This is a genomic window from Burkholderia sp. AU32262 (genome assembly GCF_020419985.1).
Taxonomy (GTDB): Bacteria; Pseudomonadota; Gammaproteobacteria; order Burkholderiales; family Burkholderiaceae; genus Burkholderia; species Burkholderia semiarida.
Genome location: NZ_JAIZRS010000005.1, coordinates 1 through 56020, shown reverse-complemented (window position 1 = coordinate 56020; position 56020 = coordinate 1). Strand labels below are relative to the sequence as shown.

Below are 56020 nucleotides of genomic sequence, written 5' to 3'. Positions count from 1 at the left end.
GAATGTCGGTCTCGATCAGGCCGGGGCGCACCGCGTTGACGCGTACGCCGTGCGGGCCCAGTTCCTTGGCCAGGCCGATCGTCAGCGAATCGACCGCGCCTTTCGAGCCCGCGTAGTCGACGTACTCGTTCGGCGAGCCGAGCCGCGACGCGATCGACGACACGTTGACGATCGCGCCGCCGCGCCCGCCGCGGTCGGTGGACAGCCGGCGCGCGGCTTCGCGGGCGCACAGGTACGCGCCGAGCACGTTGGTATCGAACATCCGCCGCAGCCGGTCGACCGGCATGTCGGCGAGCGGCATCGACGGCGCGACGATGCCCGCATTGTTGACGAGCGCGTCGAGCCGCCCGAACGCCTCCGCGACGGTATCGAACATCGCGACGACGTCCGCCTCGTTCGCGACATCGCCCGCGACGATGCACGCGCGGCCGCCCGCGTCGCGCACGGCCTGCGCGGTCAGTTCGGCGGCCGCCGCGTCGCGCGCGTAGTTGATGCCGACGTCCCAGCCGCGCTCGGCGGCGAGCACGGCGGTCGCGCGGCCGATGCCGCGGCTCGCGCCGGTGATGAGGACGGCCTTGCGGTCGGACGGTGCGGTCATCGCGTGCGGTTTCCGGTGAAGGTTACTTCGCTGTGTCAGGCGCCCACTTGTCGCGGGCGGGCGGCTGGTAGCGGCGCAGCCGCTCGATCAGCGCGACGGGCTCCGATTCGACGCACAGTGCGTCGAAATAGGCCGGCCGCATGAAGCCTTCGTCGACCGTATGGCGCAGCAGCGCGATCAGCGGATCGTAGAACGAATCGATGTTGTAGAGCGCGACGGGCTTGCGGTGATAGCCGAGCTGCGCCCACGTGTAGACCTCGAAGAGCTCCTCGAGCGTGCCGGCGCCGCCGGGCATCGCGACGAACGCGTCGGAGAGGTCGGCCATCATTTTCTTGCGATGATGCATGTCGGGCACGACGTGCAGCTCCGACAGCCCCGTATGGCCGACTTCCTTGTCGACGAGCAGCTCGGGGATCACGCCGACCGCACGGCCGCCGGCCGCCATCACTTCGTCGGCGATCACACCCATCAGGCCGACGCGCCCGCCGCCGTATACGAGCGTGAGACCTGCGCCGACGAGCGCGCGGCCGAACGCGCGCGCGGCATCGGCGTAGACGGGCCGCACGCCGGACGACGAGCCGCAGTAAACGCAGACTGCCTTCATTGCTTCGCGTCCTTGGCGGGGGCCGGGCCGGTGGCGACGGGGCTGCCGGCCGGGCGCGGCGAACCGTCGCGCGGGGGCAGGTAGTCGGTGAACTGGCGCTTGGGCAGCTTGCCGGAGACGAGATCGTCGAACAGCTGGCGCGAACGGCCGCGCAGGTACGGCGCCATGATCGAGATCACGTGCATGCTCACCTGGTGCAGCTCTTCGCGGATCGCGTCCTGGTCGTTGTACTTGCGCGGATGCATCACGTACTGGTACGACAGCCAGTACGTCGAGATCACCGCCATGTTGGTGGCGATGACTTCGATCTCGGCGGGCGTCGCGACCATTTCGGCATCGGAGACGAGCAGTTCGCACATGTCGTGCGCGAAGCGCACCTTGTGGCTGATGATCTGCTTGAAGTGCGTCTCGAGCGTGCGGTTGCGGGCGAGCAGGTCGTTGAGGTCGCGATACAGGAACCGGTAGGTCCACATGAAATCGGCCATGTACTGCAGGTACGACCAGGTTTCGTCGATCGTCGGACGGTGATCTTCGGGGAAGCGCAGCCGCCGTTCGATCTGCTGCTCGAACTGCGCGAAGATGCTGTTGATGATGTCGTCCTTGTTGCGGAAATGGTAGTACAGGTTGCCTGGACTGATTTCCATTTCCTCGGCGATCGTCGTGGTGGTGACGTTCGGTTCGCCGATCTCGTTGAAGAGTTTCAACGACAACTCGAGAATCCGTTCGCGGGTGCGGCGGGGAGGTTTCGCTTCCATGTCGTCCGGCCCTGTGTATGCCGGACTGGCGGGCGCTGCAATCGATGCTGCGTGATTCGTCCGGCGCGGGTTGCTGTTCTATGTCTGGCCGACGATTATAAACCGGGGTTTCGCCCCATCGGGGCATTTCGTGAGCGCGGCCGCCGCGCGGCGCATGGTGCAGCGCCGCACGCGGGCGGCGGGAAAGAGGCCCGCCGGTTGCTAGGGTCTGTTTACATACGGAACGCACATGCGTTGCCACGAGAACGGCCGCTCGCGAGGCGTGCGACGCCGCGAATACTGGACGTATTCGCAAGGAGCACAACGCGGCGAGCGGCCGTTCTCGTGGCAACCCCAAATTAAAAAATCATTCCAGGGGAATGCGCGAAATCGCCCGCATGGCGGCGTCGCGCGTCACTTGTTTGGCTCGGCCAAACGGCGCTCCTTCCTCCTTGCCCTGCGAGCGATTTCGCGCATTCGCATGTGCGTTCCGTATGTAAACAGACCCTAGAAGCCGAGCCAGCGTGCGACGACCGGGCCGAGCACGAAGCCCCAGGTCGTCACGCATGCGAACAGCGCGACCGTTACGGCCGCGCTGCCGAGGTCCTTCGCGCGCTTCGAGAGTTCGTGACGCTCGAGCGAGATGCGGTCGATCGCGGCTTCGACGCTCGAGTTCAGCAGCTCGACGATCAGCACCAGCAGCACCGAGCCGATCAGCAGCGCGCGCGACGCGGCCGGCACCGGCGCGAACGCGCCGATCGGCAGCATCAGCGCGGCGAGCGTGAGCTCCTGGCGAAACGCGCTCTCCTCGCGGATCGCGACGCGAAAGCCGTTCAGCGAATGCTTGAGCGCGAACCACGCGCGCGTGATGCCGCGGTGGCGCTTGTACGGGTTCGGCGGCAGCGGCGCGAGCCGATCGTCGGGGCCGAGCGGCTCGTGCGTGTGCGCGTCGGCGTCGGCGTGCGGCTCTTCCTCGTCGAACGGGCGGTGCCGTGGCGGCGTCGCGGCGGGGGGCGGAATCTTGTCGTTCAGGTCTCGTTTCAAACGGCGGCACCTTCGGCTGGCGAGTACGCGGTCTTCGGCAGCGGCTTCAGATGCGACGCGAACTGCTCGGATGCCGCGCGCCACGAGAAGCGTTCTGCCCACGCGCGCGCAGTCGTGCGTTCGATCTTCAGCGCCTCGAGGCAGGCTTCCTGCAGGTCCTCGTGCATCGCGCCGGCATGGCCTTCGCCGAGCACGTCGATCGGGCCCGTGACGGGATACGCGGCCACCGGCGTGCCGCAGGCGAGGGCTTCGAGCAGCACGAGGCCGAACGTGTCGGTGCGACTCGGAAACACGAACACGTCGGCCGCAGCATACACCTTCGCGAGCTCCGTCTGTGACAGCACGCCGAGATAGTTCGCTTCCGGGTAGCGCGACTTGAGCTCCGCGAGCGCGGGGCCTTCGCCCGCGACCCACTTCGAGCCGGGCAGGTCGAGGCGCAGGAACGCCTCGACGTTCTTCTCGATCGCGACGCGGCCCACGTACAGGAAGATCGGTCGCGCGGTATTGAGCACCTTCGACTCCATCGGCCGGAAGATGTCGAGATCGACGCCGCGGGTCCACAGCACCACGTTCGTGAAGCCGAATTTCTCGAGGTCCTGCTTGACGACCGGCGTCGGCGCCATCACCGCGAGCGACGGGCCGTGGAACCAGTGCAGGAAGCGGTAGGTCGCGGCGAGCGGAATGCCGAAGCGCGCCTGCACGTATTCCGGAAAGCGCGTGTGGTACGCGGTCGTATACGGCAGCTTGCGGGCGCGCGCATAGCGCCGTGCGGCGAGGCCGAGCGGGCCTTCGGTCGCGATGTGCAGCGCGTCGGGTGCGAACGCATCGATCCGTGCGCGCAGCTTGCGGTACGGCAGGATCGACAGGCGGATCTCGGGGTAGGTCGGGCAGGGCACCGTGCGGAATTCCAGCGGCGTGAGCAGTTCGACGCGGTGGCCGAGCGCCGTGAGTTCGCGCGACGTGCTCTTCAGCGTGCGCACGACGCCGTTGACCTGCGGTTCCCACGCGTCGGTGACGATCATGATCTTCATCGCGGCATGTCCTGTAAGTTGGGTTGTGTCAGGCAGCGGCCTTGGCCTTGCGCGACGTGGCTTCCGACGGCGCGGTGCGCATCACCGTCCAGTAGACGATCTTCAGTTCGCCTTCCATCGTTTCGACGAGCGCGGACAGGCTTTCGACCCAGTCGCCGTCGTTGCAGTACAGCACGCCGTCGATGTCGCGGATCTCCGCCTTGTGGATATGGCCGCACACGACGCCGTCGCAGCCGCGGCGGCGCGCCTCGTCGGTCATCACGGTCTCGAACTGCGAGATGAAGTTGACCGCGTTCTTGACCTGATGCTTCAGGTACTGCGACAGCGACCAGTACTGGAAGCCGAGCCGGCTGCGGATCCGGTTGAACCAGCGGTTCAGCACGAGGATCAGCGTGTAGAGCGTGTCGCCGAGGTAGGCGAGCCATTTCGCGTGCTGGATCACGCCGTCGAACAGGTCGCCGTGCACGATCCACAAACGTTTGCCCGCGAGCGTCGTGTGGAACGCCTCGCCGCGCACCTGGATGTCGCCGAACGCGAGATCGCAGAACTGCCGCGCGCCTTCGTCGTGGTTGCCGGGGATGTAGACGACCTGCGTGCCCTTGCGCGCCTTGCGCAGGATCTTCTGCACGACGTCGTTGTGCGCCTGCGGCCAGTACCAGCCTTTCTTCAACTGCCAGCCGTCGATGATGTCGCCGACGAGGTACAGGTATTCCGAGTCGTTGTGACGCAGGAAATCCAGCAGGTAGGGCGCCTGGCAGCCGCTCGAGCCGAGGTGGATGTCGGACAGCCAGATGGTGCGGTAGCGGTGGGCGGACGGCTCGGGATCCTCGTGTTGCGTTGTGTGCGCGACGGGCGGCTGTTGGGACGCCACGCCGTCGGTTGCCCCCGTGCCGGACAGGAACGCAGTGGCGGCGCGGGCGCCGATGGGGTGGCGAAACAGTGAGGTCGCGGACGTTTTCTGGCCCATGCATGACTCGCGCCGGTTGACATTACCGGCATTCCGCCATGCGGGCGTGACTGTGCCGTGACAGTCACGAGACGTTCTTATTACGACCGTCGAAGGGTGTTTAGCCGTGAATGAACGGACGTTGCGTAATCTGCCGCACTGAACGGCTGAGACTTGTCCGGTCAGGCCAACCCGGCTGGATGAAGCGGCGCCGGACGAACGGCTTTCGTCTGCCGAATGCGGCGCGTCAGCGCGGCAGGGCGACGACGCGCGTGCGGGCGATGCGGTCGTGCGGGAACTGGCGGCCAGCGTGCAGCCGCGCGGCGCCGGCCCACACGACGATCCACGCGGCGGTGAGCGCGAGCGTGACGGGTACCGACAGGCCGAGGAGCGGGTGCAGCGCGAGCGGCGGCAGGAACCACAGCCAGCCGAGCACGTAGCGGACGAGCGCGTGGCCGGCGCTCAGCGGCCGGCCGCTCGACGATTCGAGCCGCAGCCGCCAGGTTTTCATCGGCAGCGTCTGGCCGCCGTGCGTCCAGAACCACACGAAATACGCGCCGACGACGAGCGCGATCCACGCGGCAAGCAGGTTGTGATGGACGAGGCCGTTGCGTTGCTGCGTCGCGAGGCTGAACGCGAGCCCGGCGAAGAATACGACGCCGAACAGCAGCACGCCTTCGTAGAGCAGCGCGGCGAGGCGCCGCCGTACGGACGGCGCGGCGGCCGGGGGCTCGGGCGCGCGGACCTTCGCCACGGCCGCTCAGGAGCCCTTGAACAGCGACGGCGCGTCGGCCGGCGACACCGGCGCCACGGCAGGCGGTGCGGATGCGGCGCCGGCCGTCGACGATGCAGGCGCCGGCAGCGCGGCTGCGCTGGCCGAGGCGGGCGCCGGGGCGGCGGCCGCGCCGCTGGCCGGATGTTCGTGCGCATTGACGAGGCGGCGGACGTCGCGGTCGGCGACGGTCGGCGGCGCGCTGACGACACTCGGCCTGCGGCGGCGCTCGGCGGCGGCCAGCCGTTCCTTCTGCTCCTCGGGGAGCTGCTGGTAGGCCTTCCATGCGCGCTCGCGCGCCTGCGCCGACAACTCCTTCGCGCTCTGGTAGTTCTCGCGCGCGACGCGGCGTTGCTCGGGCGTCATCTTCGCCCATTCGGTCATCCGTTCCTGCAGGCGCTTCTGGTCATCCGGCGACAACTTCGCGAAACGTGATGCGATCTTCAGCCATTTTCGTTTGCGGGCGTCGCTGAAGCCGTCCCACTGGTCGGCGAACGGGGCGAGGGCCGCGTGCTGGGCCGGCGTGAGGCGCGCCCACGACAGCGGGCCGGTGGCGGCCGGCAGCGGCAGGGGCAGCGGGGGGAGGTCGGTGGTCAGCCCGGTCGCGGCCGACGCCGGCGCGGCGGGGCTGGTGGTCGCGACGGGCGCCGTCGCCGGGGCCGGGTGGAATCGGGAATACGTGGCGACGTAGGAAACGGCGATCGCGATCACGCATCCGAAAAATACGGCCAGGCCGCGCTTCTGACTCACCCGTGCGATCCCCTCGTTATTGTCTGTCAGTGAGCGCGCGACAGATACGCGTTGAATCCGTGGTCGAGATACGCGTTGAGCGGCAGGTCGTCGCTGAGCATCGCCGCGTCGATGTCGGCGAGCTCGGCGGTGCGCTGCATGTCTTCCCAGTACGCGATGCCGACGAGCCCCGCCAGCAGCAGCGCGAGCGGCCATGCGCGCAGCAGGCGACGGGCGAACGACGCGGACGGGCGGCCGGCCGGCGGGCGGTTCGCGGGCGTCGAGCCGTAGGCGCCGGCCGCGCCGGCGAAGGCCGGCACGAACACCGGCGCGCTCGCGGCTTCGGGCTTCTTGCGCGCGAGCGCCGCCCGACGGGCGACGGCCAGCCGATCGGTGGTCGCGGCAGGCAGCGCGGCCGCGCGCTCGTCCAGCGCGCGGCGCACCTTCAGCGCGAATTCGTGTTCTCGGTTTGCGGAGCTCATAGCGTGATTCCTTTGGCCTTGAGCGCTTGCGCCAGCGTGTGAGTGGCCCGCGAGCAGTGCGTCTTGACGCTGCCCTCGGAGCACCCCATTGCGGCGGCAGTCTCGGCGACATCCATATCTTCCCAATAACGCATCAGGAACGCTTCCCGTTGACGCGCCGGAAGCTTCTGGATTTCTTCGTCGATCAGGGCCAGAACCTGCTCTCGTTCGAGGCGGTGCTCGCTGCTCTCGACGCCCGCGTTGTCGTCCGCGGATTCGAGCGTTTCGAGCGGGTCGAAGTCTTCGTCGTCGGTGCTGTTCAGCGACGAGAACAGCGTGACCCACGTGTTGCGGACCTTCTGCCGCCGGAACCAGTCGTGGATCGCGTTCTGCAGGATCCGCTGAAAGAGCAGCGGCAGCTCGGCCGCCGGCCGGTCGCCGTACTTTTCCGCGAGCTTGATCATCGCGTCCTGCACGATGTCGAGCGATGCATCGTCGTCACGCACGGCGTACGCAGCCTGCTTGAACGCGCGCCTTTCGACGCCCGCCAGAAAGTCGGCGAGTTCCTTGTCTGATGCCATTCCGTGAAGGTATGCGCTGCGGCCCGCTGCGTGGTGAAAAAGGTCGAAAAATTTCGTAAAACCCGCGGATGCTATCAAATTTTCATGCGACTTGGCACCGGATCGGGCGCCGCACGTTGCGCGCCAACCGCGCCGGTCGGGCGCCGGGCGGCGCGCATGATGCGCTGCGGGATATTTTTCTTGACGAGCCAATCACGACCCGCTATCGTCAGCGATTCGCAACATGAAGTGATGGTCTCATTTGAGGCTGGCCCAAGAAGCCCGCCCTTCAAACTGGACGCGCCGCTTGAACCCGAGCCACAAGCCCGGCAGAGAGCACCCGATCAATTTTTTGCCGAAAATTCGAAAGGTCGAAATGAACATGCCCAGCGCGGAATTCTCCACGTCGGAACCCCTTTCCCCTCCCGATAGCGACTCCATCGGCGGCACCGTGCTCATGAAGGCACTGGCCGACGAAAACGTCGAATTCATCTGGGGCTACCCCGGCGGCTCGGTTCTCTATATCTACGACGAGCTGTACAAGCAGGACAAGATTCAGCACGTGCTGGTGCGCCATGAACAGGCGGCCGTGCACGCAGCCGATGCGTATGCGCGCTCCACCGGCAATGTCGGCGTCTGTCTCGTGACGTCGGGCCCCGGTGTCACCAACGCGGTGACCGGCATCGCGACGGCCTACATGGATTCGATCCCGATGGTCGTGATCAGCGGCCAGGTGCCGACGGCCGCGATCGGCCAGGATGCCTTCCAGGAATGCGACACCGTCGGCATCACGCGTCCGTGCGTGAAGCACAACTTCCTCGTGAAGGACGTGCGCGACCTCGCGGAAACCGTCAAGAAGGCGTTCTATATCGCCCGCACCGGCCGTCCAGGCCCCGTGCTGATCGACATCCCGAAGGACATCTCGAAGACGCCGTGCCAGTACGAGCCGATCAAGAGCGTGTCGCTGCGTTCGTACAACCCCGTCACGAAGGGCCATTCGGGCCAGATCCGCAAGGCCGTGTCGCTGCTGCTGTCGGCCAAGCGTCCGTACATCTACACGGGTGGCGGCATCATCCTCGCCGACGCGTCGCGTGAGCTGAACCAGTTCGCGGACCTGCTCGGCTACCCGGTCACGAACACGCTGATGGGCCTCGGCGGCTATCGCGCGTCGGACAGGAAATTCCTCGGCATGCTCGGCATGCACGGCACCTACGAAGCGAACATGGCGATGCAGCATTGCGACGTGCTGATCGCGATCGGCGCCCGCTTCGACGACCGCGTGATCGGCGACCCGGCGCACTTCGCGTCGCGCCCGCGCAAGATCATTCACATCGACATCGACCCGTCGTCGATCTCGAAGCGCGTGAAGGTCGACATCCCGATCGTCGGCGACGTGAAGGAAGTGCTGAAGGGACTGATCGAGCAACTGCAGACGGCCGAGCACGGCCCCGACACCGAGGCGCTCGCGCAATGGTGGAAGGACATCGAGGGCTGGCGCGCGAAGGACTGCCTGAAGTACGACCGCGAAAGCGAGATCATCAAGCCGCAGTACGTGGTCGAGAAGGCGTGGGAGCTGACGGACGGCAATGCGTTCGTGTGCTCGGACGTCGGCCAGCACCAGATGTGGGCCGCGCAGTTCTACCGTTTCAACAAGCCGCGTCGCTGGATCAACTCCGGCGGCCTCGGCACGATGGGCTTCGGCCTGCCGGCGGCGATGGGCGTGAAGATGGCCCATCCGGACGACGACGTGCTGTGCATCACGGGCGAAGGCTCGATCCAGATGTGCATCCAGGAACTGTCGACCTGCCTGCAGTACGACACGCCCGTGAAGATCATTTCGCTGAACAACCGCTATCTCGGCATGGTCCGCCAGTGGCAGCAGATCGAATACAGCAAGCGCTATTCGCATTCGTACATGGATGCGCTGCCTGACTTCGTGAAGCTCGCCGAAGCGTACGGCCACGTCGGCATGCGGATCGAAAAGACTTCGGATGTGGAGCCGGCGCTGAAGGAAGCGCTGCGCCTGAAGGACCGCACCGTGTTTCTCGACTTCCAGACCGATCCGACCGAAAACGTCTGGCCGATGGTACAGGCCGGCAAGGGCATCACCGAGATGCTGCTCGGATCGGAAGATCTGTAACGGCGCGACGCGCGCTCGGGCCCGATGCGGCCGCCTTCACGAAGGGCGGTGCGGCACGCGGCGGCGCGCGGCGCGAGTGAATCGACACGGCACATTCTGGAAGAAGCGAACATGAGACACATCATTTCCGTCCTGCTGGAGAACGAACCGGGCGCGCTGTCGCGCGTGGTCGGCCTGTTTTCCGCACGCGGCTACAACATTGAAACCTTGACGGTGGCGCCGACCGAAGACCAATCGCTGTCGCGGCTCACCATCGTTTCCATCGGCTCCGACGACGTGATCGAACAGATCACGAAGCATCTGAACCGCCTGATCGAGGTGGTGAAAGTGGTGGACCTGACCGACGGTGCACACATCGAACGCGAGCTGATGCTGATCAAGGTACGTGCAGTGGGCAAGGAGCGCGAAGAAATGAAGCGGATGTCGGATATTTTCCGCGGCCGCATCATCGACGTGACCGAGAAGACCTACACGATCGAATTGACGGGCGCGAGCGACAAGCTCGACGCATTCATCCAGGGGCTGGACGCGGGCGCGATCCTCGAGACCGTGCGCACCGGCAGCTCAGGCATCGGGCGCGGCGAGCGCATCCTCAAGGTGTGATGCCGACGCCGGGTGCGCCGTCATGTCCCGGCCCGCAGTACTCCATCCGAACGAATTGTTGAATTTTTGAATTAGCGAAGGAACCATCATGAACGTTTTCTACGACAAAGACGCCGACCTCTCCCTCATCAAGGGCAAGCAAGTCACGATCATCGGCTACGGCTCGCAAGGCCATGCACACGCGCTGAACCTGAAGGACAGCGGCGTGAACGTGACGGTCGGCCTGCGCAAGGGCGGCGCGTCGTGGAGCAAGGCCGAGAACGCCGGCCTGTCGGTCAAGGAAGTCGCCGAAGCGGTGAAGGGCGCGGACGTCGTCATGATGCTGCTGCCGGACGAGCAGATCGCCGACGTGTACGCGAAGGAAGTGCACGCGAACATCAAGCAGGGCGCGGCGCTCGCGTTCGCGCACGGCTTCAACGTCCACTACGGCCAGGTGATCCCGCGCGCCGACCTCGACGTGATCATGATCGCGCCGAAGGCGCCGGGCCACACCGTGCGCGGCACGTACTCGCAAGGTGGCGGCGTGCCGCACCTGATCGCGGTGGCGCAGAACAAGTCGGGCGCGGCGCGCGACATCGCGCTGTCGTATGCGGCGGCGAACGGCGGCGGCCGTGCCGGCATCATCGAGACGAACTTCCGTGAAGAAACCGAAACCGACCTGTTCGGCGAGCAGGCCGTGCTGTGCGGCGGTACCGTCGAGCTGATCAAGGCCGGTTTCGAGACGCTGGTCGAAGCCGGCTACGCGCCGGAAATGGCGTACTTCGAGTGCCTGCACGAACTGAAGCTGATCGTCGACCTGATCTACGAAGGCGGCATCGCGAACATGAACTACTCGATCTCGAACAACGCCGAATACGGCGAGTACGTGACGGGCCCGCGCGTCGTCACGGAAGAGACGAAGAAGGCGATGAAGCAGTGCCTGACCGACATCCAGACGGGCGAGTACGCGAAGAGCTTCATTCTCGAGAACAAGGCGGGCGCCCCGACGCTGCAGTCGCGCCGCCGCCTGACGGCCGAGCACCAGATCGAGCAGGTCGGTGCGAAGCTGCGCGCGATGATGCCGTGGATCGCGAAGAACAAGCTCGTCGACCAGACGAAGAACTAAGCGCGCCGTGCCGTTCCGGCCCTTCGATTGGAGGGTCGGCATCAAAAAGCCGTCCGAAGGCAGCAGTGCCCCGGGCGGCTTTTGCTATGCTACGTGCTTTGCAATTCACCGAACACAGAACGAATCCATGAACTATCCTCATCCGATCATCGCGCGCGAAGGCTGGCCGTTCATCGCGATTGCAGCCGTCATCGCGCTGTTGATCCATGCCGTCGGGGGCTTCGGCTTCGCGTGGCCGTTCTGGCTGCTGCTCGTATTCGTCGTCCAGTTCTTCCGCGATCCGCAGCGCCCGATCCCGGCGCAGCCGAACGCGGTGCTGTGTCCGGCGGACGGCCGCATCGTCGCGGTCGAGACCGCGCAGGATCCGTACGCGAACCGCGAAGCGCTGAAGATCAGCGTGTTCATGAATGTCTTCAATGTTCATTCGCAGCGTTCGCCGGTCGATGGCGCGATCAGCAAGGTCGAATACTTCCCGGGCGCGTTCCTGAACGCGGCGATCGACAAGGCGTCGACCGAGAACGAGCGCAATGCGGTCGTGATCCAGACGGCGAGCGGCAAGACGGTCACCTCGGTGCAGATCGCCGGCCTGATCGCCCGCCGGATTCTCTGCTACGTCCGTGCCGGCGAGCCGCTGTCGCGCGGCCAGCGCTACGGGTTCATCCGCTTCGGTTCGCGCGTCGACGTGTACCTGCCGCTCGGCAGCCGCGCGAAGGTGTCGATCGGCGAGAAGGTCTACGCGTCGTCGACGATCCTCGCCGAGCTCGAACAGTAACCGGCGGGGCGCACGATGGCCGCATTCAAACCGCGTCGGCCGCGCAACGGCGCCGGCCAGACGCCACGCCCGTTCCGCCGCAACAAGGTGATGGCGCCGGATTCGGCGCCCATCGAGAGCCGCCGCGCCGCGCGCCAGCGGTTCCTGAAGACGCGCGGCATCTACCTGCTGCCGAATGCATTCACGACCGCCGCGCTGTTCTGCGGCTTCTTCGCGGTCGTGCAGGCAATGAACGTGCGCTTCGAGATCGCCGCGATCGCGATTTTCGTCGCGATGGTGCTCGACGGGATGGACGGGCGCGTCGCGCGCATGACGCATACGCAGAGTGCGTTCGGCGAACAATTCGACAGTCTGTCGGACATGGTGTCGTTCGGCGTCGCGCCCGCGCTCGTGATGTACGAGTGGGTGCTGAAGGATCTCGGCCGCTGGGGCTGGCTCGCCGCGTTCGTCTATTGCTCGGGCGCCGCGCTGCGCCTTGCGCGCTTCAACACGAACATCGGCGTGGTCGACAAGCGCTTCTTCCAGGGGCTGCCGAGCCCGGCCGCGGCCGCGCTGATCGCGGGCTTCGTGTGGCTCGCGACAGACAACCGCGTGCCGATGAAGCTCGGCTGGCTGCCGTGGGTCGCGTTCGTGCTGACGATCTACGCGGGCGTGACGATGGTGTCGAACGCGCCGTTCTACAGCGGCAAGGCGCTCGACGTGCGCCACCGCGTGCCGTTCGCGGCGATCCTGCTGGTCGTCGTCGCGTTCGTGCTCGTGTCCTCCGATCCGCCGCTGATGCTGTTCTGCCTGTTCGTGCTGTACGGGCTGTCCGGCTACGTGTTCTGGGCCTACATGGCCGTGCGCGGGCGGGCGAACCCGGCGCGCTCGTCGCAGCGCGAGCACTGACGCCGCGCACGATCTGCGATTTGCCCGGAAACGGCGGCCTCGGGGCCGCCGTTTCCATTTGCCCCTTTTTCTAGTCGGGCCGTGTCGATTCCCGGGTGCCGTCCGATTGCGCGGCCAACGGAATGTCGCTATAGTCTTTGGCATGACTGCATTTCCCCGCCTCTCCCTCCTTCTAGCCGGTGCGCCGCTACGCGCGCTAGCTTCGGCGCGCCTGCCGCGCTGACCGTTCTCGCCCCCCGTCAAGCCTCGTCTGTTGTTGAGCGTCGCCAGCGGTGGCGCGATCTCGTTACGTTTGACTTCCGTATAAAAGAGCCCTGGAGCCCCCCATGACAGACAAGCTGATCATTTTCGATACGACGTTGCGTGACGGCGAGCAATCGCCCGGCGCGTCGATGACGAAAGAAGAGAAAATCCGCATCGCGAAGCACCTCGAGCGGATGAAGGTCGACGTGATCGAGGCCGGCTTCGCCGCGAGCTCGAACGGCGATTTCGACGCGATCCACACGATCGCCGGGCTCGTGAAGGACAGCACGATCTGCTCGCTGGCGCGCGCCAACGACAAGGACATCCAGCGCGCGGCCGACGCGCTGAAGCCCGCCAACAGCTTCCGGATCCACACGTTCATCGCGACGTCGCCGCTGCACATGGAGAAGAAGCTGCGGATGACGCCGGATCAAGTGTTCGAGCAGGCGCGTCTCGCCGTGCGTTTCGCGCGCAAGTTCACCGACAACGTCGAGTTCTCGCCGGAAGACGGCAGCCGTTCGGACATGGATTTCCTGTGCCGCGTGCTGGAAGCCGTGATCGCCGAAGGCGCGACGACGATCAACATCGCCGACACGGTCGGCTACGGCGTGCCGGAGCTCTACGGCAACCTCGTGAAGACGCTGCGCGAACGCATTCCGAACTCGGACAAGGCGATCTTCTCGGTGCATTGCCATAACGACCTCGGGATGGCGGTCGCGAACTCGCTCGCCGGCGTGAAGATCGGCGGCGCGCGTCAGGTCGAATGCACGATCAACGGCCTCGGCGAGCGCGCGGGCAATACGTCGCTCGAAGAAATCGTGATGGCCGTGAAGACCCGCAAGGACTACTTCGGTCTCGACGTCGGCATCGACACGACGCAGATCGTACCGACGTCGAAGCTCGTGTCGCAGATCACCGGTTTCGTCGTGCAGCCGAACAAGGCGGTGGTCGGCGCGAACGCGTTCGCGCACGCGTCGGGCATTCACCAGGACGGCGTGCTGAAGGCGCGCGACACCTACGAGATCATGCGTGCGGAAGACGTGGGCTGGACCGCGAACAAGATCGTGCTCGGCAAGCTGTCGGGCCGCAACGCGTTCAAGCAGCGGCTGCAGGAGCTCGGCGTATCGCTCGACAGCGAAGCCGAACTGAATGCCGCGTTCATGCGCTTCAAGGATCTGGCCGACCGCAAGGCGGAGATCTTCGACGAGGACATCATCGCGATCGTGTCCGAGGAATCGGCGCTCGCGCACGAGCAGGAGCACTTCAAGTTCGTGTCGCTGTCGCAGCGTTCGGAAACCGGCGAGCAACCGCAGGCGAAAATCGTGTTCGCGGTCGAAGGCAAGGAAGTGACCGGTGAAGCGCGCGGCAACGGCCCGGTCGACGCGACGTTCAATGCGATCGAGGGCGAAGTCGGCAGCGGGTCCGAGCTGCTGCTGTACTCGGTGAACGCGATCACGACCGGCACGCAGGCGCAGGGCGAAGTGACGGTTCGGCTGTCGAAGAGCGGGCGGATCGTCAATGGCGTCGGCACCGATCCGGATATCGTCGCCGCGTCCGCGAAGGCGTACATTTCCGCGCTGAACAAGCTGCACTCGAAGGACGACAAGGTCAATCCGCAGCGCTCGTAAGCGCCGCGCAGGACGCAGCCTCGAAACGCCCCGTGCGGCCCTGCGCCGCCGGGGCGTTCGTTTTCATTGGCCGCTCATTCGGCGGCCGGCGCGCGGAACAGCCAGCGGCGGGCGGCCGCGCGCGGCGCGGGGTTGCGCCGGCGGAACTCCACCGCGATCCCGCGCCGCGGCGCATCGGCGACGAACGCGTCGAGCAGCTCGAGCACGTCGTGGTCGATGTAGTCGGCGCGGGTTGCGTCGATGATCACGGCCGCCCGGTCCGGAATGTGTCGCAGGTGGTGCTTGACCTGCACCTTGCCCAGAAACGACACGTCCTTGCGGAACGACAGCAGGAAGTGGTCGTCGTGCTGCGCGAGCGTGACGGGGCTCTTCAGGTTCGCGACGGCCACGGCCAGCACGCTGCACGCGAGGCCGAGCGCGATGCCGAACAGCAGGTCGACCGCCAGCACGCCGACGATCGTCGCCGCGAACGGCGCGAACGCGGCCGGGCCTTGCTTCATGACCGAGCGGAACAGCGCCGGTTTCGCGAGCTTCATGCCGGTGTGGATCAGGATCGCGGCCAGGCTCGCGAGCGGGATCAGGTTGATCAGGCCGGTGAGCGCAAACACGCTCGCGAGCAGCAGGATCCCGTGCACGATCGCGGACATCCGGCTTTGCGCGCCGGCGTTGACGTTGGCCGAACTACGCACGATCACCGACGTGATCGGCAGGCCGCCGACGGCGCCCGCGACAAGGTTGCCGACGCCCTGTGCCTTCAGCTCGCGATCGGGCTGCGTCGGACGTCGCTTCGGATCGATCTGTTCGACCGCCTCGAGGCACAGCAGCGTCTCGAGGCTCGCGACGACCGCAAGCGTGATCGCCACGCGCCATACGTCCGGATTGAGCAGTTGCGCGAAGTTCGGGCCGAGTTCCGCATGCTTGAGCGATGCCGCGAGCGCCGCAAACGAGTCGAACTCGGGCAGCGTGACGCGATGGGCGGCGCCCGGTGCGGCTGCCGGAGCGACCATGCCGAGCACGAGCGTCGCGCCGATGCCGAGCACGACGACCGCGAGCGGGGCGGGTACCGAGCGTACCCACGCGAAGCGCTTGAGCGCCGGCGTGTCCCACGCGATCAGCAGCGCCAGCGACACGAGCGCGATCGCCGTGGCGGCCCATGCGGTCGGCAAATGCAGCCAGTTCGCAAACGATTGCGCGGCCGGGCCGCCGATGCCGAATGCGAACGGAAGCTGCTTCACGATCAGCAGCAGGCCGATCGCGGCGAGCATGCCCTTGATGACGGGCGACGGCACGTAGGCGGCGAAGCGGCCGGCGCGCAGCATGCCGAACCCGAACTGCAGCACGCCGGACAGCAGCACCGCGAGCAGGAACGCGGAGAAGCTGCCGAGCTGCGCGATCCCTTCGACGACGATCACGACGAGGCCGGCGGCCGGCCCGCTGACGGACAGGGACGAGCCGCTCAGCAGCGCGACGACGATGCCGCCGACGATGCCCGATACGAGCCCGGCGAAGGGTTCGACGCCGGAGGCGTTGGCGATGCCGAGGCAGAGTGGCAGCGCGACGAGAAAAACGACGATGCCGGCGACGATGTCGCGCGGCAGGGTGGACAGGCGCTCGTTCAGTTTCATGATTGGGGTGATTTCGTTGACATGGAGGGCAGGGCGCGGGTCAACCGAGCGCGACGGCGGTCGCGGCAGGCTCGGGCTCGGCTTCGGCTTCGGCTTCGGCCGGCGATGGCGCATAGCCGGAATCGAGTCCCTTCAGGTGGCCGTCGGCGAGCGAGAAGATCCAGCCGTGCACGAGCGGCGGCCGTTCGCGCCCGCGCACGATCGGCGACGCACGCAGCAGCCGCACCTGTTCGAGCACGTTCAGCTCGGCGAGGCGATCGGCGGCAGCCATGTCGTCGAGCCCGTCGAGCGTATCGCGATGGCGCCGCGCGAGCGCGCAGAGCGGCGCGATGCGGCGCGCGACGTGCGGCAGGTCGGCGGGCGGCGGCAGCAGCGATGCGCGCACGCCGCCGCACCCGTAGTGCCCGCACACGATCACGTGGTCGACCTTCAACACCCGCACCGCGTACTCGAGCACGCTGGCGGAATTGTCGTCGTCCGGGTGGAACAGGTTCGCGATGTTGCGATGGACGAACAGCTCGCCGGGCGCGCAGTGCGTGATGGTCTCGGCCGGCACGCGGCTGTCGGCGCAGCCGATCCACAGTACGCGCGGATTCTGGCCGCGTGCGAGCGCGTCGAAGAAGCCGGGCGTGTGTTCGCGCGTCTCGCGGGCCCAGGCAATGTTGGCAACCAGCATGCTCTTGGGGCGATTCATGAGGACTCCTTTTTGATCAAGGCAAATAAATATCGAGCGAAATGGCGCAGTCGCATTCTTTCTAAATTGAAAGGTTCGATTTCGACTGATATTAGGGGTATGCCCTAGCACTCGGGGTGGGTTGAAACAAATTGTTTCAAATTGATTGGGCGTAGTGCATTGCCTGCACCAGTGCGACGCATGACATGCACTGGCTATGCCTATTTAGCTCAAGCGCCCGCATGACGGGGCGTTCAGCGTATTGCCATCGGAATATTAACGATCGGAAAAGTTTTCCGTCTTATTCCTGAAATTAAATAACGCAGCGGAAAAAATGAAATGGCCATTCGGCAATCATTCGTGAATGGCCATTGCGACAATTGCGTGTCGATGCGCAATCGGTCAGAACAGGGTGCGGCGATCGGGATCGTGCAGCGGGTCCGGCGTTTTCTGCGTGGTGCGCAGGATGCCCTGCGGATCGAAGTAGAAGCTGTACATCATGTACCAGACGTTGTCCTCGAGATACCGGTACGTCCATACCTCGCGCTTCATCAGCGGGAAGTAGGAGGTCTCGACCGGGCGCCCGAAATTGACGAGGACGTCGGTTTTCGTCCACTTGCCGATCTCCGCGCGATAGAACTCGCTCGGCTGCAGCACCTGGCGCACGTTGACGATCCGGTGGGCGGCATCGACGTCGGCCGCGATCGTGATCTCGCCCATCGGCTGGGTCGGCCACATCAGGCGCTTGCCGCCGCCGGGCAGGTCGTAGATCTCGCGCGGCGGGCCCATGCGCGCGACGATCGCCGACTCGTCCTGGCCGGCCTGGTATTGCTGCCACGGTTGCGCGCAGCCGGCCAGCAGCGCGGCGGCGCAGGCGGCGAGCACCGGCAAGCGCGCGGGAATGCGAATGCGCATCGGATTCTCCAGAACACGGAAACAGATCCCGTTTTATCACGGACGGCGCGCGATCGCGCATCGGCAGGAAAAAATCGATGCGGATCGGGCCCGCCGCGCTTGCGGGCGGCCGGCGCACCGGCCTATGATCCGCGCTTCTCGGGCAGATTGAAGGGCAGGTGGCCGATGCAGGGATGGAAGCGGTGGGCGCTCGCGTGGAGCGCGGGGTGGATGCTGGTGTCGTCCGCGTGTGCCGGCGGCGAGCCGGTGCGGATTGCGCTGATCGAAGGGATGTCGGGCCCGTTCGCGAACGCGGGCGCGGCGGTCGAGCGCAACCTGCGCTTCGGCGTCGAGCAGGTCAACGCGGCGGGCGGCGTGAAGCTGCGCGACGGCGCGCACCCGCTCGAACTCGTCGTGCTCGACAGCAAGGGTAGCCCGGAGGAGGCGCTCGTGCAGTTGCGCGCGGCTGCCGACCGGCATATCGGCTTCGTCGCGCAGGGCAACAGCTCGGCCGTCGCGGCCGCGCTCGTCGCGGCGCTCGACAAGCTGAACGCACGCGATCCGGACAACCGGATGCTGTTCCTGAACTACTCGGCGGACGATCCGGCGCTGACCGGCGCGCGCTGCAGTTTCTGGCATTTCCGCTTCGATGCGCACGCCGGCATGCGAATGGCCGCGCTCGCGGACGTGATGGCGCGCGATCGCGCGCTGCGCAAGGTCTATCTGCTGAATCAGGACTACAGCTTCGGCCATGACGTCAGCACCCTCGCGCGGCAGGCGCTGGCCGCGCGGCGCCCGGACGTGACGATCGCCGGCGACGAATTCCACCCGATCGGCCGGATCAAGGATTTCTCGCCGTATATCGCGAAGATCCGGGCGAGCGGCGCGGACGCGGTCGTGACCGGCAACTGGGGCAACGACCTCACGCTGCTCGTGAAGGCGGCGCGCGAACAGGGGCTGAACGCGAAGTTCTATACGTTCTACGGCAACAGCCTCGGCGCGCCGGCGGCCCTGGGCGACGCGGGCGTCGGCCGCGTCGTGGCGGTGGCCGACTGGCATCCGAACGCCGGCGGCGCCAGATCCGACGCGTTCTACCGCGCGTTCCGCACCCGTTTCCCGGCCGCGCAGGACGACTATCCGGTGCGGCGGATGAGCCAGATGATCGAGATGCTGGCCGCCGCGATGACCCGCGCGGGTTCGGCCGACGCCGTCGCGGTCGCGCGTGCGCTCGAGGGCCTGCCGTTCGACGACGGCTTTCACGCGTCGCGGATGCGCGCGCAGGATCACCAACTGATCCAGCCCCTTTACGTGATGGAAATGGACAAGGTCGGCACGCCGGGCGTGCGCTTCGACAACGAGGGATCGGGCTACGGCTTCCGGACGGTCCTGGCGGTGCCGGCGCAGCGCACGGAGATGCCGTCGGCGTGCTCGATGACGCGCCCGTGACGGGAGGCGGCAAGAACGGCACCGAGTTGTGCTACAATGCGCGCCGGTTGTAAGTCACGGCACGGCCATTCTTCCGTGTCCGCCTGTTCAGTTAGAAAGGAAATCACATGTCTGTTGCAGATATCAAGAAGTCGGAAGTCGTTGCTCAGTTCGCCCGCGGTACCAACGACACGGGGTCGCCCGAAGTCCAGGTCGCACTGCTGACCGCACGTATCGTCGAACTGACGGGTCACTTCAAGACCCACGCGAAGGATCACCACAGCCGCCGCGGCCTGCTGCGCATGGTGAGCCGCCGCCGCAAGCTGCTCGACTACCTCAAGGGCAAGGATGCCGATCGTTACCGCGCACTGATCGAGAAGCTGGGTCTGCGTAAGTAATCGAGGCGATTGCCGCCAGCAAGATGCCTGTGTCAGTCCGCTGATACAGGCATTTTGTTTTTGCGCGGTGCGTAGCGTCACACGCATCGCAGGCTGTCCGGCACGTTCGTGCGGGGCCGCCGCCACGACCGATACCGGGGCAGGATTTGTGCCATTCCAGCGCGTCGCTGCGTGAGCGCCGCGCTGGAATGGCATAAAAAACACACCTTGCTCCGGGTGATTCGGTCGGGACGCCGCCGCGCGGGGGTCGCCGGCGCGGCGAATGAAATGCATGAATACAAAGGAGCAACCATGTCCATGTTCAACAAGGTCGTGAAGGAATTCCAGTGGGGCCAGCACAAGGTGCGCCTCGAAACCGGTGAAGTCGCTCGCCAGGCAAGCGGCGCCGTGATCGTCGACGTCGAAGATACCGTCGTGCTGGCAACCGTCGTCGGCGCGAAGTCGGCGAAGCCGGGCCAGGATTTCTTCCCGCTGACCGTCGACTACCTCGAGAAGACCTACTCGGCCGGCAAGATCCCGGGCGGCTTCTTCCGTCGCGAAGGCCGTCCGTCGGAGCACGAGACGCTGACGTCGCGCCTGATCGACCGTCCGCTGCGCCCGCTGTTCCCGGAAGGCTTCTACAACGAAGTCCAGGTCGTGATCCACGTGCTGTCCGTGAACCCGGAAATCCCGGCGGACATCCCCGCGCTGATCGGCGCATCGGCCGCGCTCGCCGTGTCGGGCCTGCCGTTCAACGGCCCGGTCGGTGCCGCGCGCGTGGCGTACATCGACAACGCGTACGTGTTGAACCCGACGCGTGACCAGCTCAAGGCATCGAGCCTCGACCTCGTCGTCGCGGGTACGGAGCGCGCCGTGCTGATGGTCGAGTCGGAAGCCGATCAGCTGTCGGAAGAAGTGATGCTGGGCGCCGTGGTATTCGGCCACGAGCAGATGCAGGTCGCGATCGACGCGATCCACGAACTGGTGCGCGATGGCGGCAAGCCCGAGTGGGACTGGCAGCCGGCGCCGAAGAACGAGGCGCTGATCGCACGCGTGACCGAGCTCGCGCAGAACGATCTGCTCGCCGCTTACCAGCTTCGCGACAAGCAGGCGCGCTCGGCGAAGCTGAAGGAAGTCTACGCGGCGACCTCGGCGAAGCTCGAGGAAGACGCGCTGGCGGCCGGCACGGTCGCGGCCGACAAGGCCACGGTCGGCAATATCCTGTTCGACATCGAAGCGAAGATCGTCCGTTCGCAGATCCTGAACGGCGAGCCGCGCATCGACGGTCGCGACACGCGCACCGTGCGCCCGATCGAGATCCGCACCGGCGTGCTGCCGCGCACCCACGGCTCGGCGCTGTTCACGCGCGGCGAAACGCAGGCGCTGGTCGTCGCGACGCTCGGCACGAAGGGTGACGAGCAGATCATCGACGCGCTCGAAGGCGAATACCGCGAGCGCTTCATGCTCCACTACAACATGCCCCCGTTCGCGACCGGCGAAACCGGCCGCGTCGGCTCGCCGAAGCGCCGCGAAATCGGCCACGGCCGCCTCGCGAAACGCGCGCTGGTCAAGTGCCTGCCGAGCGCCGACGAATTCGGCTACTCGATCCGCGTCGTGTCGGAAATCACCGAGTCGAACGGTTCGTCGTCGATGGCGTCGGTGTGCGGCGGCTGCCTCGCGCTGATGGACGCCGGCGTGCCGATGAAGGCGCACGTCGCCGGTATCGCGATGGGCCTGATCCTCGAAGGCAACAAGTTCGCGGTGCTGACCGACATCCTCGGCGACGAAGATCACCTCGGCGACATGGACTTCAAGGTGGCCGGCACGGAGCAAGGCGTGACGGCGCTGCAGATGGACATCAAGATCCAGGGCATCACGAAGGAAATCATGCAGGTCGCGCTCGCGCAGGCGAAGGAAGGCCGCCTGCACATCCTCGGCAAGATGACGTCGGCGGTGTCGGGTGCGAACACGCAACTGTCGGAATTCGCGCCGCGCATGATCACGATCAAGATCAACCCGGAAAAGATTCGCGACGTGATCGGCAAGGGCGGTTCGGTGATCCGCGCGCTGACGGAAGAAACGGGCACGACCATCGACATCTCGGACGACGGCGTCGTGACGATCGCGAGCACGAGCAGCGAAGGCATGGCCGAAGCGAAGAAGCGCATCGAGCAAATCACGGCCGAGATCGAAGTCGGCCAGGTGTACGAAGGCACGGTGCTCAAGCTGCTCGATTTCGGTGCGATCGTGAACCTGCTGCCGGGCAAGGATGGCCTGCTGCACATCTCGGAAATCGTCAATGAGCGCGTGAAGGACATCAACGACTACCTGAAGGAAGGTCAGCAGGTGAAGGTCAAGGTGATCCAGACGGACGAGAAGGGTCGCGTGCGTCTGTCGGCCAAGGCGCTGCTGAATGAAGCAGCGGCGGCAGCGCAGTCGGATACGCCGCCGCAGCAGTAAGCGGACAGGCGGATCAACGGCCGGCAGTGCGAAAGCGTGCCGGCCGTTTTTTCTGTAGCATCGTTGCGCGGCGCAGCAGCGCCGGCGAGGCGCTCGCGCCGTGCGCGCGCGTGCCATCCGATTCCGATCCTGGAGCGATTCTCACCATGAAAGCCATCGAAATCACCGAATTCGGCGCGCCCGACGTGCTGAAGCTCGCGGAGCGTCCGCGCCCCGAACCGAAGCGCGGCGAGGTGCTGATCAAGGTGGCGGCTTCCGGCGTGAACCGGCCCGACGTGTTCCAGCGCAAGGGCGCCTATGCGCCGCCGCCGGGTGCGTCGGATCTGCCGGGCCTCGAGGTCGCGGGCGAGATCGTCGGCGGCGATGTGTCCGATGCGGCACTGAACCCGTTCGGCCTGAAGCTCGGCGATCGCGTGTGCGCGCTGCTCGCGGGCGGCGGCTATGCCGAATATGCGGTCGCGCCGCTGCCGCAGTGTCTGCCGGTGCCGGACGGCCTCACCGATATCGAGGCCGCGTCGCTGCCCGAGACGTTCTTCACCGTGTGGAGCAACGTGTTCGACCGTGCGCGGCTCGGCGCGGGCGAGGGCGGCCAGCAGGAGACGCTGCTCGTGCAGGGCGGCTCGAGCGGCATCGGCGTGACGGCGATCCAGATCGCGCATGCGCTCGGCTTTCGCGTGTTCGCGACGGCCGGCACCGCCGACAAGTGCCGTGCGTGCGAGGCGCTCGGCGCCGAGCGCGCGATCGACTACAAGACCGAAGACTTCGTCGAAGTCGTGAAGTCGCTGACGCACGATCGCGGCGTCGACGTGATCCTCGACATGGTGGCGGGCGCGTACGTGCCGCGCGAGTTGTCCGCGCTCGCGGACGGCGGCCGCCTCGTGCTGATCGCGCTGCTCGGCGGTGCGAAGGCCGAGGTCAACCTCAACGAGATCCTGCGCCGCCGGCTGACGGTGACGGGCTCGACGCTGCGCCCGCGTCCGGTCGAGTTCAAGGCGCGCATCGCCGCGCAGTTGAAGGCGCGCGTGTGGCCGCTGCTGGCCGACGGTCGCATCAAGCCCGTGATCTATCGTGTGCTGCCGGCCGGCGAGGCCGCGCAGGCGCATGCGCTGATGGAGAGCGGCGAGCACATCGGCAAGATCGTGCTTGATTGGGGCGCGAACGCGTGACGGCCCGTGCGGCGGGCTTGACATGCGCGGTTTGACCGGTTCAAGCCGCGCGCAGTAAAATCGCAGGTTTGCTTCGCCAGATCCAACCTGACGGCCGGGTTCCGGCACGTTAATGACAAGATAGTGACGAGACAGACACGATGTCGAAACAACGAACAAAGCGAGTGATCGGCAACTGGAAGATGCACGGCCGGCTGGCCGGCAACCAGGCGCTGCTGAACGAAGTGGTGCAGGGTGCGGGCTTGGTGGCGGCTGAAACGTCGATCGGCGTGTGCGTGCCGTTCCCGTATCTCGCGCAGGTTCAGGCCCAGCTCGGCGGTGGCCGTGTCGCGTTCGGTGCGCAGGACGTGTCCGCGCACGAGCAAGGCGCGTTCACCGGCGAGGTGGCGGCCGCGATGGTGGCGGAGTTCGGCGCGCAGTATGCGATCGTCGGTCATTCGGAGCGTCGCGCGTATCACGGCGAAAGCAACGGGACGGTCGCGGCGAAGACGCAGCGCGCACTCGCGGCCGGCCTCACGCCGGTCGTGTGCGTCGGCGAGACGCTCGACGAGCGCGAGTCGGGTGCGACCGAGCAGGTCGTCGGTGCGCAGCTCGATGCGGTGCTGGCCGTGCTGACGGCTGACGAGGCCGCGCACATCGTCGTCGCGTACGAGCCGGTCTGGGCGATCGGCACGGGCAAGAGCGCGACGTCGGCGCAGGCGCAGGACGTGCATGCGTTCCTGCGTGCGCGCCTGGCGGCAAAGGGTGCGGCGGACGTGTCCGTGCTGTACGGCGGCAGCGTGAAGCCGGACAACGCGCAAGAACTGTTCGCGCAGCCGGACATCGACGGCGGCCTGATCGGCGGCGCGTCGCTGAAGGCGGAAGATTTCCTGGCGATCTGCCGGGCCGCGCGTTGAGCGGTCCGGGATCGAATTGAACCATGACGGCGGCCGGTCGGTCCGGTCGCCCGATCCAATCGGGTGGGTGTGATGCTGTTATTCAAGACGCTGATTATTGTGGTGCAGGTGCTGTCGGCACTCGGTGTGATTGGGCTCGTGCTGCTGCAGCACGGCAAGGGTGCCGACATGGGCGCCGCCTTCGGCAGCGGCGCGTCGGGCAGCCTGTTCGGCGCGACGGGCTCGGCGAACTTCCTGTCGCGCACGACGGGCATTCTCGCGACGATCTTCTTCGTCGCGACGCTTGCGCTGACTTACCTCGGTTCGTACAAGTCGACGCCGTCGGCGGGCGTGCTCGGCACGGCCGCGACCGCGCCGGCATCGGCCCCTGCGGCATCGGCGCCGGCTGTCGCGGCGTCGGCCGCCGCCGGTTCGGCCGCGAGCACGCCGGGCCAGGATGTCCCGAAATAAAAAGTTAATTTTTTTTTGCGGTTGTGCGTTGAACAAATCCAGGACTCGGGTTAGAATTTAATTCTTGAAGCGATTCGCGGGAACCAGCAGCACAACCCGAGTTGCATGCAGTGCCGACGTGGTGAAATTGGTAGACACGCTATCTTGAGGGGGTAGTGGCGAAAGCTGTGCGAGTTCGAGTCTCGCCGTCGGCACCAAAGTTACTCAATGCCAGCCGCTTCTAGTGGCTGGCATTTTTCATTTCTGGGGTGTGCTTGCGGTTGTCTTGCGATCGCCTGTACTCCGAAATGATTCCTTCCGCCGGAAGTGGTATTCTCCGGACGCTCAGAACCAACCGATAGAGGATTGCCTTGAACCTCGCAGCCTATTACCCCGTCTTGTTGTTCCTCCTCGTGGGCACTGGTTTAGGTATAGCGCTGGTCAGCATCGGCAAGCTCCTTGGTCCCAACAAGCCGGACGTCGAGAAGAACGCACCGTACGAGTGCGGCTTCGAAGCCTTTGAAGACGCCCGGATGAAATTCGACGTCCGGTACTACCTCGTCGCCATCCTGTTCATCATCTTCGATCTCGAAACCGCATTCCTGTTCCCGTGGGGCGTCGCGCTCCGGGACATCGGCTGGCCGGGTTTCATCGCAATGATGATTTTTCTGCTCGAATTCCTGCTGGGCTTTGCCTATATCTGGAAGAAAGGCGGGCTCGACTGGGAGTGATGGGTTAATCGCCGGTTTGCATGGGCGGCCGCGCTCGGTCGCTCGTCTGGAGTGGAAAGCAAATGAGTATCGAAGGGGTCTTGAAGGAAGGGTTTGTCACCACGACGGCTGACAAGCTGATCAACTGGACGCGTACCGGCTCGCTGTGGCCGATGACGTTCGGGCTCGCGTGTTGCGCCGTCGAGATGATGCATGCGGGCGCGGCCCGTTACGATCTGGACCGGTTCGGCGTCGTGTTCCGCCCGAGCCCGCGTCAGTCGGACGTGATGATCGTCGCCGGCACGCTGTGCAACAAGATGGCGCCCGCGCTGCGCCGCGTGTACGACCAGATGGCCGAGCCGCGCTGGGTGATCTCGATGGGGTCGTGCGCGAACGGCGGTGGTTACTACCATTACTCGTACTCGGTGGTCCGCGGCTGCGACCGGATCGTGCCGGTCGACGTCTACGTGCCGGGCTGCCCGCCCACGGCCGAGGCGCTGGTCTACGGCGTGATCCAGTTGCAGGCGAAGATCCGCCGCACCAATACCATCGCCCGTCAATAAAGCCCCGAGCGTCCCCTCAATATGGCAAGCAAAATCGAGACCCTGAAGGCGAACCTCGAAGCCGCGCTCGGCGCGCGCGTGGTGAGCCTCACCGAAGCGATCGGTGAACTGACGCTCGTCGTGAAGGCGAGCGATTACCTCGAAGTCGCAAAGACGCTGCGCGACGATCCGAAGCTCCGTTTCGAGCAACTGATCGACCTCTGCGGCGTCGACTACCAGACCTTCGGCGACGGCGCCTACGACGGCCCGCGCTTCGCGGCCGTGTCGCACCTGCTGTCGGTCACGAACAACTGGCGCCTGCGCCTGCGCGTGTTCGCGCCGGACGACGATCTGCCGATCGTGGCGTCGCTGGTCGACATCTGGGCTTCCGCGAACTGGTACGAGCGCGAAGCGTTCGACCTGTACGGCATCGTGTTCGAAGGCCACCCCGACCTGCGCCGCATCCTCACCGACTACGGCTTCATCGGTCACCCGTTCCGCAAGGACTTCCCGGTGTCGGGCTACGTCGAAATGCGTTACGACCCGGAAGAGAAGCGGGTCGTGTACCAGCCGGTGACGATCGAGCCGCGCGAAATCACGCCGCGCGTGATCCGCGAGGATCGCTATGGCGGTCTGAAACATTAAGGGGGCGTCATGGCAGAAATCAAGAACTACACGCTCAACTTCGGCCCGCAGCACCCGGCAGCGCACGGCGTGCTGCGCCTCGTGCTCGAGCTCGACGGCGAAGTCATCCAGCGTGCCGATCCGCACATCGGCCTGCTGCATCGCGCGACGGAAAAGCTCGCCGAATCCAAGACCTTCATCCAGTCCGTGCCGTACATGGACCGTCTCGACTACGTGTCGATGATGGTCAACGAGCACGGCTACGTGCTCGCGATCGAAAAGCTGCTCGGCATCGACGTGCCGGAGCGCGCGCAGTACATCCGCGTGCTGTTCGACGAAATCACGCGCGTGCTGAACCACCTGATGTGGATCGGCGCGCACGCGCTCGACGTCGGCGCGATGGCCGTGTTCCTGTACGCATTCCGTGAACGCGAAGACCTGATGGACGTGTACGAAGCGGTGTCCGGCGCCCGGATGCACGCGGCCTACTATCGTCCGGGCGGCGTCTACCGCGATCTGCCTGACGCAATGCCGCAATACAAGGCGTCGAAGATTCGCAACGAGAAGGCGCTCGCGAAGATGAACGAGGCGCGCAGCGGCTCGGTGCTCGACTTCATCGACGATTTCTTCACGCGCTTCCCGAAGTGCGTCGACGAATACGAAACGCTGCTGACCGACAACCGGATCTGGAAACAGCGTCTGGTCGGGATCGGCGTGGTGAGCCCGGAACGTGCGCTGCAGATGGGCCTGACGGGCCCGATGCTGCGCGGCTCGGGCATCGCGTGGGACCTGCGCAAGAAGCAGCCCTACGAAGTGTACGATCGCATGGATTTCGACGTGCCGGTCGGCGTGAACGGCGATTGCTACGACCGCTATCTGGTGCGCGTCGAAGAAATGCGCCAGTCGGTCCGCATCGCGAAACAGTGTATTGAGTGGCTCCGCAAGAATCCGGGGCCGGTGATGACGGACAATCACAAGGTTGCCCCGCCGTCGCGCGTCGGCATGAAGACCAACATGGAAGACTTGATTCACCACTTCAAGCTCTTCACCGAAGGTTTCCATGTGCCGGAAGGCGAAGCGTACGCGGCGGTCGAGCATCCGAAGGGTGAATTCGGCATCTACCTCGTGTCGGACGGCGCCAACAAGCCGTATCGCCTCAAGATTCGCGCGCCGGGTTTCGCGCACCTGGCGTCGCTCGACGAAATGGCGCGCGGTCACATGATCGCCGACGCCGTCACGATCATCGGTACGCAGGACATCGTGTTCGGCGAAATCGATCGCTAATGGTTGCGCCGCCCGCGAGCGCGGGCGGCGAGCAGTCAGTCACACGCGAAGCACCATGCGGTATGCGCCGAACCGGCGCGGCTTCGCAAGCTGTCAACAGAGTGAGCGCCAGGTCTGCCGTCCATGCACCCCAGTGTGCGGCAGGTTGTTCGTTCGGTAGGAATTGAAAGAGTCGTGTCTGAAAATGATCTCAGCTGAAGGCCTGAAGGAAATCGATCGAGCGTTGACGAAGTATCCCGCCGATCAGAAACAGTCCGCCGTGATGTCGGCGTTGGCCGTGGCTCAGGAAGAGCATGGCTGGCTGTCGCCCGAACTGATGCAGTTCGTCGCGGACTATCTCGGCATGCCGGCCGTTGCCGTGCAGGAAGTCGCGACGTTCTACACGATGTACGAGCTCAAACCGGTCGGCAAGCACAAGATCACGCTCTGCACGAACCTGCCGTGCCAGCTCGGCCCGCACGGCGGCGCGGAAGCGACTGCCGACTACCTGAAACAGAAGCTGGGCATTGGCTTCGGCGAGACCACGCCCGACGGCAAGTTCACGCTGAAGGAAGGCGAATGCATGGGCTCGTGCGGCGATGCGCCGGTGCTGCTGGTGAACAATCACAGAATGTGCAGCTTCATGAGCCGCGAGAAGATCGACCAGCTGCTTGAGGAGCTCTCGAAATGACGTCCCTCCACGACCGTCACATCAAACCGCTGATCCTCGCTGGTCTGAACGGCGAGAACTGGCACCTCGAAGATTACGTTGCGCGCGGCGGCTACAAGCAGCTGCGCCGCATTCTCGAAGAAAAGATTCCGCCCGAGCAGGTGATCGCCGACGTGAAGGCGTCGGGCCTGCGCGGCCGCGGCGGTGCGGGCTTCCCGACCGGCCTGAAGTGGAGCTTCATGCCGCGCCAGTTCCCGGGGCAGAAGTACCTCGTCTGCAACTCGGACGAAGGCGAGCCGGGCACGTTCAAGGATCGCGACATCCTGCGCTGGAACCCGCACGCGCTGATCGAAGGCATGGCCATCGGCGCGTACGCGATGGGCATCACCGTCGGCTACAACTACATCCACGGCGAAATCTTCGAAGTGTATCGACGCTTCGAAGCCGCGCTCGATGAAGCGCGCGCGGCCGGGTTCCTCGGCGACAACATCATGGGCTCGGAATTCTCGTTCCAGCTGCACGCGCACCACGGCTACGGCGCGTACATCTGCGGCGAGGAAACGGCGCTGCTCGAGTCGCTCGAAGGCAAGAAGGGCCAGCCGCGCTTCAAGCCGCCGTTCCCGGCGAGCTTCGGCGTGTACGGCAAGCCGACCACGATCAACAACACCGAGACGTTCGCCGCGGTGCCGTTCCTGCTGTCCATCGGGCCGCAGAATTATCTCGAGATCGGCAAGCCGAACAACGGCGGCACGAAGATTTTCTCGGTGTCGGGCGACGTCGAGCGCCCGGGCAACTACGAAGTGCCGCTCGGCACGCCGTTCGCGACGCTGATGGAGCTCGCCGGCGGGATGCGCGGCGGCAAGAAGATCAAGGCCGTGATTCCGGGCGGTTCGTCGGCGCCGGTGATCCCGGGCGACATCATGATGCAGACCGATCTCGACTACGATTCGATCGCGAAGGCGGGCTCGATGCTCGGTTCCGGCGCGGTGATCGTGATGGACGAGACGCGCTGCATGGTGCGCTCGCTGCTGCGCCTGTCGTACTTCTACTACGAGGAATCGTGCGGCCAGTGCACGCCGTGCCGCGAAGGTACCGGCTGGCTGTATCGCGTCGTGAACCGTATCGAGCACGGCGAAGGCCGCCAGGAAGATCTGGACCTGCTGAACTCGGTGGCCGAGAACATCATGGGTCGCACGATCTGTGCACTCGGCGATGCGGCGGCGATGCCGGTACGCGGGATGCTCAAGCACTACTGGGACGAATTCGCGTACCACGTCGAGCACAAGCACTGCATGGTCGGCGGCCACGCGCACGCGGCGGCAGCCTGAGCGAACCCGGTTGCGGAATTTGAGCGCACGGTCGGGCGAACGCGCGAACGGGCGGAAATAGGTTAAGGACCATTCACCATCATGGTTGAACTTGAAATAGACGGCAAGAAGGTCGAGGTGCCCGAAGGCAGCATGGTGATCCAGGCTGCGCACAAGGCGGATACGTACATTCCTCACTTCTGCTATCACAAGAAACTGTCGGTCGCGGCCAACTGCCGGATGTGTCTCGTCGAAGTCGAGAAGATGCCGAAGGCCGTGCCTGCCTGCGCGACCCCCGTGTCGGCCGGCATGATCGTGCGCACGCAATCCGACAAGGCCGTGAAGGCGCAGCAGTCGGTGATGGAATTCCTCCTCATCAATCACCCGCTCGATTGCCCGATCTGCGATCAGGGCGGCGAATGTCAGCTGCAGGATCTGGCGGTCGGCTACGGCAAGTCGTCGTCGCGCTACTCGGAAGAAAAGCGCGTGGTGTTCCACAAGAACGTGGGCCCGCTGATCTCGATGGAAGAGATGTCGCGCTGCATCCACTGCACGCGCTGCGTCCGCTTCGGCCAGGAAATCGCCGGCGTGATGGAGTTCGGCATGCTGGGCCGCGGCGAGCACTCGGAAATCACGACGTTCGTCGGCAAGACGGTCGACTCCGAAATGTCGGGCAACATGATCGACCTGTGCCCGGTCGGCGCGTTGACCAGCAAGCCGTTCCGCTACAGCGCCCGTACGTGGGAACTGTCGCGCCGCAAGTCGGTGAGCCCGCACGATTCCGTCGGCGCGAACCTCGTCGTGCAGGTGAAGAACAACCGCGTGATGCGCGTGCTGCCGTTCGAGAACGAAGCGATCAACGAATGCTGGATCTCGGACAAGGACCGCTTCTCGTATGAAGCCCTCAACAGCGAAGAGCGCCTGACGAAGCCGATGCTGAAGCAGGGCGGCCAGTGGATCGAAACCGACTGGCAGACCGCGCTCGAATACGTCGCGAAGGGCCTGAAGGGCATCGCCGCGGATCACGGCGCGAACGCGCTGGCGATGCTCGCGAGCGCGCACAGCACCGCGGAAGAGCTGTTCCTCGTGAAGCAGCTCGCCAACGAACTGAACACGCCGAACGTCGACTTCCGTCTGCGCCAGCAGGATTTCTCGGCGCCGGTCCAGGGTGCGCCGTGGCTCGGCATGCCGATCGCCGATCTGTCGAACGTGGACGCCGCGTTCGTCGTCGGTTCGTTCCTGCGCCGCGACCACCCGCTGTTCGCATCGCGCCTGCGTCAGGCGGCGAAGAACGGCGCGAAGCTGCACTTCCTGCACGCGACCGCTGACGATTCGCTGATCCCGACCGCGCAACGCATCGTCGCCGCGCCGTCCGCATGGCTCGACGAGCTGGCCGGCATCGCCGCGGCCGTCGCGCAGCTGCGCGGCGTCGCGCTGCCCGACGCGCTCGCTGGCGTCACGGCGTCGCCGGCGGCCCAGGCTGTCGCGCAGTCGCTCGCGAACGGCGAACGCCGCGCGGTGCTGCTCGGCAACGTCGCGGTCCGTCATCCGCAATTCGCGAAGCTGCACGCCGTCGCGCAGTGGATCGCCGACAACACCGGCGCCACGTTCGGTTTCCTGACGGAAGCGGCGAACACGGTCGGTGCGCACGTCGTCGGCGCGCTGCCGGGCGAAGGCGGCCTGAATGCACGCGAAGCATTCGCGCAGCCGCGCAAGGGCTACGTGCTGCTGAACGTCGAACCGGAATTCGACACCGCCGATCCGGCACAGGCATTGGCCGCGCTGAACCAGGCGGAGATGGTCGTCGTGATGTCGCCGTTCAAGCACGGCCTCGACTACGCCGACGTGCTGCTGCCCGTCGCACCGTTCACGGAAACGGCCGGTACGTTCGTCAACGCGGAAGGCACCGTGCAGAGCTTCAACGGCGTCGTGCGCCCGCTCGGCGACACGCGCCCCGCCTGGAAGGTGCTGCGCGTGCTCGGCAGCCTGCTCGGCCTGCCGAACTTCGAATACGAGACCGCGGAAGAAGTGCGTGTCGCCGCGCTCGGCGACGCCGGCGTCGCGGGCCGCCTGTCGAACCAGACGTCGGTCGCGCCGGCCCGCGCCGCGGCGAATGCCGCGAACGGCGGTTTCGAGCGCCTGGCCGACGTGCCGATCTATCATGCCGACGCGCTCGTGCGCCGTGCAGGTGCGCTGCATCTGACGGCCGCCGCGAAGGCGGCGCATGCCGCAGCCCTGCCGGCCGCGCTGTTCGACAAGCTGGGCTTGAAGGAAGGCGACGCCGTGCGCGTGCGCCAGGGCGAGCGTGCGGTGCAGTTGCCGGCCGTGCGCGACGCGAATCTTGCGGAGACGGTCGTTCGCGTGTCGGCGGCGACGCCTGCCGGCGCAGCGCTCGGCAGCCTGTCCGGTGAACTGGTGGTGGAGAAGGCGTAAATGAGCTTGTTCGATACGATCAACGCGGGCGGGGCCGAGCTTCTCGGCTTCGCGTGGCCGACGGTGTGGGCAGTCGTGCGCATCCTCGTCGTCTCCGTCGTCATCCTGCTGTGCGTCGCGTACCTGATTCTCTGGGAGCGCAAGCTGATCGGCTGGATGCACGTGCGTCTCGGCCCGAACCGCGTCGGCCCCGGCGGCCTGCTGCAGCCGATCGCCGACGTGCTGAAGCTGCTGCTGAAGGAAGTCATTCAGCCGAGCGCCGCCAGCCGCTGGCTGTACCTGATCGCGCCGGTGATGACCGTCGTGCCGGCGTTCGCCGTGTGGGCGGTGATCCCGTTCCAGGCGGAAGCCGTGCTCGCGAACGTGAACGCGGGCCTGCTGTACGCGATGGCGATCTCGTCGATCGGCGTGTACGCGGTGATTCTGGCCGGCTGGGCGTCGAACTCGAAGTACGCGTTCCTCGGCGCGATGCGCGCCGCGGCACAGATGGTGTCGTACGAAATCTCGATGGGCTTCGCGCTGGTGCTCGTGCTGATGACGGCCGGCAGCCTGAACCTGTCGGAAATCGTCGGTTCGCAGCAGCACGGCTTTTTCGCCGGCCACGGCGTGAACTTCCTGTCGTGGAACTGGCTGCCGCTGCTGCCGGCGTTCGTCGTCTACTTCATCTCGGGCATCGCCGAAACGAACCGTCACCCGTTCGACGTGGTGGAAGGGGAGTCGGAGATCGTCGCGGGTCACATGATCGATTACTCGGGCATGGCGTTCGCGCTGTTCTTCCTCGCCGAGTACATCAACATGATCGTGATCTCGGCACTGGCCGCGACGCTGTTCCTCGGCGGCTGGGACGCCCCGTTCGAATTCCTGTCGTTCATCCCGGGCATCTTCTGGCTGGTGCTGAAGGTCTTCGCGCTGCTGTCGGTGTTCATCTGGGTCCGCGCGACGTTCCCGCGCTTCCGTTACGACCAGATCATGCGTCTGGGCTGGAAGGTGTTCCTGCCCGTCACGGTGATCTGGGTGGTCGTGGTCGGCTTCTGGATGATGTCGCCGCTGAACATCTGGGTGAAGTAAAGATCGGACGAAATCATGACGGCAATCCAACACTTCTTTAAGACTTTCTTCCTGACCGAGCTGCTGAAGGGGCTCGCGCTGACCGGTCGTTACACGTTCAAGCGCAAGTTCACCGTGCAGTTCCCGGAAGAGAAGACCCCGATTTCGCCGCGTTTCCGCGGGCTGCACGCACTGCGCCGCTATGAAAACGGTGAAGAGCGCTGCATCGCGTGCAAGCTGTGCGAGGCCGTGTGCCCCGCGCTGGCGATCACGATCGAGTCGGAAACGCGCGCGGACAACACGCGCCGCACGACGCGCTACGACATCGACCTGACGAAGTGCATCTTCTGCGGTTTCTGCGAAGAGAGCTGCCCGGTCGATTCGATCGTCGAGACGCAGATTCTCGAGTACCACGGCGAAAAGCGCGGCGACCTGTATTTCACGAAGGAAATGCTGCTCGCGGTGGGCGACCGCTACGAGAAGGACATCGCCGCGGCGAAGGCTGCCGACGCGCCGTATCGTTGATTGTGTTTGCAGTGCCGGCCCGGCATGAACGATGAACGGGCCGAGCCGCCGCGACGGGTGCGGGCGTCACGCAAGCCGCGCCTGACTATGGCCTAACGATGAACCGGTAATCATGGAATTCACGACCGTACTGTTCTACATCTTCGCGCTGCTCCTGGTGGTATCAGGGCTGAAGGTGATCACTTCGCGCAACCCGGTGGCGTCTGCGCTTTTCCTTGTGCTGGCGTTCTTCAACGCCGCCGCGATCTGGATGCTGCTGGAGGCCGAATTCCTCGCGATCCTGCTGGTTCTGGTCTACGTGGGCGCGGTGATGGTGCTGTTCCTGTTCGTCGTGATGATGCTGGACATCAACATCGACTACCTGCGCCGCGACTTCAAGCGCTTCGTCCCGATGGCAACCGTGGTCGGCGCGATCATCGTGATCGAAACCGCGCTGATCCTGTGGCGCGGCTACGGCGACACGCACACCGTGCATGCGATGGCGACGGGCGAGATGGCCAACTGGTCGAATACGCGCCTGATCGGCAAGGTGATCTACACCGACTACATCTTCGCGTTCGAAATCGCCGGCCTCGTGCTGCTGGTCGCGATCATTGCCGCGATCGGGCTGACCGAGCGCAAGGGCAAGGACAGCAAGCGCCAGCGCGTGTCGGATCAGGTCAAGGTGCGCCGCAACGACCGCGTGCGCCTCGTGAAGATGGAAGCGGACAAGCCGCAGCCGGAAACGGCGCAGAGCGAAGCCGGCTCGGGCACCAACGGCTAAGCGGAGGAAAAGAAAACCATGCTGACTCTTGCTCACTACCTTGTGCTCGGCGCGATCCTCTTTGCGATCGCGATCGTCGGGATCTTCCTGAACCGCCGCAACGTCATCATCATCCTGATGTCGATCGAACTGATGCTGCTGGCGGTGAACACCAACTTCGTCGCGTTCTCGCATTACCTCGGCGACGTGCACGGCCAGATCTTCGTGTTCTTCGTGCTGACCGTCGCCGCAGCGGAAGCCGCGATCGGTCTCGCGATTCTGGTGACCCTGTTCCGTAAGCTCGACACGATCAATGTCGAGGATCTCGATCAGCTCAAAGGTTAATTTCAGGCAACGCTGTTATGTCAACGACACTCAATGAAAACCTGCTGCTGGCGATTCCGCTCGCTCCGCTGGCCGGCTCGCTGATTGCGGGGCTGTTCGGGAACGCAGTCGGGCGCAAGGGCGCACATCGGATCACGATCCTCGGCGTATTGATCGCGTTCCTCCTGTCGGCGAAAGTCTTCCTCGACGTGATGGGCGGCGCGAGTTTCAACGCGACCGTCTACGAATGGATGAACGTCGGCTCGCTGAAGCTCGAGGTCGGCTTCCTCGTCGATTCGCTGACCGCGATGATGATGGTCGTCGTGACCTTCGTCTCGCTGATGGTGCACGTGTACACGATCGGCTACATGGCGGAAGAGGACGGCTACCAGCGCTTCTTCTCGTACATCTCGCTGTTCACGTTCTCGATGCTGATGCTCGTGATGAGCAACAACTTCCTGCAGCTGTTCTTCGGCTGGGAAGCGGTGGGTCTGGTGTCGTACCTGCTGATCGGCTTCTACTTCACGCGTGAGAGCGCGATCTACGCGAACATGAAGGCGTTCCTCGTGAACCGCGTGGGCGACTTCGGCTTCCTGCTCGGCATCGGCCTGCTGCTCGCGTTCGCCGGCTCGATGAACTACGGCGAAGTGTTCGCGAAGCGCGCGGAGCTCGCGAGCCTGCACTTCCCGGGCACCGACTGGGGCCTGCTGACCGTCGCCTGTATCTGCCTGTTCATCGGCGCGATGGGTAAATCGGCCCAGTTCCCGCTGCACGTGTGGCTGCCCGACTCGATGGAAGGCCCGACCCCGATCTCGGCGCTGATTCACGCGGCGACGATGGTCACGGCCGGCATCTTCATGGTGTCGCGCATGTCGCCGCTGTTCGAGCTGTCGGATACCGCGCTGTCGTTCATCACGGTCATCGGTGCGATCACGGCGCTCTTCATGGGCTTCCTCGGCATCGTCCAGAACGACATCAAGCGCGTGGTCGCGTACTCGACGCTGTCGCAGCTCGGCTACATGACCGTCGCGCTCGGCGTGTCCGCTTACCCGGTCGCCGTGTTCCACCTGATGACGCACGCGTTCTTCAAGGCGCTGCTGTTCCTCGGCGCCGGCTCGGTCATCATGGGCATGCACCACGACCAGGACATGCGCAACATGGGCGGCCTGCGCAAGTACATGCCGATCACGTGGATCACGTCGCTCGTCGGCTCGCTCGCGCTGATCGGCACGCCGTTCTTCTCGGGCTTCTACTCGAAGGACTCGATCATCGACGCGGTGAAGCTGTCGCACCTGCCGGGCTCGGGCTTCGCTTACTTCGCGGTCGTGGCGAGCGTGTTCGTCACCGCGCTGTACTCGTTCCGCATGTACTTCCTGGTGTTCCACGGCGAAGAGCGCTTCCGCAAGCCGAAGCATCCGGAGTCGCCGATGGGCATGGCAGCCGCGCACGGCCACGACGATCACGGTCATGGCCACGGTCATGACGACCACGCGCACGAGCCGCACGAGACCCCGTGGGTCGTGTGGGTGCCGCTGGTCCTGCTGGCGATCCCGTCGGTGATCATCGGCGCGATCGCGATCAGCCCGATGCTGTTCGGCGATTTCTTCCAGCACGGCGTCGCGTTCGACAAGGTGATCTTCATCGGCGAAAACCATCCGGCGCTGGCCGAGATGGCCGAGGAGTTCCACGGCTGGGTGGGCATGGGCCTGCACTCGGTGTCGGGCCTGCCGGTGTGGCTCGCGCTTGCCGGTGTCGTCGTCGCGTGGTTCCTGTACCTGAAGCGTCCGGAGCTGCCGGCGTCGATCCGCCGCGCGTTCGGCCCGATCTACACGCTGCTGGACAACAAGTACTACATGGACAAGATCAACGAAGTGGTGTTCGCCCGCGGTTCGGTGGCGATCGGCCGCGGCCTGTGGAAGGAGGGCGACGTCGTGGTGATCGACGGCCTCGTCAACGGCAGCGCCCGGTTCATCGGCTGGTTCGCCGGCGTGATCCGCTTCCTCCAATCCGGTTACATCTATCACTACGCGTTCGCCATGATCATCGGCATGCTGGGGCTCCTGACCCTGTTTGTAACGCTCGGCGGCAAATAAGGCGGGGAGACAACACTAATGCACGCTTTTCCGATTCTCAGTACCGCGATCTGGCTGCCGATCGTTTTCGGCCTCCTCGTGCTGGCGGTGGGTAACGACAAAAATCCGGGGACGGCTCGCTGGGTCGCGCTGATCGGCGCGCTGCTCGGTCTCGCGGTCACGATCCCGCTGATCACGGGCTTCGACTCCAGCACCGCTGCGCTGCAGTTCGTCGAGAAGTCGACGTGGATCCAGCGCTTCGACATCGCGTATCACCTCGGCGTCGACGGCATCTCGATGTGGTTTGTCGTGCTGACCGCGCTGATCACGGTGATCGTCGTGATCGCCGCCTGGGAAGTGATCACCGAGAACGTCGCGCAGTACCTCGCCGCGTTCCTGATCCTGTCCGGGATCATGATCGGCGTATTCTCGGCGGCCGACGGCCTGCTGTTCTACGTGTTCTTCGAGGCGACCCTGATCCCGATGTACATCATCATCGGCGTGTGGGGCGGCCCGAACCGCGTGTATGCGGCGTTCAAGTTCTTCCTGTACACGCTGGCCGGCTCGCTGCTGATGCTGGTCGCGCTGATCTACCTGTACACGGAAACGCACTCGTTCGACCTCGCGACGTGGCAGAACGCGAAAATCGCGATGACGCCGCAGATCCTGCTGTTCATTGCGTTCTTCCTCGCGTTCGCGGTGAAGGTGCCGATGTGGCCGGTGCACACGTGGCTGCCGGACGCGCACGTGGAAGCGCCGACGGGCGGCTCGGTCGTGCTGGCGGCGATCATGCTCAAGCTCGGCGCATACGGTTTCCTGCGCTTCTCGCTGCCGATCACGCCTGACGCGAGCCACTTCCTGGCGCCCGTCGTCATCACGCTGTCGCTGATCGCGGTGATCTACATCGGTCTCGTCGCGATGGTGCAGGCCGACATGAAGAAGCTGGTCGCGTATTCGTCGATCGCGCACATGGGTTTCGTCACGCTCGGCTTCTTCATCTTCAACCAGCTCGGCGTCGAAGGCGCGATCGTCCAGATGATCTCGCACGGCTTCGTGTCGGGCGCGATGTTCCTCTGCATCGGCGTGCTGTACGACCGCGTGCACTCGCGCCAGATCGCCGACTACGGCGGCGTCGTCAACGTGATGCCGAAGTTCGCGGCGTTCGCGATGCTGTTCTCGATGGCCAACTGCGGCCTGCCGGGTACGTCCGGTTTCGTCGGCGAGTTCATGGTGATTCTCGCGGCCGTCCAGTACAACTTCTGGATCGCATTCGGCGCGGCGTTCACGCTGATCCTCGGCGCGGCCTACACGCTGTGGATGTACAAGCGCGTGTATTTCGGCGCGGTCGCGAACGATCACGTCGCCAAGCTGAAGGACATCGGCCGTCGTGAATTCCTGATGCTGGCCGTGCTCGCCGCGTTCACGCTGCTGATGGGCCTGTATCCGAAGCCTTTCACCGACGTGATGCACGTTTCCGTGGAAAACCTCCTCTCCCACGTCGCGCAGTCGAAGCTGCCGCTGGCCCAGTAATCGCGAGCGGAGGAACTCAAGATCATGCAAAACGCCCCTATGAATGTTCTGTTGCCTGACGCGCTGGTGCTGGCCGCCATCGTCGTCGCATGGCTGAACGACACCTTTACCGGTGCGTCCGGCCGCCGCCTGACCTATCTGATCGCGGTCGTCTCGTCGGTCGTCGCCGGCGTGTGGTTCGCGGTCCAGGCGCTCGACCCGCAGCAGTACTACTTCTTCTCGAAGATGGTCGTCGTCGACTCGTTCGCGAGCATGATGAAGGCCGTCGTGTCGTTCGGTTTCGCGGTGTCGCTCGTCTATTCGCGCAAGTACCTCGAAGACCGCGACATGTTCCGCGGCGACGTGTTCCTGCTCGGCATGTTCTCGCTGCTCGGCCAGCTGGTCATGGTGTCGGGCAACAACTTCCTGACGCTGTACCTCGGTCTCGAACTGATGTCGCTCTCGCTGTACGCCGTCATCGCGCTGCGCCGCGACGCCGCGCAGTCGAGCGAAGCCGCGATGAAGTACTACGTGCTGGGGGCGCTCGCATCGGGCTTCGTGCTGTACGGCATCTCGATGCTCTACGGCGCGACCGGCTCGCTCGAGCTCGGCGAAGTGTACAAGGCGGTCGGCGGCAACACCGACGCGGCCGTGCTGATGTTCGGCGTGATCTTCATCGTCGCCGGTATCGCGTTCAAGCTCGGGGCCGTGCCGTTCCACATGTGGGTGCCGGACGTCTACCAGGGCGCGCCGACCGCGATGACGCTGTTCGTCGGCGGCGGTCCGAAGGTTGCCGCGTTCGCGTGGGGCCTGCGCTTCCTGGTGATGGGCCTGCTGCCGCTCGCCCAGAACTGGCAGACCGCGCTCGTGATCCTCGCCGCGCTGTCGCTGATCGTCGGCAACATCACCGGTATCGTCCAGCGCAACATCAAGCGGATGCTCGCGTACTCGGCGATCTCGAACATGGGCTTCGTGCTGCTCGGCCTGCTCGCCGGCATCGTGAAGGGCGACGCGGCGGCGCCGGCGAACGCCTACAGCTCGGCGATGTTCTACGCGATCGTCTACCTGATCACGACGCTCGGCTCGTTCGGCGTGGTGATGCTGCTCGCGCGCCGCGATTTCGAAGCCGAAACGATCGACGACTTCAAGGGCCTCAACAAGCGCAGCCCGGTGTTCGCGTTCGTGATGATGGTCATGATGTTCTCGCTGGCCGGCATTCCGCCGACCGTCGGCTTCTACGCGAAGCTCGCGGTGCTCGAGGCGACCGTCAACGCGGGCCTCACGTGGCTGGCCGTGCTGGCCGTGATCACGTCGCTGTTCGGCGCGTTCTACTACCTGCGCATCGTGAAGCTGATGTACTTCGATGCGCCGCAGGATTCGACGCCGATCTCGGGCGATTTCTGCAAGCGCACGATCCTCGTGCTGAACGGCCTGGCCGTCGTCGTGCTCGGCCTGATCCCGAGCCCGCTGCTGACCGCCTGCCTGCAGGCAATCCGCCACACGCTGCCGCTGTAATGTCGGCAGCCGGCTGGTTCATCGTGCTGTTGGCGCTCGTATGCGCCAACCTGCCGTTCCTGAACCAACGCCTCTTCGCCGTCGTGCCGTTCGGCGCGACGAAGAAGAGTGCGTGGGTGCGGATCGGCGAGCTGATCGTGCTGTACTTCATCGTCGGCGCGCTCGGCTTCTGGCTCGAGTCGCGCGCCGGCAACCGCTTCGAACAAGGCTGGCAGTTTTACGCGATCACGTTCAGTCTCTTCGTCGTGTTCGCGTTTCCCGGCTTCACGTTCCAGTATCTCGTCAAACGACGCTGACGGCTTCGGCCGTCCGTCGTGCTCATCCAGGAGCCGCCGATGGCCGAACTACCCAATCACGACGCCGCACTGACCGAAACCTGCCTCGAGAGCGAGGCGATCTTCGAAGGCGCGTTCCTCAAGCTCAAGCGCGATACCGTCCGTCTGCCGGACGGCAAGAAAGCCACGCGCGAATACGTGCAGCATCCGGGCGCGGTGATGGTGATCCCGCTGTTCGACGACGGCCGCGTGCTGATGGAGAGCCAGTTCCGCTATCCGATCGGCAAGGTGATGGCCGAATTCCCGGCCGGCAAGCTCGATCCGAACGAAGGCGCGCTCGCGTGCGCGGCGCGCGAGCTGCGCGAGGAAACCGGCTACACGGCGCGCGAGTACGTGTTCCTGGCCCGCATTCATCCGATCATTTCCTATTCGACCGAATTCATCGACCTGTACCTCGCGCGCGGGCTGACGGCCGGCGAGCGCAAGCTCGACGAAGGCGAATTCCTCGAAACCTTCACCGCGACGCTGGACGACCTGCAGGAGTGGGTGCGCACGGGCCAGATCTCCGACGTGAAGACGATCATCGGCACCATGTGGCTCGACAAGGTGCTGTCCGGCACGTGGCCGCTCGGCCCGGTCGTCACGCCCTGAGCGCGGCGTCGGCGGCGGCCGGGGCGCCGCGTTACAATCTGGCGACGCAGTGCGTTCGCGCTGCGCAATCCGGATTTAGCACGATCGTTCACAAAACCGCTTTTTGCGCTACACTCGTCACACGCCCTGATTCAGCATGAAGGTCCTCGATTTACAGTGTCCGCACGGTCATCGGTTCGAAGGCTGGTTCGCTTCCGCCGATGAATTCGAAGCGCAGTTGTCCCGCAAGCTGGTCGAATGTCCGGTGTGCGGAACGACGGAGATCAACCGGATGCCGTCGGCGCCGCGCCTGAACCTGTCGGGCGCGACGCAGCCGCAGCCGGCCGATCCGCGTGCGCTGCAGGCGCAGGTGATGCGCGCGCTGCGCGAGGTGCTGGAGAAGACCGAGAACGTGGGCGAGCGCTTCGCCGAGGAAGCGCGGCGCATTCATTACAACGAGGCGCCGGCACGCAGCATTCGTGGCGTCACGACGCCGGAGGATGCGCAGTCCTTGGTCGAAGAAGGCATCGACGTGATGCCGCTGCCGATTCCTGCCGCGCTGAAAGAACCGCTGCAATGACGTACGCAGTGTGTCCTTGGCCGGGCCGGACGGTCGCGGCCAGCCTTGCATGAGATCAGAGTAAGCGCTAGAGCGCGAACTCGAATCGACCGCCGTGGGGGTGGAGTAAGCGCTGAAGCGCTAACTCCACCCAACCACGCCATGGGACCCGAGTAAGCGCTAAAGCGCTAACTCGGGTCGACAGGAGACACTGCGCATGGATCTGGATTATTCCCCCGCCGACGACGCGTTCCGCGCCGACGTCCGCGCCTGGCTCGAGGCCAACCTGCCTCACGCACTGGGCGCCAAGGTACTCGATCACAAACGACTCGACCGCGAGGATTTCGCGAGCTGGCACCGGATTCTCGGCCAGCGCGGCTGGTCCGCGCCCGCCTGGCCAGTCGAATATGGCGGCCCGGGCTGGAACGCGACGCAGCGGCACATCTGGGACGAGGAGTGCGCGCGCATCGGTGCGCCGACCGTGCTGCCTTTCGGGGTGTCGATGGTCGCGCCGGTTCTGATGAAATACGGCAGCGAAGCGCAGAAGCGCCGCTATCTGCCGCGTATTCTCGACGGCTCGGACTGGTGGTGCCAGGGTTATTCGGAGCCGGGTTCCGGGTCCGATCTCGCGTCGCTGCGCACGCGCGCCGAGCGCCACGGCGATCACTACGTCGTCAACGGCCAGAAGACCTGGACCACGCTCGGCCAGTACGCCGACATGATGTTCTGCCTCGTGCGCACCGATCCGGCCGCGAAGAAGCAGGAAGGCATCTCGTTCCTGCTGATCGACATGAAAACGCCCGGCATCACGGTGCGCCCGATCGTGATGCTCGACGAGGACCACGAGGTCAACGAGGTGTTCTTCGAGGACGTGAAGGTGCCGGTCGAGAACCTCGTCGGCGACGAGAACCGCGGCTGGACCTACGCGAAATACCTGCTCGGCCACGAGCGCACCGGCATCGCGCGCGTCGGCGCGTCGAAGCGGGAGCTCGCGTTCCTGAAGCGCATCGCGTCGAACCAGCGCAAGAACGGCAAGCCGTTGCTCGCCGATCCCGTGTTCGCCGCGAAGGTCGCGGCGCTCGAAGTCGAGTTGATGGCGCTGGAAGTGACGGTGCTGCGCGTCGTCAGCCGCGAGACGAGCGGCAAGGGGCCGGGCCCCGAAGCGTCGATGCTGAAGATCAAGGGCACCGAGGTGCAACAGGCGCTCACCGAGCTGATGGTCGAAGCGATCGGCCCGCTGGCCGCACCGTTCGACGTGCCGTTCCTCGCCGGCGAACGCGAGCACAGCATCGCCGGCGACGACGATGCGGCGCCGCTCGCCGCGTACTACTTCAATTACCGGAAGACGTCGATCTACGGCGGGTCGAACGAGATCCAGAAAAACATCATCGCGCAGATCATTCTGGGGCTGTGATCAGGGAACGGAGACAACCATGGATTTCAGCTTTACCGATGAGCAGCAGCAGTTCGCCGATGCGCTGCGCCGGTATCTCGGCGAGCAATACGGCTTCGAGGCACGTCAGGCGATCGTGCGCAGCGATACCGGTGTGTCGGACGCGCAGTGGAGCGCATTCACCGAACTCGGATTGACCGCGTTGCCGGTGCCGGACGCCCAGGGCGGCTTCGGCGGCGGGCCGGTCGACATGCTGGTCGTGATGCAGGAGCTCGGCCGCGCGCTCGTGATCGAGCCGTACTGGGCCGCGGCGGTCGGCGTCGAGGCGTTGCGGATCGCCGGCTCCGGCGCGGGCGACGACGCCGCGCTGCTGGAGGCGATTGCACAGGGACAAAAGCGCGTGGCGGTCGCGTTCCATGAGCCGCAGGCGCGCTACGACCTGTACGAACTCGACACGCGCGCGCGCGAGCAGGACGGCACGTACCGGCTGACCGGGATCAAGTCGGTCGTTCAGCACGGCGCCCAGGCGCACGTCTGGATCGTGCCCGCGCGTGTCGACGGCGGCGGCATCGGCCTCTTCGTCGTCGAACGCGATGCGGCCAACGCGAAGGTGGTCGACTACCGGACCATCGACGGCCAGCGCGCCGCGACGCTCACGTTCGACGCCACGCCGGCCCGACTGCTGACGGGCGGGGCGCGAGACGCGGCGGCGCTCGAGCAGATTGCCGATTACGCGACCTTTCTGCTATGCGCGGAAGCGGTTGGCGCGCTCGACGAGCTGAATCGCGCGACGGTCGAATACACGAAGACGCGCGAGCAGTTCGGGGTGCCGATCGCGCGCTTTCAGGCGCTACAGCACCGGATGGTCGACATGCTGATTCATGCCGAGCAGGCGCGTTCGCTGACCTATCTCGCGGCGGTGCGCTATGCGAACGGCGATGCCGATGCGCGGCGCAAGGCCGTGTCGGCCGCGAAGGCGCGGGTCGGATCGGCCGCGCGCTTCGTCGGCCAGCAGGCGATCCAGTTGCACGGCGGCATGGGCGTGACCAACGAGGTGGCCACCGCGCACCTGTTCAAGCGGCTGTCGATCATCGAGACGACGCTCGGCGATACCGATCATCACCTCGCCCGCCTCGCGGCGCTGCCGGATTTCGCGCAGACCGACGTAGCATGACGGCGACGCGCGAGCGCGCCAGACAAGGAGACTTATCAGTGGGCATCAGTTACGAAGATCTGGTGGTGGGCAGTACCACCGAAGTGGGCCGCTACACGTTCGAGCCGGACGACATCAAGACGTTCGCGCAGCGCTACGATCCGCAGCCGTTCCATGTCGACGAGGAAGCAGGGAAGGCATCGCACTTCGGCGGGCTCGTCGCGAGCGGCTGGCATACGTGTTCGGTGTTCATGAGCCTGCTGGTCCAGAAGCTGGGGCCGGATTCGACCAGCATGGGCTCGCCGGGCATCGATTCGATCCGCTGGCTGAAGCCGGTGCGCGCCGGCGACACGATCACGATGTACCAGAAGGTGCACGACAAGCGCGTGTCGGAGAGCAAGCCCGATCGCGGCATCGTGTCGACGGAATGGGTCGGCGTGAACGAAGCCGGCGAGACGGTGATCAGCGTGCACACCAAGGTGATTTTCGGGCTGCGCCATCCGGCAGGCGCGAACGCATGACCGACGTGACCTTGCCGCTGATCGCGTCCGCGCAGGCGCTGCAGGCGCGGGTTGGCGCGGAACCGCTCGCGAGCGGCTGGATCGAGATCGACCAGCCGCGCGTCGACGGTTTCGCCGACGCGACCGGCGATCACCAATGGATTCACGTCGACCCCGAACGCGCGCGGCGCGAGTCGCCGTTCGGTGGGCCCATCGCGCACGGGTTCCTGACGCTGTCGCTGATTCCTGCATTGATGACCGACGCAATGCGCTTCGAGCAGAAGATGGGCGTGAACTACGGGCTCAACCGCGTACGGTTCTTGAAGCCGGTGCCGGTCGGGGCGCGCGTGCGCGCGCTGTTCGCGGTGAAGGAAATCGCCGACGCCGCGCGCGGCGGTATTCAGGTGACGTGGTCGGTATCGATGCAGATCGAGCGTCCCGACGCGCCGCTGCCGGTATGCGCGGCGGAATTCATCACGCTGCATTACTTCTGAAGCCCGCAGCGGCACGCGGATGCCGCTGCGTCCACCCTGCGTGTCAGTGCTTCGCGTATTGCGTTGCGCCGAACAGCACCTCGCGTGCCTTGTCGTCCTGCAGCGCCTTGCGCATCGACGCGAGTACCTCGACGCCACGCTGCACGGCCGGTCGCGCGGCGATCGCCTCGTGCCAGCGCTTCACGTTCGGCAACGCGTCGAGCTCGATGCCCTGGTTCCGCCACGAGCGCGTCCACGGGAACGTCGCAATGTCCGCGATCGTATACGTGTCGCCCGCGAGATACTCGGATTCGCCGAGCCGCTTTTCCATCACGTTGTACAGGCGCTTCGCTTCGTTCGTGTAGCGGTTGACCGCGTACTCGATCTTCTCCGGCGCATACAGCCGGAAGTGGTGCGCCTGCCCGAGCATCGGGCCGACACCGCCCATCTGGAACATCAGCCACTCGAGCGTCGCATAGCGCGCGGCCGGATCGGTCGGCAGGAACTTGCCGGTCTTCTCCGCGAGGTAGATCAGGATCGCGCCCGATTCGAACAGCGAGATCGGTTGGCCGCCGGGGCCATCCGGATCGACGATCGCGGGGATCTTGTTGTTCGGGCTGATCTTCAGGAACGCTGGCTCGAACTGGTCGCCCGCACCGATATCGACCGGATGGGCGCGATACGCGAGGCCCGTTTCCTCGAGCATGATGTGCACCTTGTGGCCGTTCGGGGTCGCCCAGCTATAGACGTCGATCATCGTCAACTCCTGTGTGGCATGCGCGAAAACGGCGCCTGCGGCGCCGCGACAGGCGGTCATTAGAGCATGGATCGACGCGGGCTGCTGGCGGCGGAAACGCCCGTGCCGGCGGGCATGCGCGGCCGGGCGGGCGAGCGTCGCCGGCGGGTGCACGCGGCGTCGACGTGCCGCACCGGATGGACGCGGTGGCGTGGCGTCGGTTCGAAGGCCGACGCGGTGGATCAGCGTTTGTAGCGCGGCTGGCGTTTCTCGAGAAAGGCGCTGATGCCTTCGAGCCCGTCCGCATGATGCAGCGACGCGACGAAATGATCGCGCTCGGTGCCGAGGTGCGCGTCCAGCGGTTGGGCGGTCGCGTCGTCGAGCAGCGACTTGATGCGCGTGAGCGCGTTCGGCGAGATGCCGGCGAGCGTGTCGGCCCACGCCAGTGCGTCGCTCAGCGCCGTGCCAGGCGCGGCGAGCCGATTGACGACGCCCAGCGCATGCAGGCGTTCGGCGGCGACCGGTTTGCCTTCGAACAGGATCTCGGCGGCGGTCGCACGCGGCAACGCGCGGGCGAGAAACCACGAGCCGCCGCCGTCGGGTGTCAGGCCGACGCGTGCATACGACATCACGAATTTCGCGTCGTGTGCGGCAACGATCAGGTCGCACGCGAGCGCGAGCGAGAAGCCGGCGCCGGCCGCGGCGCCTTCGACGGCCGCGATCACCGGCTTCGTCGACGCGCGGATCGCCGTGACCCATGCCGCGAGCTGATCGATGCTGTCGGCCTGGAAGGACGGATCCTTCGAGCGATTCTCGAGCAACCGGTTCAGGTTGCCGCCTGCGCAGAAGAAGCGATCGGCACCCGTCAGCACGACGGCGCGAATCGCCGGATCGCGCTCGGCGGTGGCGAGCGCTTCGATGCCGGCCGCATACATGTCGGGATGCAGTGCGTTGCGCGCACCGGGATTGGACAGCGTGAGGACGAGCGTCGATTCGCTCTCGGGCGGGCGCGAGGCCAGCAGTTCAGCACTCATGCGAGCGTGTCTCCATCGGGTGGCGCGGCGACGCCGAGTGTATCCCGCGAACAGCGAGGGCTGTCGCCGCAGCGGATGTAATGTTGTCGTGACGGACGAAAAACTTGCTTTAGACTAGCACGAACGTGCTTTTCGGCGCGATGAATCACGAGGCGGCCGGCGTCGATGCGGCCGTGCTCCAGCAACGAAGGAGACTCCGATGCTACAGCTGTGCGGTATTCCGTTGTCCAACTACTACAACAAGGTGAAGTTCGTCCTGCTCGAGCACGATATACCGTTCGAGGAGTCGGTGTGCGCTTTGCCGGTCAGCGATCCGGTGCAGCTCGCCGATTCGCCGCTCGGCAAGATTCCGTTCCTGAAGACCGAAGAGGGTGCGCTGTTCGAGTCCCAGGTGATCATCGAATACCTGGCGGCGCGCTATCCCGAGAAAGGCATTTTGCCCGCGAGCCCGTTCGCGGCGGCGAAGGTGCGCGAACTGGTCGAGACGCTCGAGCTGTATCTCGAATGGGTGGCGCGCGAGGTGTACACGGAAGCGTTTTTCGGCGGCAAGGTCAGCGACGGAATGAAGGCGCACGTCGAGAAGCGCCTGCCGCGCGCGATCGATGCGTTCAAGCAGATGACGCGGTTTTCGCCGTATGTGCTCGGCGAGTCGTTCGGCCTCGCGGACATTGCCGCGTGGGTTCATCTGCCGGTGATCGGGATGGCGACGAAGGCCATATTCGGCCGCGACTTCCTGCTCGATGCAGGCATCGACTGGAAGGCGCACGCCAAGACGGTGAGCGAACGCCCTGCCGCGCAGCGCGTGGCAGCCGAGCGCAAGGCGTATGTCGAAGCGGCGAACGTCGCGCGTTCGTAACCGCGTTTCCCGAAGGGCGGCGTGCGGCCGCCCCCGTGCGGGTCTTACAGGCGGGCGAGCCGCTCGAGCGCGGATGCGAGCGTGCTTTCCCGCTTCGCGAAGCAGAAGCGCACGACGCCCGATTCGTGCGGCTCGTGATAGAACGCCGACACTGGAATGGCGGCCACGCCGATCTCCGACGTGAGCCACGTCGAGAATTCCGCTTCGGGCAGGTCGCTGATCGCCGAGTAATCGACGCACTGGAAGTACGTGCCCGTGCACGGCAGCAGCTTGAAGCGCGTGCGCTCGAGGCCGGCCCGGAAGAAGTCGCGCTTTTGCTGATAGAAGCCGGCGAGCGACAGGTACGGCGTCGGGTCGCGCAGGTAGTCGGCGAGCCCGATCTGCATCGGCGTGTTCACCGTGAATACGTTGAACTGGTGGACCTTGCGGAATTCAGCGGTCAGCGCGGCAGGCGCCGCGACGTAACCGACCTTCCAGCCGGTCACGTGATAGGTCTTGCCGAAGCTCGACACGATGAAGCTGCGTGCGGCGAGTTCCGGATAGCGCGCGACGCTCTCGTGGCGGGCGCCGTCGTAGACCATGTGTTCGTAGACCTCGTCGGACAGGATCAGCACGTTGGTGCCGCGCACGATGTCCTCGAGCTTGCGCATGTCCGCCTCGCGCCACACGGTGCCCGTCGGGTTGTGCGGCGTGTTGATCAGGATCATCCGCGTTTTCGGCGTGATCGCGGCCGCGAGACGGTCGAACGGGATCGCGTAGTCAGGCGCCTCCAGCGTGACGAACACGGGCTTGCCACCGGCGAGCTCGATCGACGGCAGGTAGCTGTCGTAGGTCGGCTCGACGACGATCACTTCGTCGCCCGGATGCACCGCGCACAGGATTGCCGTCAGCAGCGCCTGCGTCGCGCCGGCCGTCACGGTGATTTCGGCGGCCGGATCGTAGCGCCGGCCGTACACCTGCGCGATCTTGTCGGCGATCGCGTCGCGCAGCGGCGCGACGCCGGCCATCGGCGGGTACTGGTTGTGCCCGTTGCGCATCGCGGCGGCCACCGCATCGACGATGCGCGGATCGCAATCGAAATCCGGGAAACCCTGGCCGAGGTTCACCGCCCCTTTTTCGGCGGCAAGCGCGCTCATCACCGTGAAGATCGTCGTGCCGACGTTCGGCAGGCGCGAGGGGAAAGCGGGTGTCGTTGGCATATCTGAAGGAGCGTTCATCGATACGGTCGGAATCGGGTGAGGTGCGTCAGGCCGGCGTCGCCGTGACGGGCGGCGCGGCGTCGAGTGCGCAGGCTTGCGCGAACGGCGCGGGTTGCGCGATCCGGAAACCGAAGTCGCGGGCGGTGCGCTTCGCGAGCTTCAGCAGCGCGCGGTCTTTCGACACGAGCCAATCGGCGTGCGCGGCGCGCGCGAGTTCGAGAAACTTCTGGTCGTCGCGGTCCTTGCACTTCGGCAGCGGCGGCGCGCCGGCGTCGACGGGCGGCGGTTCGACGAGGCTCGCGAGCCGGGCGACGGTCGCGAGCGCGGCCGCCTTGTCGATCGCGCGCGACTGGAACTGCGGATAGTCGAGCACGTATTCGAGTTCGGTCAGGCAGCGGCCGTCGATCACGGCGGCCAGCGTGCCGTGCTCCAGCGCGGCGCGGATCGGGCGCGTGGCGGGGTCGTCGAATACGAGGATGTCGATCCAGACGTTCGAGTCGAGCACGACGCGGTGTGCGGCATGCGGGGCGAGAGAGCGGGTCATTCGTTACAATCGGTGGTTTTCGTCTGACCGCAAGGCACGGCGTGCCAGCGAGCCTCTATGATAATCGTTCTCTCTCCCGCCAAATCCCTCGACTACGACACGCCCGCGCACGTCCAGTCTTACACGAAGCCTGCATTCGTCGACGATGCGTCGGAGTTGATCGACGGCCTGCGCAAGCTGTCGCCGCAGGACATCGCGACGCTGATGGATATCTCCGATCCGCTCGCGCGCCTGAATTTCCAGCGCTACGCCGACTGGTCGCCGACCTTCACGCCGGCCAACGCGAAGCAGGCTGTGCTGGCGTTCAACGGCGACGTCTACGAGGGTTTCGACGCGAAATCGCTGTCGTCCGCCGATCTCGACTATGCACAGCATCACGTGCGCGTGCTGTCGGGCCTGTACGGGCTGCTGCGTCCGCTCGACCTGCTGCAGCCGTACCGGCTCGAGATGGGCACGCGGTTCGCGAACGCGCGCGGCAAGGATCTGTATGCGTTCTGGGGCGATCGCATCACGCGGGCGCTGAACGAGCAACTCGAGACGCGCAGCGGCGCGGCGCGCGTGCTCGTCAACTGCGCGTCGACCGAATACTTCAAGTCGGTCAAGCCGAAGCTGCTGGCCGCACCGGTCATCACGCCGGTATTCGAGGACTGGAAGGGCGGCCGCTACAAGATCATCAGTTTTCATGCGAAACGCGCGCGCGGCCTGATGGCGCGTTTTGTCGTCGAGAACCGTATCGCCGACCCGAAGGCGCTGAAGGAATTCGCCACCGAAGGCTATGCGTTCGATGCGGCTGCGTCGAACGATTCGACTTACGTATATCGCCGGCGCGTCGGCGAGTGACCTGCCGGCCGTTCGCGAGACGGTCGGCGCATGCGTGAGGCCGGACCGGCGACATACCGCCTGCTTCGGTCGACCGCTTTGCATGGGACCGGCGTAAGCGCTGAAGCGCCAGCGCCGGTCGACAAAGGAGATGGACAGATGGCCCTTTCGATCACCAGTAATTTCGACGCAGGCGCAATCGACGTCGTGTCGTGCGACAGCCCCGACGCAATCCGGCTGCGCGTGCGCGGCGACAATCGTTCGGAATTCGCGCAATGGTTTTACTACCGCTTGACGGGTGCACGCGGCGAGCGATGCGTGATGACGTTCGAGAACGCAGCCGAATGCGCGTATCCGTCGGGCTGGCGCAACTACCACGCGGTGGCGAGCTATGACCGCGTCGACTGGTTCCGCGTGCCGACGACGTTCGACGGCAAGACGATGACCATCGACCATACGCCGGAGTTCGACAGCATCTACTACGCGTATTTCGAACCGTACTCGGAAGAGCGTCACGCCGCGTTTCTCGGCGCGGTCCAGCAGTTGCCTCAGGCGAGCGTCGTCGAACTCGGCCGCACGGTCGAAGGCCGTCCGATGTCGCTGCTGACGCTCGGCACGCCGGAACTCGACGGCGCGCCGAAGAAGAAGGTGTGGATCATCGCGCGCCAGCATCCGGGCGAGTCGATGGCCGAGTGGTTCGTCGAAGGGCTGGTCAAACGGCTGGCCGGATGGGGCGACTGGGCCGGCGATCCGGTTGCGCGCAAGCTCTACGATCGCGTGACGTTCTACATCGTGCCGAACATGAATCCGGACGGCAGCGTGCACGGTAACCTGCGCACCAATGCGGCCGGCGCGAACCTGAACCGCGAGTGGATGGCGCCCGATGCCGAGCGCAGCCCCGAAGTGCTGGCCGTGCGCGACGCGATCCACGCGATCGGCTGCGACATGTTCTTCGACATTCACGGCGACGAGGATCTGCCGTACGTGTTCGTCGCCGGCTCGGAGATGCTGCCGAGCTTTACCGAGCAGCAGGGCAAGGAGCAGGCCGCGTTCATCGAAGCGTTCAAGGTCGCGAGCCCGGACTTCCAGACCGAGCATGGCTACGCGGCGAGCAAGTACAAGGAAGATGCGCTGAAGCTCGCGTCGAAGTACATCGGCCACCAGTTCGGCTGCCTGTCGTTGACGCTCGAAATGCCGTTCAAGGACAACGCGAACCTCCCCGACGAGCGCGTCGGCTGGAACGGCGAGCGCAGCGCGGCGCTCGGCGCGGCGATGCTCGCCGCGATCCTGGTGCACGTCGACACGTTCGCGTAGGCGCTGCCGTCGTCGCATGAAAAAAGCCGGTGCATCGCGAGATGCGCCGGCTTTTTGCTGCTGTCGTTGCCGCTCCGTCGTATCAGGATTTCTTCGCGGTTTTCTTCTTCACGGCTTTCTTTTGGCCGCCTGATTTCTTCGTCGAGACGGCCTTCTTGCTGCCGGTGCGGCCCGATGCCTTCGCCTTGGCTTTGCCGCGGTGCGACTTGCCCTTGAACTTCTTCGTCGAGGACGACGAGCGCTCGACGCGCGGCTTCAGCGGCGGAACCGGGTCGTTCCAACTGAACGCAAGCATTTGCTGGCCGACATAGCCGCAGCGAAACTTCAGCGGCGTCGGATCGCTGCCGTTGCTGTGGATGCCGAGCCCGTCGACGGTGACGATGTTGTCGACTTTCACGCGCTGCTTGCCCTGGTCGAACGAGTCGTTCCACGGCGTGATCGTCGCGTTGCCGCTGTCGAATGCGTTCGGCGCGAAGTCCACGCGGTCGAACGCCGTCGATGTGCTGGCGATGAAGCTGCCGTGCGCCGCACAATCCGCGGCGAGCGGATCGGCATGCATCTCGTTGACGAATTTGTTGATCAGTTCGGAGCGCTGGTCGAGCAGGTCGGCAAATACCGGCGCGGGAAGCGCAAGCGACAGGCCCGCGATACAGGCTGCCAGCTTGCCGAGCGCCCGGAAAATCCGGAGCGAGGCAGGCGAGCTGTCCATCTGGTTATTGGTGAGGAGCGAAGGAGACATCGGGCACGTATAGAGGCCCGATGAAGAACAGGAGTTCAATCTTAGCGTAAAAAAGTTGTGCGGCAGTAGGCGACGTACTCGGCGCGCGCCGCGGAAAGTGCCCCGGCACGCAGATGCGTGGAGCCGATCCGGAGGAAATTCAGGCGCGCGGGCCGCCGAGGCGGTAGCGGCGGACGTCGAAGGTCGTGACCCACGCGGGGCGATAGACGGCGATGAGTGCCGTTGCCATGCCGGTGAACCATGCTTCGCCGAGCGCGAGCAGTGCGGTGTTCAGCAAATAGCCGGCCGGAATCACGACGGGCACGCCGTCCGCGAGCGCGAGCTGAACACCGGCCGCCGCGGCGGCGACCGCGACGATCGCGATGGCGGGCGACAGGAAGCCCTGTCCGGTGATGAATGACGCGAGGTTGTGCGGCAGCCAGGCGAGCGCGGCGCGTTGCAGCAATGCCGACACGCCGACAGGCAGCGCACCGTAGACCAGATAGGTCAGGCCGACGCCTTGCCACGGCGCGTCGAATATCACTGCGGCCATCGCCGTGACGGCGCCCATCGCGACCAGTGCGAGTGTCCAGTCGAACAGCGTGACGAGCAGCGTTGCGCCAAGCAGATGCATGACGATGCCATCTTCGAGCCATGCGTTCGAGGCCCACAGGACCGTGATCGCAGTGACGAGCGCGAGCCACACGTGCTGAAGCGTGGCGTCCTGCAGGCGTACGAACGGGCGATTCCACATCGCGAGCGCGAGCAGGGCCACGGCGGCGATCCAGCCACCGATGCCAACCCAGAGCGGAAGCGGTGTGAAAAGAAAACCCATGCGTCCATATTACTCGTTGAGCATCAAAGGTGGGAGCCTGCACATGCCCGACCGTCGCAATATCGAGACTGTTTGCCTAGCGTCCGCGCCGGAACCGTGCCGGCGGCTCGGCGGCGAGTGGCAGGTCCTGCGTGCCGGCGTTGGCGATAGGCAACGGGTACGGGCGGTCATGCCGTTGTGTCCGCAGCGGAGCCGGGCCGTGTTCGCCGATGGCCAGCTTGCGGGCGCGATTGCGGTTCGCCAGCAGTACCTCGAGATGGGGCGACAGCCAGCCGTTGTAGATCGCAACCGCGGCGGCGCGGTTAGCGGCGCCGAGCTGCTGGAAGATGCTCGCGAGGTGGATCTTCACGGTGCCTTCGCTGATGCCGAGCGTACGGGCGATCATCTTGTTCGTGCTGCCCATGTGGACGAACCGCATGATCTGTGCTTGGCGCGGCGACAGGAGGCCGCTCGGCGGGCGCCGTGGAAGCGAGCCGGCGAGCGTCTGGAAATGGGCGTCGTGACGCGCCATTGCCGTTGACGGCAGCAGGCTGAGGGCGATCGGCGGAATGTAGTGTCCGCCCAGCAGTACGATCTCGAGCGCACGCACGATCAGGTGCGGCCGCGTGGAATGCGGGATGACGCCTGCGACGCCGTAATTGAAGAAGCGCTGGATGGCTTCGGGCGAGATGTCGTCGACCAGAACGGCGACCGGTGTCGGCGAGCATGCGTTGCCGAGCGCCTGAAGCTCGCTGAGCCGGCCCACGTCCAGCCAGTCGATCGCGACGAGGTCGAAACGCTGGGTGCGCAGCAGCCGGCGTGCCTGGAAACCGTCAGGCGCGTCGTTGATGCTGGCGTGCCGGTCGATCTGCCGCAACAGGGTCTTCAGTCCGTCACGCCGTTCGGCGTCTGAGTTAAGTACCAAGAACCGCATATTCAACCTCCATAAGGTGAGTCATTGATTTGCCGTTGGGTATAAGCTGGCCCCGATCATGACAAAGACCTTACACGATGTCTGCTTGGCTGAAAGGTTTAGGAAAAGTTCGAAATTTTGGGCGGCGGGGCAGCGGACAAGAAAAAAGCCGCTCCGGTGGTCACCGGAAGCGGCTTTGGGCGGGGCAGGCTGTCAGGGCCTGCAGGATGGATCAGTGAAAGTGCGGTTGGGCGGGCGACGCGTCTTCCGGCATTTCCGCATGGACGATTTCACCGAGCGGATCGGCGTAAAGCGGTACGCCGCAGTCGTCGCAGTATTCGGGTTCGAAACGGCCCGCGTGCCGCCGGACGTCGGTTACGCCGCATTCTTTCAGCAGGCTCACGATTTCCTCGAGCGGTCCTTCGATCGGCGCTTCGCCCTCGAGCGTCGCGCTGTCGATCGATACGTCGCCGTTTTCACGGCCGTAGAGCGGCCACACGACACCATAGATCACGTCGTTGCTGGCACGCCGCGTGAAGCCGACGCGATACTCGTCGATGCGACGTTCGCCGAAGCCGGCGACCACCGCGCGCAACTCTTGCGGCGCTGCACCAAGTGTGTCGAATAGATAACGAATGGCCGTTCGGACGGTGTGCGGACGCACGCGTTCGTCCGCATCGCGGCAGGCCGAGTAGTACGCGTCCGGAAGCAGGCATTCGAATTCGCAGCCAGGCAGCGCGATCGACAGGTTCGGGCCGCCCTGTGCGGCCCATTGTTCGAGGCACTGACCACGCTCGATACGGCTGCCGTTTTCTTCTTCCTGCCAGCGGAACAGCGGCGAGCCGGCAGGCGCGGCGACGACCGCCAGGAGGAAGCGCGGATCGGCCAGGATCGGCGAAGTTTCCGGCAGGTCGCCGAAGCTCAGCTTCGGGGTGTGCTGGCCGATCGCCGCATATGCGAGCTGCTGGGCGAGCCGGTAGGTTTCCACATGGTGTCGCGGCAACTGGTCGATGCTGTAGAGGAACGGGGCGAGCCCGACGAGCGTGCCGTTCGCCAGCACGTGCGCCTGCAGGTGCGTTCGCAACGCGTCGGCAACGTCGCCCTTGAGCGGACCGGACGGAATCATGTAGCGCGTCCAGGCGAGAACCGGGACGGCAACCAGCAGCGCATCGTACGGTTGGCCGTCGTGTTCGATCACCATCGACTCGCTGTGCGTCTCGGCCATGTCGGCGAGCGCGCCGTAGGCGTCGGGATGATTCTGTTGAAGATGGTCGAGCGCGGCATCGAGCGTCGTCTGATTGCCGTTGCGGACAATCTTGGCGAGCAGCGCATCGAGCTTCGCTTCCCAGAAGCGATCCTCGATGCGGCTGCCCGACGCGAAGAGCGCAAGTGACAGACCGACCAGTTTGTCGGCATCGGGGGGAAGGCGTTTGGCGATTCGCTGGCGCATATTAAAGACGTATATAGAAAGAGGCGAAGAACCTCACATTCTAGTCCGTTCTTTGCACCATAAGCGGTCTGGTGCCGACGCATGGCCGGACGGCCGAATTGCGTAAAAAAGTTGCTGCAAGCCCCTTGCGCGAATGCCGCGAGCTGCTTAGAATCACGCCTCTTTCGCGCTAACGGAAACGCGGTGCGGGAGGAAGGGAAGCGGTGCTGTTGGGGTTCGGTGGTAACGAGCCGCGGCGGCGCAGGAAGATGGGCCCCGCAGTCGCAACGAAGCAGTTCAGAAAGTTGTTGACGAGCTGCGAAACACGGTTCATAATCTCACTTCTCTGCTGCTGAAAACGCAGCGCTGCCGAGGGGTCTCAGATTCCTCGCAGAAACGCTCTTTAAAAATTAACAGCCGATAAGTGTGGGCGCTTGATGAAAGCGAACTGATCCTCGGATCAGATAGCGAAAGTATCAAGAGTCTCACACTAAAGTAAGTCAGGTTTATGAAGTGATTCATATTCCTGTCAGCTTTGAGTGAGCGACCGGTTCTACGGAACCGAAAACAGTAAC

The 56020-nt window shown here is 65.3% G+C and carries 57 protein-coding genes and 1 tRNA gene (1 of these 58 cut by a window edge); 37 read left to right on the top strand and 21 right to left on the bottom strand.

What is annotated here, in order from left to right; genetic code table 11:
* The 10 genes from LGN10_RS07135 to LGN10_RS07090 form a co-directional block, all read right to left on the bottom strand.
* Positions 1-598: the 5' portion of an SDR family oxidoreductase gene (locus LGN10_RS07135; RefSeq protein WP_059583641.1), read on the bottom strand. It extends 164 nt beyond the left edge of the window; only the first 598 of its 762 coding nucleotides appear in the window; it begins with the start codon at positions 596-598; the stop codon falls past the left edge of the window.
* Positions 599-620: 22 nt separating this feature from the next.
* Positions 621-1202 carry a TIGR00730 family Rossman fold protein gene (locus LGN10_RS07130; protein WP_059583640.1) on the bottom strand — a complete coding sequence of 194 codons (582 nt, stop codon included), beginning with the start codon at positions 1200-1202 and terminating at the stop codon, positions 621-623.
* Entirely contained in the window at positions 1199-1957 is a 759-nt protein-coding gene (locus LGN10_RS07125) for a TetR/AcrR family transcriptional regulator (RefSeq protein WP_059583638.1), read from the bottom strand. Before LGN10_RS07125 ends, LGN10_RS07130 begins: the two co-directional genes overlap by 4 nt.
* A gap of 486 nt (positions 1958-2443) precedes the next feature.
* The gene (locus tag LGN10_RS07120; protein ID WP_059583636.1) at positions 2444-2980 is read right to left on the bottom strand and encodes a diacylglycerol kinase; all 537 of its coding nucleotides are present in this window, start codon (positions 2978-2980) and stop codon (positions 2444-2446) included.
* Entirely contained in the window at positions 2977-4011 is a 1035-nt protein-coding gene (locus tag LGN10_RS07115) for a glycosyltransferase family 4 protein (RefSeq protein WP_059583634.1), read from the bottom strand. The genes LGN10_RS07120 and LGN10_RS07115 overlap by 4 nt, the downstream gene beginning before the upstream one ends.
* A gap of 28 nt (positions 4012-4039) precedes the next feature.
* Positions 4040-4978 carry a UDP-2,3-diacylglucosamine diphosphatase gene (locus tag LGN10_RS07110; protein WP_059583633.1) on the bottom strand — a complete coding sequence of 313 codons (939 nt, stop codon included), beginning with the start codon at positions 4976-4978 and terminating at the stop codon, positions 4040-4042.
* A gap of 226 nt (positions 4979-5204) precedes the next feature.
* Positions 5205-5711 carry an RDD family protein gene (locus tag LGN10_RS07105; RefSeq protein ID WP_059583631.1) on the bottom strand — a complete coding sequence of 169 codons (507 nt, stop codon included), beginning with the start codon at positions 5709-5711 and terminating at the stop codon, positions 5205-5207.
* 6 nt (positions 5712-5717) lie between these two features.
* Positions 5718-6479, bottom strand: a complete 762-nt coding sequence (locus tag LGN10_RS07100; protein WP_059583629.1) for a DUF3106 domain-containing protein — start codon at positions 6477-6479, stop codon at positions 5718-5720.
* Positions 6480-6505: 26 nt separating this feature from the next.
* Positions 6506-6940, bottom strand: coding sequence for a DUF3619 family protein (locus tag LGN10_RS07095; RefSeq protein WP_059583627.1), 435 nt, complete (start codon positions 6938-6940; stop codon positions 6506-6508).
* Positions 6937-7500, bottom strand: a complete 564-nt coding sequence (locus LGN10_RS07090) for an RNA polymerase sigma factor (RefSeq protein ID WP_059583625.1) — start codon at positions 7498-7500, stop codon at positions 6937-6939. Before LGN10_RS07090 ends, LGN10_RS07095 begins: the two co-directional genes overlap by 4 nt.
* A gap of 355 nt (positions 7501-7855) precedes the next feature.
* On the opposite strand from LGN10_RS07090, the gene LGN10_RS07085 reads away from it, so the two are divergent.
* The 6 genes from LGN10_RS07085 to LGN10_RS07060 all read left to right on the top strand — a co-directional run bounded on the left by LGN10_RS07085 (position 7856) and on the right by LGN10_RS07060 (position 14858).
* Positions 7856-9619, top strand: a complete 1764-nt coding sequence (locus tag LGN10_RS07085; RefSeq protein ID WP_226222487.1) for an acetolactate synthase 3 catalytic subunit — start codon at positions 7856-7858, stop codon at positions 9617-9619.
* Between the two features lie 111 nt (positions 9620-9730).
* The gene (ilvN, locus tag LGN10_RS07080) at positions 9731-10222 is read left to right on the top strand and encodes an acetolactate synthase small subunit (RefSeq protein WP_006398781.1); all 492 of its coding nucleotides are present in this window, start codon (positions 9731-9733) and stop codon (positions 10220-10222) included.
* Between the two features lie 88 nt (positions 10223-10310).
* On the top strand, positions 10311-11327 hold the full coding sequence (gene ilvC, locus LGN10_RS07075; protein WP_006478252.1) for a ketol-acid reductoisomerase: 1017 nt from the start codon (positions 10311-10313) through the stop codon (positions 11325-11327).
* Between the two features lie 127 nt (positions 11328-11454).
* Positions 11455-12099 (top strand): phosphatidylserine decarboxylase, encoded by a 645-nt coding sequence (locus LGN10_RS07070; RefSeq protein WP_006491035.1) that lies wholly within the window; start codon positions 11455-11457, stop codon positions 12097-12099.
* Positions 12100-12114: 15 nt separating this feature from the next.
* A complete protein-coding gene (gene pssA, locus LGN10_RS07065; protein WP_059583621.1) occupies positions 12115-12987 on the top strand; it encodes a CDP-diacylglycerol--serine O-phosphatidyltransferase in 873 nt (290 codons plus the stop codon).
* 326 nt (positions 12988-13313) lie between these two features.
* On the top strand, positions 13314-14858 hold the full coding sequence (locus LGN10_RS07060) for a 2-isopropylmalate synthase (protein WP_059646586.1): 1545 nt from the start codon (positions 13314-13316) through the stop codon (positions 14856-14858).
* A gap of 74 nt (positions 14859-14932) precedes the next feature.
* Here the strand turns inward: LGN10_RS07060 and LGN10_RS07055 are convergent, their stop codons facing one another.
* The 3 genes from LGN10_RS07055 to LGN10_RS07045 all read right to left on the bottom strand — a co-directional run bounded on the left by LGN10_RS07055 (position 14933) and on the right by LGN10_RS07045 (position 18071).
* Positions 14933-16483, bottom strand: a complete 1551-nt coding sequence (locus LGN10_RS07055) for a SulP family inorganic anion transporter (RefSeq protein ID WP_059583618.1) — start codon at positions 16481-16483, stop codon at positions 14933-14935.
* A gap of 40 nt (positions 16484-16523) precedes the next feature.
* Positions 16524-17177 (bottom strand): carbonic anhydrase, encoded by a 654-nt coding sequence (locus LGN10_RS07050; RefSeq protein WP_226222485.1) that lies wholly within the window; start codon positions 17175-17177, stop codon positions 16524-16526.
* Positions 17178-17558: 381 nt separating this feature from the next.
* Entirely contained in the window at positions 17559-18071 is a 513-nt protein-coding gene (locus LGN10_RS07045; protein WP_059583614.1) for a hypothetical protein, read from the bottom strand.
* 165 nt (positions 18072-18236) lie between these two features.
* On the opposite strand from LGN10_RS07045, the gene LGN10_RS07040 reads away from it, so the two are divergent.
* The 28 genes from LGN10_RS07040 (at position 18237) to LGN10_RS06905 (ending at position 45090) form a co-directional block, all read left to right on the top strand.
* Positions 18237-19496: a branched-chain amino acid ABC transporter substrate-binding protein gene (locus tag LGN10_RS07040; protein ID WP_226222483.1), complete on the top strand. Its 1260-nt coding sequence runs from the start codon at positions 18237-18239 to the stop codon at positions 19494-19496.
* A gap of 107 nt (positions 19497-19603) precedes the next feature.
* Complete coding sequence (rpsO, locus tag LGN10_RS07035; protein WP_006398792.1) at positions 19604-19873, top strand: 30S ribosomal protein S15; 270 nt, start codon at positions 19604-19606, stop codon at positions 19871-19873.
* Positions 19874-20164: 291 nt separating this feature from the next.
* Entirely contained in the window at positions 20165-22312 is a 2148-nt protein-coding gene (gene pnp, locus LGN10_RS07030; RefSeq protein WP_059583611.1) for a polyribonucleotide nucleotidyltransferase, read from the top strand.
* Positions 22313-22458: 146 nt separating this feature from the next.
* Positions 22459-23478: an NAD(P)H-quinone oxidoreductase gene (locus tag LGN10_RS07025; RefSeq protein ID WP_059646599.1), complete on the top strand. Its 1020-nt coding sequence runs from the start codon at positions 22459-22461 to the stop codon at positions 23476-23478.
* A gap of 140 nt (positions 23479-23618) precedes the next feature.
* Positions 23619-24374 (top strand): triose-phosphate isomerase, encoded by a 756-nt coding sequence (tpiA, locus tag LGN10_RS07020; RefSeq protein WP_226222481.1) that lies wholly within the window; start codon positions 23619-23621, stop codon positions 24372-24374.
* 72 nt (positions 24375-24446) lie between these two features.
* On the top strand, positions 24447-24824 hold the full coding sequence (secG, locus tag LGN10_RS07015) for a preprotein translocase subunit SecG (RefSeq protein WP_226222479.1): 378 nt from the start codon (positions 24447-24449) through the stop codon (positions 24822-24824).
* Positions 24825-24936: 112 nt separating this feature from the next.
* Positions 24937-25021: transfer RNA gene (locus LGN10_RS07010), tRNA-Leu, on the top strand.
* 153 nt (positions 25022-25174) lie between these two features.
* A complete protein-coding gene (locus tag LGN10_RS07005) occupies positions 25175-25534 on the top strand; it encodes an NADH-quinone oxidoreductase subunit A (RefSeq protein ID WP_006398798.1) in 360 nt (119 codons plus the stop codon).
* Positions 25535-25596: 62 nt separating this feature from the next.
* Complete coding sequence (locus LGN10_RS07000; protein ID WP_006398799.1) at positions 25597-26076, top strand: NuoB/complex I 20 kDa subunit family protein; 480 nt, start codon at positions 25597-25599, stop codon at positions 26074-26076.
* Between the two features lie 21 nt (positions 26077-26097).
* Positions 26098-26700, top strand: a complete 603-nt coding sequence (locus tag LGN10_RS06995) for an NADH-quinone oxidoreductase subunit C (RefSeq protein WP_059583606.1) — start codon at positions 26098-26100, stop codon at positions 26698-26700.
* A 9-nt stretch (positions 26701-26709) separates the two neighbouring features.
* Positions 26710-27963, top strand: a complete 1254-nt coding sequence (locus LGN10_RS06990) for an NADH-quinone oxidoreductase subunit D (protein WP_059583605.1) — start codon at positions 26710-26712, stop codon at positions 27961-27963.
* Positions 27964-28147: 184 nt separating this feature from the next.
* On the top strand, positions 28148-28633 hold the full coding sequence (gene nuoE / locus LGN10_RS06985) for an NADH-quinone oxidoreductase subunit NuoE (RefSeq protein WP_006478266.1): 486 nt from the start codon (positions 28148-28150) through the stop codon (positions 28631-28633).
* On the top strand, positions 28630-29940 hold the full coding sequence (nuoF, locus tag LGN10_RS06980; protein WP_006478267.1) for an NADH-quinone oxidoreductase subunit NuoF: 1311 nt from the start codon (positions 28630-28632) through the stop codon (positions 29938-29940). The genes nuoE and nuoF overlap by 4 nt, the downstream gene beginning before the upstream one ends.
* A gap of 81 nt (positions 29941-30021) precedes the next feature.
* Complete coding sequence (nuoG, locus tag LGN10_RS06975; protein WP_060312106.1) at positions 30022-32352, top strand: NADH-quinone oxidoreductase subunit NuoG; 2331 nt, start codon at positions 30022-30024, stop codon at positions 32350-32352.
* The gene (gene nuoH, locus LGN10_RS06970; RefSeq protein WP_034207963.1) at positions 32353-33420 is read left to right on the top strand and encodes an NADH-quinone oxidoreductase subunit NuoH; all 1068 of its coding nucleotides are present in this window, start codon (positions 32353-32355) and stop codon (positions 33418-33420) included.
* 15 nt (positions 33421-33435) lie between these two features.
* Positions 33436-33924: an NADH-quinone oxidoreductase subunit NuoI gene (gene nuoI / locus LGN10_RS06965; protein WP_006478270.1), complete on the top strand. Its 489-nt coding sequence runs from the start codon at positions 33436-33438 to the stop codon at positions 33922-33924.
* Positions 33925-34036: 112 nt separating this feature from the next.
* The gene (locus tag LGN10_RS06960) at positions 34037-34687 is read left to right on the top strand and encodes an NADH-quinone oxidoreductase subunit J (protein ID WP_011545812.1); all 651 of its coding nucleotides are present in this window, start codon (positions 34037-34039) and stop codon (positions 34685-34687) included.
* Positions 34688-34705: 18 nt separating this feature from the next.
* Entirely contained in the window at positions 34706-35011 is a 306-nt protein-coding gene (gene nuoK / locus LGN10_RS06955; RefSeq protein ID WP_006478272.1) for an NADH-quinone oxidoreductase subunit NuoK, read from the top strand.
* A 17-nt stretch (positions 35012-35028) separates the two neighbouring features.
* Positions 35029-37083 carry an NADH-quinone oxidoreductase subunit L gene (nuoL, locus tag LGN10_RS06950; protein ID WP_059583601.1) on the top strand — a complete coding sequence of 685 codons (2055 nt, stop codon included), beginning with the start codon at positions 35029-35031 and terminating at the stop codon, positions 37081-37083.
* 18 nt (positions 37084-37101) lie between these two features.
* Entirely contained in the window at positions 37102-38592 is a 1491-nt protein-coding gene (locus tag LGN10_RS06945; RefSeq protein WP_059646613.1) for an NADH-quinone oxidoreductase subunit M, read from the top strand.
* Between the two features lie 39 nt (positions 38593-38631).
* Positions 38632-40086 carry an NADH-quinone oxidoreductase subunit NuoN gene (nuoN, locus tag LGN10_RS06940; protein ID WP_059583598.1) on the top strand — a complete coding sequence of 485 codons (1455 nt, stop codon included), beginning with the start codon at positions 38632-38634 and terminating at the stop codon, positions 40084-40086.
* Complete coding sequence (locus LGN10_RS06935; protein ID WP_059583597.1) at positions 40086-40382, top strand: DUF2818 family protein; 297 nt, start codon at positions 40086-40088, stop codon at positions 40380-40382. Before nuoN ends, LGN10_RS06935 begins: the two co-directional genes overlap by 1 nt.
* Positions 40383-40421: 39 nt before the next feature.
* Positions 40422-41012 carry an NUDIX domain-containing protein gene (locus LGN10_RS06930; protein WP_059583595.1) on the top strand — a complete coding sequence of 197 codons (591 nt, stop codon included), beginning with the start codon at positions 40422-40424 and terminating at the stop codon, positions 41010-41012.
* Positions 41013-41148: 136 nt separating this feature from the next.
* Complete coding sequence (locus LGN10_RS06925; protein WP_050016483.1) at positions 41149-41571, top strand: DUF1178 family protein; 423 nt, start codon at positions 41149-41151, stop codon at positions 41569-41571.
* 196 nt (positions 41572-41767) lie between these two features.
* Complete coding sequence (locus tag LGN10_RS06920; protein ID WP_226222477.1) at positions 41768-42964, top strand: acyl-CoA dehydrogenase family protein; 1197 nt, start codon at positions 41768-41770, stop codon at positions 42962-42964.
* A gap of 19 nt (positions 42965-42983) precedes the next feature.
* Positions 42984-44117, top strand: coding sequence for an acyl-CoA dehydrogenase family protein (locus LGN10_RS06915; RefSeq protein ID WP_226222475.1), 1134 nt, complete (start codon positions 42984-42986; stop codon positions 44115-44117).
* Between the two features lie 38 nt (positions 44118-44155).
* Complete coding sequence (locus LGN10_RS06910; protein ID WP_059583588.1) at positions 44156-44617, top strand: MaoC family dehydratase; 462 nt, start codon at positions 44156-44158, stop codon at positions 44615-44617.
* Positions 44614-45090: a MaoC family dehydratase gene (locus tag LGN10_RS06905; protein WP_059583586.1), complete on the top strand. Its 477-nt coding sequence runs from the start codon at positions 44614-44616 to the stop codon at positions 45088-45090. The genes LGN10_RS06910 and LGN10_RS06905 overlap by 4 nt, the downstream gene beginning before the upstream one ends.
* A 43-nt stretch (positions 45091-45133) precedes the next feature.
* On the opposite strand, the gene LGN10_RS06900 is transcribed toward LGN10_RS06905, so the two are convergent.
* Both LGN10_RS06900 and LGN10_RS06895 read right to left on the bottom strand, forming a co-directional pair.
* Positions 45134-45826, bottom strand: coding sequence for a glutathione binding-like protein (locus tag LGN10_RS06900; RefSeq protein WP_059583763.1), 693 nt, complete (start codon positions 45824-45826; stop codon positions 45134-45136).
* Between the two features lie 221 nt (positions 45827-46047).
* Positions 46048-46839, bottom strand: a complete 792-nt coding sequence (locus LGN10_RS06895; protein ID WP_059646626.1) for an oxepin-CoA hydrolase, alternative type — start codon at positions 46837-46839, stop codon at positions 46048-46050.
* Positions 46840-47038: 199 nt separating this feature from the next.
* Here LGN10_RS06895 and LGN10_RS06890 point away from each other — a divergent pair, with 199 nt between their 5' ends.
* Complete coding sequence (locus LGN10_RS06890) at positions 47039-47695, top strand: glutathione S-transferase (RefSeq protein ID WP_059583581.1); 657 nt, start codon at positions 47039-47041, stop codon at positions 47693-47695.
* A 44-nt stretch (positions 47696-47739) separates the two neighbouring features.
* On the opposite strand, the gene LGN10_RS06885 is transcribed toward LGN10_RS06890, so the two are convergent.
* Both LGN10_RS06885 and LGN10_RS06880 read right to left on the bottom strand, forming a co-directional pair.
* Positions 47740-48912, bottom strand: coding sequence for a pyridoxal phosphate-dependent aminotransferase (locus tag LGN10_RS06885; RefSeq protein ID WP_060312118.1), 1173 nt, complete (start codon positions 48910-48912; stop codon positions 47740-47742).
* A gap of 28 nt (positions 48913-48940) precedes the next feature.
* Entirely contained in the window at positions 48941-49438 is a 498-nt protein-coding gene (locus LGN10_RS06880) for a putative toxin-antitoxin system toxin component, PIN family (protein ID WP_059583577.1), read from the bottom strand.
* Between the two features lie 57 nt (positions 49439-49495).
* Between LGN10_RS06880 and yaaA the strand changes: the two genes are divergently transcribed.
* Both yaaA and LGN10_RS06870 read left to right on the top strand, forming a co-directional pair.
* Positions 49496-50278 (top strand): peroxide stress protein YaaA, encoded by a 783-nt coding sequence (gene yaaA / locus LGN10_RS06875; RefSeq protein WP_059583575.1) that lies wholly within the window; start codon positions 49496-49498, stop codon positions 50276-50278.
* 138 nt (positions 50279-50416) lie between these two features.
* Positions 50417-51571 (top strand): M14-type cytosolic carboxypeptidase, encoded by a 1155-nt coding sequence (locus tag LGN10_RS06870; protein WP_060312120.1) that lies wholly within the window; start codon positions 50417-50419, stop codon positions 51569-51571.
* A gap of 82 nt (positions 51572-51653) precedes the next feature.
* On the opposite strand, the gene LGN10_RS06865 is transcribed toward LGN10_RS06870, so the two are convergent.
* The 4 genes from LGN10_RS06865 to LGN10_RS06850 form a co-directional block, all read right to left on the bottom strand.
* Positions 51654-52310, bottom strand: a complete 657-nt coding sequence (locus LGN10_RS06865; RefSeq protein WP_059583571.1) for a BspC domain-containing protein — start codon at positions 52308-52310, stop codon at positions 51654-51656.
* A gap of 139 nt (positions 52311-52449) precedes the next feature.
* Complete coding sequence (locus tag LGN10_RS06860) at positions 52450-53124, bottom strand: energy-coupling factor ABC transporter permease (RefSeq protein ID WP_059583569.1); 675 nt, start codon at positions 53122-53124, stop codon at positions 52450-52452.
* Between the two features lie 76 nt (positions 53125-53200).
* A complete protein-coding gene (locus LGN10_RS06855; RefSeq protein WP_059583567.1) occupies positions 53201-54037 on the bottom strand; it encodes a response regulator transcription factor in 837 nt (278 codons plus the stop codon).
* A gap of 211 nt (positions 54038-54248) precedes the next feature.
* The gene (locus tag LGN10_RS06850) at positions 54249-55466 is read right to left on the bottom strand and encodes a DUF2863 family protein (RefSeq protein WP_226222473.1); all 1218 of its coding nucleotides are present in this window, start codon (positions 55464-55466) and stop codon (positions 54249-54251) included.
* Positions 55467-56020 lie beyond the last annotated feature (554 nt).

Coding starts and splice junctions, on each gene's coding strand:
- nuoN (WP_059583598.1), top strand. CDS start 38,632: ATGAATGTTCTGTTGCCTGACGCGCTGGTGCTGGCCGCCATCGTCGTC.
- ilvC (WP_006478252.1), top strand. CDS start 10,311: ATGAACGTTTTCTACGACAAAGACGCCGACCTCTCCCTCATCAAGGGC.
- nuoG (WP_060312106.1), top strand. CDS start 30,022: ATGGTTGAACTTGAAATAGACGGCAAGAAGGTCGAGGTGCCCGAAGGC.
- secG (WP_226222479.1), top strand. CDS start 24,447: ATGCTGTTATTCAAGACGCTGATTATTGTGGTGCAGGTGCTGTCGGCA.
- LGN10_RS07040 (WP_226222483.1), top strand. CDS start 18,237: ATGCAGGGATGGAAGCGGTGGGCGCTCGCGTGGAGCGCGGGGTGGATG.
- LGN10_RS07025 (WP_059646599.1), top strand. CDS start 22,459: ATGAAAGCCATCGAAATCACCGAATTCGGCGCGCCCGACGTGCTGAAG.
- ilvN (WP_006398781.1), top strand. CDS start 9,731: ATGAGACACATCATTTCCGTCCTGCTGGAGAACGAACCGGGCGCGCTG.
- LGN10_RS07055 (WP_059583618.1), bottom strand. CDS start 16,483: ATGAAACTGAACGAGCGCCTGTCCACCCTGCCGCGCGACATCGTCGCC.
- LGN10_RS07060 (WP_059646586.1), top strand. CDS start 13,314: ATGACAGACAAGCTGATCATTTTCGATACGACGTTGCGTGACGGCGAG.
- LGN10_RS07115 (WP_059583634.1), bottom strand. CDS start 4,011: ATGAAGATCATGATCGTCACCGACGCGTGGGAACCGCAGGTCAACGGC.
- LGN10_RS06885 (WP_060312118.1), bottom strand. CDS start 48,912: ATGAACGCTCCTTCAGATATGCCAACGACACCCGCTTTCCCCTCGCGC.
- LGN10_RS06920 (WP_226222477.1), top strand. CDS start 41,768: ATGGATCTGGATTATTCCCCCGCCGACGACGCGTTCCGCGCCGACGTC.
- LGN10_RS06990 (WP_059583605.1), top strand. CDS start 26,710: ATGGCAGAAATCAAGAACTACACGCTCAACTTCGGCCCGCAGCACCCG.
- nuoK (WP_006478272.1), top strand. CDS start 34,706: ATGCTGACTCTTGCTCACTACCTTGTGCTCGGCGCGATCCTCTTTGCG.
- LGN10_RS06865 (WP_059583571.1), bottom strand. CDS start 52,310: ATGTCTCCTTCGCTCCTCACCAATAACCAGATGGACAGCTCGCCTGCC.
- LGN10_RS06895 (WP_059646626.1), bottom strand. CDS start 46,839: ATGAGTGCTGAACTGCTGGCCTCGCGCCCGCCCGAGAGCGAATCGACG.
- LGN10_RS06935 (WP_059583597.1), top strand. CDS start 40,086: ATGTCGGCAGCCGGCTGGTTCATCGTGCTGTTGGCGCTCGTATGCGCC.
- nuoL (WP_059583601.1), top strand. CDS start 35,029: ATGTCAACGACACTCAATGAAAACCTGCTGCTGGCGATTCCGCTCGCT.
- LGN10_RS07130 (WP_059583640.1), bottom strand. CDS start 1,202: ATGAAGGCAGTCTGCGTTTACTGCGGCTCGTCGTCCGGCGTGCGGCCC.
- tpiA (WP_226222481.1), top strand. CDS start 23,619: ATGTCGAAACAACGAACAAAGCGAGTGATCGGCAACTGGAAGATGCAC.
- LGN10_RS06860 (WP_059583569.1), bottom strand. CDS start 53,124: ATGGGTTTTCTTTTCACACCGCTTCCGCTCTGGGTTGGCATCGGTGGC.
- LGN10_RS06855 (WP_059583567.1), bottom strand. CDS start 54,037: ATGCGGTTCTTGGTACTTAACTCAGACGCCGAACGGCGTGACGGACTG.
- nuoF (WP_006478267.1), top strand. CDS start 28,630: ATGACGTCCCTCCACGACCGTCACATCAAACCGCTGATCCTCGCTGGT.
- nuoH (WP_034207963.1), top strand. CDS start 32,353: ATGAGCTTGTTCGATACGATCAACGCGGGCGGGGCCGAGCTTCTCGGC.
- LGN10_RS07070 (WP_006491035.1), top strand. CDS start 11,455: ATGAACTATCCTCATCCGATCATCGCGCGCGAAGGCTGGCCGTTCATC.
- LGN10_RS06880 (WP_059583577.1), bottom strand. CDS start 49,438: ATGACCCGCTCTCTCGCCCCGCATGCCGCACACCGCGTCGTGCTCGAC.
- LGN10_RS06890 (WP_059583581.1), top strand. CDS start 47,039: ATGCTACAGCTGTGCGGTATTCCGTTGTCCAACTACTACAACAAGGTG.
- LGN10_RS07085 (WP_226222487.1), top strand. CDS start 7,856: ATGAACATGCCCAGCGCGGAATTCTCCACGTCGGAACCCCTTTCCCCT.
- LGN10_RS06945 (WP_059646613.1), top strand. CDS start 37,102: ATGCACGCTTTTCCGATTCTCAGTACCGCGATCTGGCTGCCGATCGTT.
- rpsO (WP_006398792.1), top strand. CDS start 19,604: ATGTCTGTTGCAGATATCAAGAAGTCGGAAGTCGTTGCTCAGTTCGCC.
- LGN10_RS07050 (WP_226222485.1), bottom strand. CDS start 17,177: ATGAATCGCCCCAAGAGCATGCTGGTTGCCAACATTGCCTGGGCCCGC.
- nuoI (WP_006478270.1), top strand. CDS start 33,436: ATGACGGCAATCCAACACTTCTTTAAGACTTTCTTCCTGACCGAGCTG.
- LGN10_RS07000 (WP_006398799.1), top strand. CDS start 25,597: ATGAGTATCGAAGGGGTCTTGAAGGAAGGGTTTGTCACCACGACGGCT.
- LGN10_RS07110 (WP_059583633.1), bottom strand. CDS start 4,978: ATGGGCCAGAAAACGTCCGCGACCTCACTGTTTCGCCACCCCATCGGC.
- pssA (WP_059583621.1), top strand. CDS start 12,115: ATGGCCGCATTCAAACCGCGTCGGCCGCGCAACGGCGCCGGCCAGACG.
- LGN10_RS06925 (WP_050016483.1), top strand. CDS start 41,149: ATGAAGGTCCTCGATTTACAGTGTCCGCACGGTCATCGGTTCGAAGGC.
- nuoE (WP_006478266.1), top strand. CDS start 28,148: ATGATCTCAGCTGAAGGCCTGAAGGAAATCGATCGAGCGTTGACGAAG.
- LGN10_RS07090 (WP_059583625.1), bottom strand. CDS start 7,500: ATGGCATCAGACAAGGAACTCGCCGACTTTCTGGCGGGCGTCGAAAGG.
- LGN10_RS06870 (WP_060312120.1), top strand. CDS start 50,417: ATGGCCCTTTCGATCACCAGTAATTTCGACGCAGGCGCAATCGACGTC.
- LGN10_RS07125 (WP_059583638.1), bottom strand. CDS start 1,957: ATGGAAGCGAAACCTCCCCGCCGCACCCGCGAACGGATTCTCGAGTTG.
- pnp (WP_059583611.1), top strand. CDS start 20,165: ATGTCCATGTTCAACAAGGTCGTGAAGGAATTCCAGTGGGGCCAGCAC.
- LGN10_RS06900 (WP_059583763.1), bottom strand. CDS start 45,826: ATGATCGACGTCTATAGCTGGGCGACCCCGAACGGCCACAAGGTGCAC.
- LGN10_RS06915 (WP_226222475.1), top strand. CDS start 42,984: ATGGATTTCAGCTTTACCGATGAGCAGCAGCAGTTCGCCGATGCGCTG.
- LGN10_RS06930 (WP_059583595.1), top strand. CDS start 40,422: ATGGCCGAACTACCCAATCACGACGCCGCACTGACCGAAACCTGCCTC.
- LGN10_RS06905 (WP_059583586.1), top strand. CDS start 44,614: ATGACCGACGTGACCTTGCCGCTGATCGCGTCCGCGCAGGCGCTGCAG.
- LGN10_RS07045 (WP_059583614.1), bottom strand. CDS start 18,071: ATGCGCATTCGCATTCCCGCGCGCTTGCCGGTGCTCGCCGCCTGCGCC.
- LGN10_RS06995 (WP_059583606.1), top strand. CDS start 26,098: ATGGCAAGCAAAATCGAGACCCTGAAGGCGAACCTCGAAGCCGCGCTC.
- LGN10_RS07095 (WP_059583627.1), bottom strand. CDS start 6,940: ATGAGCTCCGCAAACCGAGAACACGAATTCGCGCTGAAGGTGCGCCGC.
- yaaA (WP_059583575.1), top strand. CDS start 49,496: ATGATAATCGTTCTCTCTCCCGCCAAATCCCTCGACTACGACACGCCC.
- LGN10_RS06850 (WP_226222473.1), bottom strand. CDS start 55,466: ATGCGCCAGCGAATCGCCAAACGCCTTCCCCCCGATGCCGACAAACTG.
- LGN10_RS06960 (WP_011545812.1), top strand. CDS start 34,037: ATGGAATTCACGACCGTACTGTTCTACATCTTCGCGCTGCTCCTGGTG.